The following is a 57,671-nucleotide window of genomic DNA, read 5'->3' on the forward strand; positions in this document are numbered from 1 at the left end:
TGTTGCCGACAAAACCGTCACACACCACCACATCCGCTTCGCCACGGTACAAACCGTCGCCCTCGATAAAGCCGATGTAATTGATACCACGGGCGCCTTGCAACAAAGTCGCTGCCAGCTTGACCTGTTGATTACCCTTGATGTCTTCGGTGCCGATGTTCAGCAACGCCACCCGCGGACGGATTATGCCCAGGGTCTCCGCTGCCACCGAGCCCATGACCGCAAACTGCAACAGATGCTCGGCACTGCAATCGACATTGGCGCCCAGGTCAAGCAACTGGCAGTAACCCTTTTGTGTCGGAATCGCCGCCACCATGGCCGGACGATCAATGCCCGGCAGGGTCTTGAGCACGAAACGCGACAACGCCATCAGCGCGCCGGTATTACCGGCACTGACACAGGCCTGGACCTTGCCGTCGCGCAACAACTCAAGCGCCACGCGCATCGACGAGTCGGGCTTGCCACGCAGGGCCTGGGCAGGTTTTTCGTCCATGGTGATGACTTCGGACGCCGGCGTAATCGACAGGCGCGCGCGATCCACAGCCGGATAGCCAGCGATCAGTTCTTCAAGAAGGGAGGGTTGACCGACGAGGGTCAGGTGCAGCGAGGGTGTAGCAGACAGGCAGGCAAGGCTGGCCTGGACAATGCTGCGGGGACCGAAGTCCCCGCCCATTGCGTCAATCGCGATGACTTGAGCGGACAAGTGATTACTCGTCAGCGCCCTTGTCGATCACTTTACGGCCACGGTATACGCCTTCTGGCGATACGTGGTGACGCAGGTGAACTTCACCGGTGGTTTTTTCTACAGACAGGGTGCTAGCCTCGAGAGCGTCGTGCGAACGGCGCATGTCACGGGCAGAGCGGGATTTTTTGTTCTGCTGAACAGCCATAATTGATTAACTCCTAAACGTTTGGGTCACGCTTTAACTGCGCCAATACACTGAACGGGTTGGACCGCGTTACCTCGTCCTCGCTCGGTTCGGGCTCATCTGCTCCCGCCGGCTGCTGGCATTCTTCCGGATGATGAGCAGGCACAATGGGCAAGGCGAGCAGAAGCTCCTCCTCGATCAGTGACTGCAGATCCAAAGGATCTTCGCCCAGTTCCAGCACGTCATAACCTTTCGGCAACGACTGGGTATTCGCACCCTCCTTCACCACAGCGTAACTGCATTCGCTATGGATCGGCAGGGTGACCAGCTCAAGACAACGCTGGCAAACCATTTTGACTTCAGTGTCGATAAAGCTGTGGATGACCACAGATTTACGTTCATCTCGTTCAAAAACGAATTTAGCCTGCACCGTACCGACATTGTCGGAAAGCGGGTCGCAGAGTCTCTCCAAATCGGCCAGCAGCATTTCACCTTGAAGGGTGGTGCCACGATCAGCCAATTTGCGCGGGTCAACGTGAGGTGGAATCGGGTCATTCAACATAGGCGCAGCATTATAGGGATGCACCCGCCCATGTCAAAGGAAATTCAGCCCTGTCCGTCACTTGGAAGCCTCGCTAGAATTCGCGCACGCCTTATGGAGTTGCGCATGCTGCCTTTATTACTCGCTTCCAGCTCGGCCTATCGCCGGGAATTACTGACCCGCCTGCAGCTGCCTTTCACTTGCAGCTCGCCGGATATCGACGAAAGCCAGCGCCCGGGCGAGTCCGCCATCGAGCTGGTCAAACGCCTCGCCGAAGAGAAAGCCCGTGCCCTGGCCGACCGCCATACCGCTCATCTGATAATCGGCTCCGACCAGGTCGCCGTGCTGGGAGAGCGGATTATCGGCAAGCCCCACACGTTCGAAAAAGCACGCGAACAACTGCTGGCCGCCAGCGGCGCCAGCGTGACGTTCCTGACCGGCCTGGCCCTGCTCAACAGCCAGACAGGGCACTGCCAGGTCGATTGCGTGCCGTTCACCGTAAACATGCGCACACTCGACGCACCGCGCATCGAACGCTACCTGCACGCCGAGCAACCCTACGACTGCGCAGGCAGCTTCAAGGCCGAAGGCCTGGGGGTCAGCCTGTTTCGCAGCACCGAGGGCCCCGACGCCACCAGCCTGATCGGTCTGCCGCTGATTCGCCTGATCGACATGTTGCTGACCGAAGGCGTACAGGTTCCTTGAATCCCGATACTAAAAAACCGGCCACGCAGGCCGGTTTTTCATGTCGTTTCAGAATCAGCGCAGCGACGGACCGCTAAACCCCATCCACATCGCCAAATGCTCAGCCACGCTGGCACCGAGCTTTTTCGAGAAGCGGTCGAATGGCGACTCCTGAACGGTGAAGTCCACCAGCTCTTTCTCGCCGATCACATCCCGCGCAACCGAACTGGCATTACCCAGCCCATCGATCAGCCCCAGCGGCAGCGCCTGCTCGCCGGACCAGACCAGGCCGGAGAACAGCTCCGGATGCTCCTTATCCTTCAGGCGATCGCCGCGCCCCTGCTTGACGCTATTGATGAACTGCTTGTGGGTCGTATCGAGTACGCCCTGCCAGAAGGCAGTTTCTTCCGGCTTCTGCGGCTGGAACGGATCAAGGAACGACTTGTGCTCGCCAGAAGTGTAGGTGCGACGCTCGACGCCCAGTTTCTCCATGGTACCGACAAAACCATAACCGGCCGCCGTCACACCAATGGAGCCGACCAGGCTCGCCTTGTCGGCGTAGATCTGATCTGCCGCGCTGGCAATGTAGTAAGCACCGGAAGCCCCCAAGTCGGAAATGACCGCATAGAGCTTGATGTCCGGATGCAGGCCGCGCAGGCGACGGATCTCGTCATAGACATAACCCGACTGCACCGGGCTGCCGCCCGGGCTGTTGATGCGCAGGACGACGCCCTTGACCTTCTTGTCCTCGAAAGCCGCGCGCAGACTGCCAACGATATTGTCCGCGCTGGCCGACTCCTTGTCGGCAATCACACCTGTCACGTCGATCAACGCCGTGTAATTGGCACTGAGGGTCGCAGCCTTTTCCATATCTATCAGCGGCGAAAACAGCGCAATTGCGCCGAACAGATACACAAAAATCAGAAATTTGAAGAATATCCCCCAGCGACGGGACCGACGCTGCTCCTGTATACCGGCCAGCAGCGTCTTTTCCAGCAGCTTCCAGCTTCTGTCGTCACCGCTCTCTGCGCTCGCCTTGGCGGGCGCCTTCCATTCGTCGGTCATGCCATCCACCCCACAAACAACCGGTTAAGCCTGCTGACTCAGCCAGGCATGCAATTCTGAAAAACGATCGATGGCCAGTCGCGGCTCATACAACTTCAACGCATCGATCGTTTGAGCGCCATAGCTGACGGCCACCGAGCCCATGCCGGCGTTGCGCGCCATCTGCAAATCAAAGGACGAATCGCCGACCATCAACGCCTGTTCCGGGCGAACCTCGCAATGGGCGAGAATTTGTTCGAGCATCAGCGGATGGGGCTTGCTGGCGGTCTCGTCGGCGGCACGAGTGATATCGAAGTAATTCTCCCAGCCATGGGACTTCAACACCCGATCCAGCCCGCGACGAGCCTTGCCGGTCGCCACAGCCAGATGATAGCCCTCGGCACGAAATGCCTCGAGCGATTCGACCACACCTTCGAACAGCGGCGAAGGCACAGCCTCCGACGCAATGTAATGCTCAGCATAGTGCTCGCGGAACGCGATCAGCTGGGCATCGCCGATTTCGGGGTACAGGGTGCGGATCGCTTCCGGCAAGCCCAGGCCGATGATGCCCTTGACAGCCAGGTCATCGCACAGCTCAAAGCCGGAACGCCGGGAGGCGACGTGCATCGCCTCGACAATCCGGCCAATGGAATCGGCCAGGGTGCCGTCCCAATCGAAGATCAGCAGCTTGTAATCAGATGGGCGCACTCAATCGCTCCACGGTTTTGGCCCACATCTCGTCGACCGGCGCTTGCAGCTTCAGTTCACCGCCATCGGGGAGTGGCACGGTCAGCATGTAGGCGTGCAGGAACAGGCGCTTGCCACCCAGATCGCGAATTTCCTTACTGAAATCGTCATCGCCGTACTTGGTGTCACCGGCAATGCAGTGACCGGCGTGCAAGGTGTGGACGCGAATCTGGTGGGTGCGACCGGTGATCGGCTTGGCTTCGATCAAGGTGGCAAAGTCGCCAAAACGCCGCAGGACCTTGAACACGGTCACAGACTCCTTGCCCTCCTCCTCGTCGACCTCGACCATACGCTCGCCGGAGCGCAGATTGCTCTTGCCGAGCGACGCCCGGACTTGCTTGATCGAGGACGCCCAGTTACCGCGAACCAGCGCCATATAACGCTTATCGACGCCATCGCCGCGCAAGGCCGTGTGCAAGTGACGCAGCATGCTGCGCTTCTTGGCGATCATCAACAGGCCGGACGTATCACGGTCAAGACGATGAACCAGTTCGAGCTCCTTGCAATCGGGGCGCAACTGACGAAAGGCTTCGATCACTCCGTAATTCAAGCCGCTGCCGCCGTGAACGGCGATGCCGCAAGGCTTGTTGATCACGATCAGCGCCTTGTCTTCGAAGACAATCGAGGCTTCGAGTCGCTGCAGCAGGCCTTGAGCCAGTGGTACCGGCTCGTCGCGCTCAGGCACACGAACCGGCGGTACGCGCACGATATCGCCCGCCTGCAGCTTGTACTCGGGCTTGATCCGACCTTTGTTCACGCGCACTTCGCCCTTGCGCAAAATGCGGTAAATCAAGGTCTTGGGCACGCCTTTGAGTCGGGCGAGAAGGAAATTATCAATGCGCTGGCCGGCATATTCCGGCGAGACCTCAAGCAGTTGTACGCTTGGAGTCGGGAGGGTAGTCGTCGTCATGGCGCGGATGATAACAATTTTTTATGGAATTGAAGCACTTAATCATTGCTGCTATAGTCGCGAACGTCGCCAAAAGCGGCCTGGACAGCGGACCAACGGTCAAAAACCGGCCCTGACCAACGCAATTCACCAGGACGCGAGGCCGTCCTACGGGGCTTTCGCTACGTAACGGTGGAGTTTGCAGGTGTAACGAGCGCAGGTGACATGAGGCCTGAATCACGCCACAAAACAGAGTTTTCCACTCGTTTTGCGCGCCATATTCACGGCCAGTTCACAAAGTGCAGTCAGCTGCGAATGACCCCGAGCGAAGGCATCGGAAACAACGCCTAAATTAGCCATGATGCGTGACCTCCCCTTTCGGAGCTCACGGTAAATGCCAACCCGCTGCGGATTCTGCGCGCGGCAGCACCCGAATTATCAGGGATACGTGTAGGGTGGAGATGCACAACCGCCGGACTGTGTAGCAACAGGCTTTCTCAAGACGCTTCATCTCGTCCACAGCCGCTGGTTGATTCCTCCTCCTGACTGAGTGCTTAAGTAGCCACAGCAAGCAGGACGCGTACGTCGCGATGAAGGCCCACATTGGCCGGACTTCGCTGGACACGGGAAATGGCCAACCACTCCCGACGCACCTGACACCGACCGTGAGAAGTCGTGTGTGCCGAACGCCGTTTCCGGCAGCCCGGAAACCGACGGTACTACATGAAAAGAATGCTGATTAACGCAACTCAACCCGAAGAGTTGCGTGTTGCACTGGTAGATGGCCAGCGCCTCTACGACCTGGACATCGAATCCGGTGCACGCGAGCAGAAGAAGGCCAACATCTATAAAGGCCGGATTACTCGCATCGAACCAAGCCTCGAGGCTGCCTTTGTCGATTTCGGCTCTGAGCGCCACGGCTTCCTGCCCCTCAAAGAAATCTCCCGCGAATACTTCAAGAAAGCCCCGGAAGGCCGCGTCAACATCAAGGACGTCCTGAGCGAAGGCCAGGAAGTCATCGTTCAGGTCGAAAAAGAAGAACGTGGCAACAAGGGCGCCGCCCTGACCACCTTCATCAGCCTGGCCGGTCGTTACCTGGTGCTGATGCCGAACAACCCGCGTGCCGGCGGTATTTCCCGTCGCATCGAAGGTGAAGAGCGCAACGAACTGCGTGAAGCCCTGAACGGCCTGGTTGCCCCGGCCGACATGGGTCTGATCGTGCGCACTGCCGGCCTTGGCCGCAGCAGCGAAGAAATGCAGTGGGACCTCGACTACCTGCTGCAACTGTGGACCGCCATCAAAGAAGCCTCGCTGGATCGTTCCGCACCGTTCCTGATCTACCAGGAAAGCAACGTGATCATCCGCGCGATCCGCGACTACCTGCGCCAGGACATCGGCGAAGTGCTGATCGACAGCGTTGAAGCCCAGGACGAAGCCCTGACCTTCATCCGCCAGGTGATGCCGCAGTACGCCAGCAAGATCAAGCTGTACGAAGACAGCGTTCCGCTGTTCAACCGCTTCCAGATCGAAAGCCAGATCGAAACCGCCTTCCAGCGCGTTGTCGAACTGCCTTCCGGCGGCTCCATCGTTATCGATCCGACCGAGGCCCTGGTGTCCATCGACATCAACTCGGCGCGCGCCACCAAAGGCAGCGACATCGAAGAAACCGCGCTGCAAACCAACCTTGAAGCGGCCGAGGAAATCGCCCGTCAGTTGCGCCTGCGCGACATCGGCGGTCTGATCGTCATCGACTTCATCGACATGACCCCTGCCAAGAACCAGCGCGCCGTGGAAGAGAAAGTCCGCGAATGCCTGGAAGCCGACCGCGCCCGCGTGCAAGTCGGTCGCATCTCGCGCTTCGGCCTGCTGGAAATGTCCCGTCAGCGCCTGCGTCCTTCCCTGGGCGAAAGCAGCGGCATCGTCTGCCCGCGTTGCAACGGCACCGGCATCATCCGTGACGTTGAATCGCTGTCCCTGGCGATCCTGCGCCTGATCGAAGAAGAAGCCCTGAAAGACCGTACCGCCGAAGTTCGTGCACAAGTGCCGATCCCGGTGGCCGCTTTCCTGCTCAACGAAAAGCGCAACTCGATCACCAAGATCGAACTGCGCACCCGCGCCCGCATCGTCATCCTGCCGAACGATCACCTCGAAACTCCGCACTTCGAAGTGCAGCGCCTGCGTGATGACAGCCCGGAAGCCGCGACCAATCAGTCCAGCTACGAAATCGCCGCTGCCGCTGCCGAAGTCGAGGAAGTCCAGCCAGCCGCCGCGACCCGCACCCTGGTTCGCCAGGAAGCCGCGGTCAAGACGGCCCCGGCCCGCGCCAACGCTCCGGTGCCGACCGAAGTGACCGCTCCGGCTCCTGCTCCGGTTGCAGTGCCTGAGCCAAGCCTGTTCAAAGGCCTGGTGAAGTCGCTGGTGAGCCTGTTCGCCACCAAGGAAGAGCCTGTAGCTCCGGTTTTGGTTGAAAAACCTGCGACCACCGAGCGTCCGGCCCGCAACGAAGAGCGTCGCAACGGTCGCCAGCAGAGCCGCAACCGTAACGGTCGCCGCGATGAAGAGCGCAAACCTCGCGAAGAGCGTGCACCGCGTGAAGAACGCGCACCACGCGAGCCGCGTGAAGAGCGTCAGCCACGTGAAGTGCGCGAGCCTCGCGAAACCCGCGAAGAAACGCCGGCAGTAGCCCGCGAAGAACGCGCACCACGCGCGCCTCGTGAAGAACGTGCACCGCGCGCTCCGCGTGAAGATCGCAAGCCACGTGGCGAGCGTGAAGAGCGCGTTCGTGAACTGCGCGAGCCACTGGATGCAGCTCCGACTGCTCCGGCTGCTCCGGCCGCCGCTGCCACCGCTGAAGAGCGTCCAGCTCGCCAGCCGCGTGAAGAACGCGCTCCACGCCCACCGCGTGAAGAACGTCAGCCACGTGCCGAACAAGCTGCCGCAGCCGCAACCGAAGAAGAACTGGTCACCAACGAAGAGCAACTGCAGGAAGACGGCCAGGAAGGCGCCGAAGGCGATCGTCCACGCCGCCGCTCCCGTGGTCAGCGTCGTCGCAGCAACCGTCGCGAGCGTCAGCGTGACGCCAACGGCAACGTGATCGAAGGTTCGGAAGAATCCGAGTCCGGCGAAAACGCTGAAGCGCCAAGCACTGCCGATCTGGCCGCCGGCCTGGCTGTCACCGCAGCCGTTGCCAGCAGCGTGATCAGCGCTCCAGCCGAAGCTGAGGCCAACGTGCAAGCCGAACGCGCCACTGCCGCGACCCTGGAACCGGCTCCGGTTGAAGCGCCAGTCGTTGAAGCGACCACACCGGTCGAAGTCACCGCCTCGCCGGAAATCGAAGTGGCGTCTGCGCCGGAAGCTCAGCCTGCTGTTGAAGCGGCTGCCGAGCCAGCGCCAGTGGTAGAAGCACCTGCTGAGGCTGCAGAAGCGGTTGTTGAGACCGTGACTGAAACCGTGCGTGAAGTTCGCGAAGAACAAACCGCATTCAACTGGGTTGCCGAGCCAGCCGTCGCTGAAGCCGCTGCACCTGCCGCTGAAGCCCAAGTGGCTGAAGCCATGGTTTCCGAGCCGGTGGTTACCGCCGCGGAACCGGCCCCAGCGCCAGTCGTTGAAGCTCCGGTCGTTGCCGAGGCACCAGCTCCGGTAGTCGAAACTCCTGCCAGCGCCCTGACGCCAAGTGGCCGTGCGCCTAACGACCCGCGTGAAGTGCGTCGTCGCAAGCGTGAAGCCGAGCGTCTGCAGAAGGAAGCTGAACTGGCTGCCGCTGCGGCTCCAGCTCAAGCGGTTGTCGCTGCCGAGCCTGCACCGGTTGCTGCTGAAGTGGTTGAGGCAGCTCCTGCCCCTGAGGCGGCTGCCGAGCCGGCTGAGTCGGTGATCCACGAAGCACCGCGCTCCGTTCAGGAAGCGGTAGAGCAAGCCGAGGAAAAAGAGCACGAGACTAAACCTCTCGTCTGATTCCATCGGCCACTAAAAAGCCCCGCCTGGTGATCCCAGGCGGGGCTTTTTTATATCCGGACTTCACAACAATCCATTGTAGGAGCGAGCCTGCTCGCGATGGCGGTGGATCAGATTGCATCTCTGTTGGATGCCAGATCGCTATCGCGAGCAGGCTCGCTCCTACGGGGATCCAGGTTGATCTGTGGATCTATGCGGGGCTAAAGATCAATGCCTGCGGCACATCCACATCCCACAACACACCGGGATCCGCTACTGCCACCTCAACCACCCGCCCTTGGGCAAACAGCGGTTTGGCACCGCGATCCCCCGACAATGCCGTCAACCCCGCCGCGAAGTCCCGTCCGAACCCGACCGGATGCCCATACTCACCGCCCTGCACGGGCACGCTGATACGGTCATCGCCAATACCCGCCGCCACTTGCTCGATACTGTATGGCAGGATGAACGGCATATCCCCCAGCACCATCAGCCAGCCATCAAGCTGCTTGCAGGCAGCGACTCCTGCGGCAATGCTGTCACCCATTCCCGTCGATTCGATCAGCACAATCTCGCAGCCATAGGCCTGAGCCATGCGAATCACCTGCGGGCGGTCAGCCGTGGTCACCAGTACGCGTTTGTCCAGCGCCGCCGGCAGGTTGACCAACGTGTGCTCGATGACGGACCGCACCACGCCGTCACGCCCGGTGCAATCGGCCACCAATTTATCCTTTTCGTCACCCGCCGCCTGACGAAAGCGGCTGCCCTGCCCCGCCGCCAACACGATGACGCCAATGGACTCGCTCATACGCTCTCCCGCACGGCTTTCTTCTGCTTCAGTTCGATGCCGTTTTTGACCGCCACGATTTCCGCCATGAGCGACAAGGCAATTTCCGCCGGATTATGACTGCCGATGTGCAAACCGATCGGACCATGCAAGCGGTCAATCGCCGCTTGCGACAAGCCCAGTTGAGCCAGGTTTTCCCGACGTTTCTGGCTGTTGACTCGCGATCCCAGCGCCCCGACGTAAAAAGCCCTGGAATCCAGGGCCGTGAGCAGCGCCATGTCGTCCAGACGTGGATCATGGGTCAAGGCCACGATCGCCGTGCGTTCATCGGTCTGAATGTTCAATACCGCCTCATCCGGCATGCCCGAAACGAACCGTCCGTGCTGCTCCTCCCAGCCGTAGACGAATTCGCTGCGCGGATCGCAAATCAGCACCTCGAAATCCAGCAGCCGGGCCATTTCCGCCACAAAGCGCGACAACTGCCCCGCGCCGATCAGCAGCAAGCGCCAGCGCGGGCCATAGATCGCCCGCAAGGTCTGTCCGTCGAACGTCAACACGTCAGCTTTACTGGCCGGCAGCAAAAGCACTTTGCCGGTGGTCAGGTTCAGTTCACGGGCAACGATTTCATGGGCCTCGCAACGGGCGAGCAAATGCTCGACCCAACCCCCATCGTCGATACGCTCCTCGGTCAAGCGCAAGGTGCCACCGCAGGGCAAGCCGAAACGTGCGGCCTCCTCGCGGGTCACGCCGTACGTGATCAGTTGCACCGGTGGGCCGTCAAGTGCGAGGCGCCCGTCGTGCAGCCGGGCGATCAAGTCATCTTCGACACACCCACCCGAGACCGAACCAATCACCATGCCGTCTTCACGCAGCGCCAGCATGGCGCCGGGTGCCCGGGGCGCGGTGCCCCAGGTTTCGACCACGCTGTACAACACCACCCGCTGACCGGCGCGATGCCATTGCAACACGCTGCGCAGGACGTTCAGATCAGCGCTGTCCATCAGGCGCCTGCCTTCTGCCAGCCCGACAGCTGATAACGAACCGGCAGATTGCGGATGCGTTTGCCGGTGGCAGCAAAGATCGCATTGCACAGTGCCGGCGCAATCGGTGGTACGCCCGGTTCACCCACACCGCCCAATGGTACGTTGCCCGGCGGCGTCACCAGATGCACCGCCACTTCTTTCGGCGCCAGGGACATGCGCGCCACTTCGTACATGTGGAAGTTATCCTGCTGGACCTTGCCGTCCTTGAAGCTGATTTCCCCCAGCACCGCATTACCCAGCCCCATGACGCAGGCGCCCTCGAACTGCGCGCGAATCCGCTCGGGGTTGATCTGCGGACCGCAATCGACAGCAATGTCGGCCTTGTGCACCACCAGCGTACCGTCGTCCTTGACCTCAACTTCGATCACCGCCGCCACATAGGTCACGAAGCTGTAATGCACCGCCAGGCCCAGGCCGCGCCCCTTGGGCAACTCACGCCCCCAACCGGCAGCTTTGGCGGCGGTCTCCAGTACCGTGCGCAGGCGCGCGGTATCGATCGGATAACGCTCGGGGGATTCGCCGTAGTTCCACTCTTCACTCAAGGTGCGCGGATCGATCTGACGGTCCGGGCCGAGCAATCTGATCTGGTACTTCAGCGGATCCTGCCCGGCCTTGTGCGCCAGTTCATCGATAAAGCTCTGGATCGCGAAGCCATGGGGAATGTTCGACACCGAGCGATACCAACCCACCCGGGTATGCACCGTTGCCTCGGGGTTTTCCAGGCGAATGTTGGGGATCGCATAGGCCATGTTGGTGAAGCCCATGCCCAGCTCGAACGCCGCCTCATGGTTCATGCCCGGCGCAAACAACGCGGTGATGCTCGGCGCCACCGTACGGTGCAACCAGCCGGACGGCAGGCCATCCTTGTTCAGGCTGGCCTTGAGGTATTCGGCCGACACGGTATGGAAGTAGGAACAGTGGATGTCGTCTTCACGGGTCCATTGCACCCGCACTGCTTTTCCGGGAAATTCCTTGGCGAGGACAGCGGCCTCGATGATGAAGTCCGGTTTGGACTTGCGCCCGAATCCGCCACCGAGCAGGGTCACGTTGAACGTGACCTTGTCGAACGGCAGGCCCAGACGCTCGCCGATTCGCTCCCGGCTGACCTGCGGCGCCTGGCTTGGCCCCCAGGCTTCACACGCACCGTCCTTGAATCGCGCAATGGCGACCATCGGCTCCATCGGTGACTGTGACAGATGCGGCAAGTAGTAGGAGGCTTCCAGGGTGCTATCGGCGCTGGCCAAGGCCTGATCGATGTTGCCGGTATTGCGCACCACTTTGCCGGGTTTGAGCGAGGCGGCTTCGAGTTCCTTGCGATAGGCAATCGAGTCGTAGCTGGCGTTGGGGCCGTCGTCCCATTCGATTTTCAGTGCCTCGCGGCCCTTGATCGCCGCCCAGGTATTGTTCGCCACCACGGCGATGCCGCCCAGGGGTTGGAACTCCGAAGGCAAAGGCCGGCTTTCGATCTGCAGCACCTTGACCACGCCGGGGACTTTCATCGCCGCGCTGCCATCGAAGCTTTTGACCTTGCCGCCATACACCGAGGGCCTTGCAATGGTCGCGTACAGCATGCCGTCGAAATGCACGTCGGCACCGTACACCGCACGACCGTTGACGATGTCTTCTCCGTCGATGGCCTTGGTGCCTTCCTTGCCGATGTAACGGAATTGCGCGGGTTCCTTGAGTTTCAGGCTGTCGCGGGCCGGAACCGGCAAGGCGCTTGCGGCGGAAGCCAGAGCGCCATATCCGAGCTCGCGGCCTGAAGGCTCATGGACGACTTTGTGCAGTTTCGCGTGACACTCACCGACCGGCACTTTCCATTGTGCGGCGGCGGCCTGTTCGAGCATGGTTCGCGCAGCGGCACCGCAACGGCGCATCGGCTCATACCAGTGACGCATGCTGCGCGAGCCGTCGGTGTCCTGATTGCCGAAGCGTACTTCATCGCCAGGGGCCTGCTGCACCTTGACCATCGCCCAGTCGGCTTCCAGTTCATCGGCCACCACCATGGTCAGGCTGGTGCGTACGCCCTGGCCCATTTCCGAACGGTTGCAGATCACGGTGACCGTGCCATCGGCGGCAATGCTCACATAGACTTTCGGATCGTCAACCCAGCCGTGAGGCATGCCGTCGGCGCCGAACTTCTTCTCTTTCTCTTCGGCAAACGCGTCCTGCCAGCCCCAACTCGCGGCGACCACCAGCGCACCGGTCGCCCCCACGCCCTTGAGAAAACCACGGCGACTGAGATTACTCAGGGCGAAATCATTCGGTAACCGGCTCATGCCTTAGCCTCCTTCAGGTGAGTGGAAGCCTGGCGGATCGCGGTCTTGATGCGGTTGTAGGTGCCGCAGCGGCAGATGTTGCCGACCATGGCCTCTTCTATCTGTTCGTCGCTCGGGTTCGGGTTGGTCTTGAGCAGCGCCGTCGCCGACATGATTTGCCCGCCCTGGCAGAAACCGCATTGGGCCACTGCCGTGTCGAGCCAGGCTTGCTGCACGACTTTGCCGATCGGGTCGGCATGCAGGTTGTCGATGGTGCTGACATTCTGCCCGACGACTGAACCGATGGGCGTGATGCAACTGCGTGCCGGGGCCCCTTCGATATGAATGGTGCAGGCGCCGCACAGGCCCATGCCGCAGCCGAATTTGGTGCCGTTGTAACCGGCCACGTCGCGGATCGCCCAGAGCAGCGGCATGTCCTCGGTGACGTCGAGTTGATGGTCTTGACCATTGAGTTTCAGGGTAATCATGGGCACGCCCGCATAGGTCTTGAGTTATGGGGTCGAGCAATCTGCCGCTGGATCTCAGGCTTTGCGACGTAGGGTCGCACGCAGATCGACTCAGGCTAATAGGCTCTCTTGTGCGGACGCAAACGGTCTGCACCGGGCCTTTGGTGGAGCAAGAGTGTGCATCGTTAGCTGACTAAGTTAACCGAGCATTAACAAAAAAGCCCTGCACAATAAACATTGTGCAGGGCTTGATCCGTCTCGAAAGCTTAGCTCAATAGCGGTTCGGCTCCATTTCCAGATCGACATGGAAACGCTCGAAAATGTCTTTCTGGATGCGTTGTGCCAGATTCAGCAATTGCAGGCCCGTCGCGCCGCCATAGTTGACCAGCACCAGCGCCTGCAATCTATGCACGCCAGCATCGGCCTCACGGAAACCTTTCCACCCTGCCCGCTCGATCAGCCAACCGGCGGCCAGTTTCATCTGCCCGTCGGGTTGCGCATAGGCCACCAGGTCGGGGTATTCGCCCTTGAGTCGTGCAGCCAGCACCGCCGACACCAAAGGGTTCTTGAAGAAGCTGCCGGCATTGCCGAGTACGGCCGGGTCCGGAAGTTTTTCGTTGCGGATGCTGCAAATGGCCTGGCTGACATCGCTGGCGGTCGGATGCTCGATGCCTTGTTCGTTCAGGCGCTGGCGCACCGGGCCGTACTCCAGATGCAGATGCGCGGCGCGGTCGAGGGCGAAACGCACACGCAGGATCAACCAACGCCCCGGCTCCTGCTTGAACAGGCTGTCGCGGTAGGCGAAGTTGCACTCTTGCAGTGTGAAGTCGCGCAGTTCGCCGGTCTGGCGATCAAGGGCGGTCAGGCCGGCGAATACGTCCTTGATCTCGACCCCATAAGCGCCGATGTTTTGCATTGGCGCTGCACCGACGGTGCCGGGAATCAGGCTGAGGTTTTCCAGACCGGAGAGCCCGAGGGACAGTGTGTGTTGTACAAATGGGTGCCACGGCTCACCCGCCTCGGCCTCGATCACCACGTTGCCACCCTCATCGCTCAGCACGCGAATCCCGCGCGTGGCCATGCGCAGCACCAATGAATCGATATCCGCCGTCAGTAGCAGGTTGCTGCCGCCGCCGATCACCAGCACCGGGACCTCGTGTTCCAGTCCATAGGCCAGGGCTTCGCGCACATCGGCGTCGCTATGGGCCTCGGCAAACAGCCGGGCCTGGACATCCACGCCAAAGCTGTTGAACGGCTTGAGCGAAACCTGCGATTGAACCTGCAAACTCATAACCGTCCCTTCAATTCGATCACCAGCAAATCACTGGCGTGTTCGATCAAATCCAACACCTGCTCGAAACCCTGATCGCCGTCGTAATACGGATCCGGGACCTCGTCGATTTCCGACTGATAACGACGCAGGAACAGGTCGAGTTCGGCCTTGCCCTTGGCTGGCTGCAAGGCCTTGAGGTTGCGCAGGTTGCCGTTGTCCATCGCCAGGATCAGGTCGTAGGTGGCGAAATCGGCACGGCTGACTTGCTGGGCGCGCTGGGCGGACAAGTCATAACCGCGCAGCTTTGCCGCGGCCTGACTGCGCTTGTCCGGCGCCTTGCCGACATGCCAGTCGCCGGTGCCGGCGGAAGCCACTTCAACCTGATCGGCCAGGCCAGCCTCGCGCAGCTTATGCCGCAGCACGCCTTCGGCCGTGGGTGAACGGCAGATGTTGCCCAGGCAGACAAACAGAACCCGCATCACGCCTCCAGCAGGCGACGAACGCGCTCAAGGTCTTCAACGGTATCGACGCCAGCGGGCGGCGCGATCAGTGCGTCGGCCACGTGGATCCGCACGCCATGCCACAGGGCACGCAGCTGTTCCAGGCACTCGGTGTTTTCCAGCCAGCATGGGCCCCAGCTGACGAAGTCCTGCAGGAAACCGGCGCGGTAGGCATAGATGCCGATATGGCGGCGGTACGGCACACCTTCGGGCAACTGCTCAGGGTTCACGGCGAAGGCATCCCGCGCCCAGGGCAAGGTGGAACGGCTGAACGTCAGCGCCAGGCCATTGAGGTCGCTGACGACCTTGACCACGTTGGGATTGAACAGGGTGGCCGCGTCTTCGATCGGCTCGGCCAGGGTGGCCATGCGCGCTTCGGCGTGGGCCGCCAGATTGGCGGCGACCTGATCGATGACGCTCGGCGGGATCAGCGGCTCGTCGCCCTGGACGTTGACCACGATGGCGTCGGGCGCCAGGCCCAGCTTCATCGCGACTTCGGCCAGGCGATCGGTACCGGAGTTGTGATCTTCACGGGTCAACACCACTTCGGCGCCAAAGCCTTTGCAGGCCTCGACGATGCGCGCGTCGTCGGTGGCCACCACTACCCGCTCGGCGCTGCTTTTGCTCGCCTGTTCCCAGACGTGCTGGATCATCGGCTTGCCGGCGATCAGCAGCATCGGCTTGCCCGGCAGGCGGGTGGAGGCGTAACGCGATGGAATGACGACGGTAAAGGCTGTGGTCATTTATCCAGGCGCTCGTCGGTGGTCAGGGTGCGCGCTTCGGATTCGAGCATCACCGGGATGCCGTCGCGAATCGGGTAGGCCAGGCCTGCACCCTTGCTGATCAGCTCGGTCTTGTCGGCGCTGAGCTTGAGCGGGCCTTTGCAGACCGGGCAAGCGAGGATATCGAGCAATTTGGTGTCCATGAGCATTCCCTGAAAAAACGGAGTTAAGGCAACAAACGAGCCGGCAGCAGGCGCATCAGCTGTGTGTCGAACCAGGCCACGAAGGCCGGCGACGGCACGGCATCGACCGCCAGGTACCACCAGTCGGCGGCGGCAAAGGCACGGCATTTCACCGCGTCCTTTTCCGTCATCACCAACGGCAATGACGGCGTGAAATTCAACGCCTGCACGCTGTATTCGGCGTGGTCGGCAAACGCATGTGGAACCGGCTGCCAGTGTAGCGTTTCGAGGGTCTTGAAGAAACGTTGCGGATTGCCGATGCCGGCCACCGCGTGCAGGGCCTGGCCGCTGGGGAAATGGTCGAGGGGACGCCGTTCGCCGTTGCGCAGGTTGACCAGCGCGGTGGGTTGCAACTGAAATGCAAATCCATTATCGCGGTCAGCGGTGGCACCGTTATAGAGCACCGCGTCGACGCTTTGCAGGCGCTCGACCGGTTCGCGCAATGGCCCGGCAGGCAGGCAACGGCGATTGCCCAGGCCGCGGGCGGCGTCGATCAGCACCAGTTCCAGGTCGCGGGCCAGGCGGTAGTGCTGCATGCCGTCGTCGGACAGGATCAGGTCCAGCGACTCTCTGGCCAGCAAGGCTTTGACGGCGTTGCTGCGATTGGGGTCGATCATCAGCGGCACGCCCGTGCGCTGGACGATCAGCAACGGCTCGTCACCGGCGATGTCGGCGCTCTGCCCGGCCTCGACCCGCCACGGCAACTGCGGCGGTTTGGCGCCGTAACCCCGGCTGACCACGCCGACCCGCAGGCCGCTGCGCTGGCAGTGCTCGATCATCCACAGAATCAGCGGTGTCTTGCCGGTACCACCCACAGTGATGTTGCCGACCACGATCAGCGGCACCGGCGGCTGATAGATCTCGCCCTCACCCGCAAGAAAGCGCTTGCGCTTGTTCATGACCACGCGCCGGTACAGCCATTCCAATGGCTGCAACAGCTTCAGGGCCGGATGACCTGCGTACCACGCGGCGAGCAATCGATCGGACATGGCCATCAGGGCGCCGGGGGCGCCGCCTCGATGGTGGTCATGCGCAAATGACTGAAGCCGAGTTTGCCGGCCGCATCCATGGCCGTCACCACGGACTGATGCGCAGTCTTGCCGTCAGCGCTGATGGACAGCGGTCGGCTGGTGTCGCCGTTGGCTGCTTTTTGCAGCGCGTCCATCAGCGAAGCCAGGTCGCTTTTCGGCAAAATCTGGTTGTTCACCGAGAACACGCCGTCGGCACTGATGGCGATGTCCAATGGCTTGCTCTGATCGTCGGCCGGTGCGCCACTGACCGCTTCCGGCAGATCGACGCGCAACTGGGTTTCACGGGTGAAGGTGGTGGTCACGACAAAAAACAGCAGCAGGATAAACACCACGTCGATCAGCGACGCGAGGTTGATGTCCACCGTTTCCCGTGGTTTGCGGCGGAATTTCACGCTTTGCCCTCGGCCAGGTCCACGTCGCGGTCGCCTTGCACTACCTCGACCAGTTTGATCGCTTCCTGCTCCATCCCTACCACCAGCTCATCGATCCGGCGTTGCAGGAATCGATGGAAGAATACCGCCGGGATACCGACCATCAAACCGGCAGCCGTGGTGATCAGGGCCTTGGAAATACCACCGGCCAGCACCGAAGCGTTGGTGGTCATGCCATTGCCGGTAAACGCGCTGAAAATATCGATCATGCCCAGCACGGTACCGAGCAAGCCCAGCAACGGGGCCATGGCAGCAATGGTGCCGAGGGCATTGATGTAACGTTCCAGATCGTGGATGACTCGCGCGGCCGCCTCTTCGATGCACTCTTTCATGATCTCGCGACCATGCTTGGAGTTGGCAAGGCCCGCGGCGAGGATTTCACCCAGCGGCGAGTTGGCGCGCAGTTCCTTGAGTCTGTCTTTGTTGAGTTTCTTGTCCTTGATCCAGACCCAGACCTGCCCGAGCAAATGCTCAGGGGTCACGCGGCTGGCCCGCAGGGTCCACAGACGTTCGGCAACGATCGCCATGGCCGCGATGGAACTCAAAATGATCGGCAACATCATCCAGCCGCCGGATTTGACCAATTCCCACACAGTGACAGCCCCCTCGAAAAAGTGCGCCACTCTAACATAGGGGGTTGAAGCACCGAAAACCGTGATGTCGCAACCGGTCGGGCCTTGATAAGGCTCGATTATGGGCTCGAAGGTGGCGGATCACGCCAGAAACGCCGTTCCTGGCGCATTGACCACGGCGGCTCGAAGCGTCCCAGTTGCAGACGAATGGCACCCTGTTCGACGCTGTCGTAGATCGCCATTCCACGTTTTTGATAACGCGCGATGACCATCGCATGCGGATGGCCAAACGAATTGCCCTGCCCGCGGGAAATCAGCGCACCTTTGGGTTGCAGAACATCCAATAGTGCATTGGACGACGAACTGCGACTGCCGTGGTGTGGCGCCTGCAGCCAATCGGTGGGCACGGCCAGCGGGCTGTCCAGCAGGGCTCTCTCGGCGGCGGCATCGATGTCGCCACTCAACAGCAACCGTTCGCCATTGGCCTCGATCAACAAGACACATGAATTCTGGTTGCTGTCGCCGGCCAACGGCCAGTGCCAGAGCTGAAAATCGACTTCATCCCAGGTCCATTGCCGACCGCTCTCACAGCTCCCGGCTTGCAATTGCGCTGGCAAGTCTGACGGTTCGCCACTGACCACCTGCTTCACCGGCAAGCCCCTGGCAACCGCCGGGGCACCGCCGGCATGATCGGCATGGGCGTGGCTGATCAGCATCATGTCGAGCCCCTTCACTCCCAGTTTGCGCAATGCCGGCAACACCACTCGTTCCCCTTGGTCGAGCTCACCGAAACGCGGTCCGGCGTCATACAGCAACGTGTGATGCCGAGTGCGCACCAGGATCGCCAGGCCCTGCCCCACGTCCAGTTGCCAGACTTCGGCCCTGCCCTCCTGCAACAACGGCCTGGGCGAAAAAACCAGCATCAACAGCATGGGCCAGCCTAACGGGCGCATCGGCAAGCCTCGCGGCAGCAATAGCAAAAAAGCACCAATGGCACCGATTATCCAGGCCCATAGCGGGACCGCCGCGGGCACCCACGCGGGAACCTGACCGGAGACGACCCCCAACGCCCTGAACCACCATTCGATCAGGCCGCCCGCCAGCCACAGCAATTTCTCACCCACGTATGGCACCGGCAACAACAGCGTCCCGAGCAATGCCGGTGGCAGGACCACCAGACTGATCCAGGGCACCGCGAACAAATTGGCCAGCGGCCCGCTGAGACTGATCGGCAACCCCAGTGTCAGTAACAACGGACACAATCCGATTGCAATCAGCCACTGGGCACGGGTCCAGGTCTGCCACCAACGCCACGGCCCCAAACGTCCGCCGAAGGTCAGTATCAAGACTGCGACGGCCGCGAAAGACAGCCAAAAACCAGGCTGGAGACTCGCCAGCGGCTCCAGCAGCAAAATGCCGTTGAGTGCCAACAACAGTGGCCACCATGCACCGAGATGACGGAACCGCAGACGCCACAACAACACCATTGCGATCATCAGGCAGGCCCGCCGCACCGGCACCTCGAAACCGGCCAGCATCCCGTAACCGAGCGCAGCGGCGAATGCCAGGCCACACGCCCAGGGCAACCATGGCAGACGGTTCGGCCATAACCCGAAGCGGGCCAGGCCGGCGATCAGCAGATACACGACGCCCGCCAGCAACCCGATGTGCTGCCCGGAAATCACCAACAGATGCACCGTGCCGGTGTCCTGCAATACCTGCCAGTCTTCGCGACTCAACCCGGCACCGTCCCCGAGCACCAATGCCGTCAGCGCACCGTTTCGCCCTTGGGCATCCACCGCCAGCAAACGCTGACGGATTGCATCGCGCCAGGCCCATCGCGCTGGCGCAAGGCGTTCGCCCTGCTTGATTGTCCCGGTGGCCCCGATGCGTTGCGCCAGCAACCAGGCCTGGTAGTCGAAGGCCTGCGGATTGAGGAGCCCGACCGGGCGCTTCAACTTGACTGCCAGACGCCAGCGCTCGCCGCTGTTCACCGGCGGCCCGCCATACCAGGCCAGACGCATTTGCCGCGGCAGCCGGGTACGTCGGGACTGGATATCGGTCAATTCGAATCGCACGACACCATCGTCATGCCGGGGCAAGCCCGTAACCCGCCCTTCGACCCAACGAGTTTCTCCGTCCAGCGCCGGCGGTAACCGATCATCGAGCGCCCACTGCGCATTCACGCAGGCCCAACTCAAGCCGAACAAGTAAAACGCCACCGGAAAAGTCCTGAACGGCAGCAACATCAAACCCGCCACCGGCATCGCCAACCACAACCAGACAGGCGGTAATGCCGGTAAAAAACGCAAGGTCAACAGACCCAACGCCAGCGCCATCATCCCTGTGCGCATAAGCCCGTCCTTGAAAGTCCCTTGCAAGGCTTAGCCCACCCGTCGCGTGGGCGTCGTTATCAATTGTCACAAAGTCTGAATGGGCAGTTCATGGAATCCAGACATACTTGTCGCCTTGACCGACCGAGAAGCCTTATGCCCCGGCGCTTATTCAAACGCTACATGCCAGACCCGATGAGCATCAGGGAACACAAATCCTTACGCTTTCTCGGCACGCTGCTGCATGACCCAAACCTGTGGCACCTCAACCGCCACTCCGTTGCCCGCGCCATGGCGGTGGGCCTGTTCGCTGCTTTCCTGCCGATCCCGCTGCAGATGCTGCTGGCGGCAATCCTCGCCATCATCGTGCGCGGCAACATGCCGATTGCCGTGAGCCTGGTCTGGCTGACCAACCCGATTACCATGCCGGCCGTGTTCTTTTGCACATACCAGACCGGCGCCTGGCTGATGGATGTCCCTGCCCGGACGTTGCCGGACTCGCTGACCTGGGAATGGATCAGGGGCGAAATCTCGACCTTGTGGCAACCATTTCTGCTGGGCTCGGTAGTGACGGGGCTGGCACTCGGTGCACTGGCCTACTTTCTGGTCATGATGTATTGGCGCTGGTGGGTGGCCAGGCAGTGGAAGCGGCGCAAGAAGAGCCGGATGTGAGCATGCAAAACGGCCTCCACTTGGGAGGCCGTTTTTTTGCGGTGTCTGAACTAAAGCTATCGCGAGCAGGCTCGCTCCTACAAGGGTTTGCTGCGGGTCAGGTACGCATCCCGCGGCCACTTACCAGCAACCGCGCACTACCGAGATACAGCACCACGGTCGCCACCAGCATGAAGGCGATGGCCACGCTGATGCGGATATCCGAAACGCCCAGGATGCCGTAGCGGAACGCGTTGACCATGTGCAACACCGGGTTGGCCAGGGACACGGTCTGCCAGAACGGCGGCAGCAAGGTGATCGAGTAGAAGACCCCGCCCAGGTAGGTCAGTGGCGTCAGCACGAAAGTCGGAATGATCGAAATGTCATCGAAGTTGCGGGCAAACACGGCGTTGATGAAGCCCAGCAGCGAGAAGATCGTCGCGGTCAGCACCACCACCAGAATGGTCACGCCCAGGTGATGCACCTGCAAGTGGGTGAAGAACAGCGACAGCAGGGTCACGATGATCCCCACCATCAACCCGCGCAGCACACCGCCCAGGGTGTAGCCGATCAGAATGGTGTGCGGCGACAGCGGCGAGACCATCAGTTCTTCAATGGACCGCTGGAACTTGCTGCCGAAGAAACTCGACACCACGTTGCCGTAGGAGTTGGTGATCACCGACATCATGATCAGCCCCGGCACGATGTACTCCATGTAAGTGAAGCCACCCATGTCGCCGATCTGCCGACCGATCAGATTACCGAAGATCACGAAGTACAAAACCATGGTGATCGCGGGTGGCAGCAGGGTCTGCGGCCAGATCCGGGTGAAACGCCGGACTTCACGGTAAACGATGGTGTTGAGGGCAACGAGGTTGGGGCGCAGCTCGGAACTCATACCGCCACCTTCGACAGATTTTTCTCCACCAGGGACACGAACAACTCCTCGAGGCGATTGGTTTTGTTACGCAGGCTCAGCACTTCGATGTTCTGCTGCGCCAACTGAGTGAACAGCGCGGTGATGCCCATGGACTTGTCCACCTGGACTTCCAGGGTGTGGCCGTCGATCAGCCGGGACGGGTAGCCGAGCAACTGAGGCGCCACTTGCAACGTGTTCTTCATATCCAGCAGGAACGTTTCCACATGCAATTGGCTGAGCAACTGCTTCATGCTGGTGTTCTCGACGATGATGCCGTGGTCGATGATGCCGATGTTGCGGCACAGCTGTTCAGCCTCTTCCAGGTAGTGGGTAGTGAGGATGATGGTGATGCCTTTCTGGTTCAGCTCGGTGAGGAAACTCCACATCGAGCGACGCAGTTCGATGTCCACCCCGGCGGTCGGTTCGTCGAGGATCAGCAGACGCGGTTCATGAACCAGCGCGCGGGCGATCATCAGGCGACGCTTCATGCCGCCGGACAATGAGCGCGACGGCACGTCCTTCTTGTCCCACAGGCCGAGCTGGGTCAGGTACTGCTCGGCGCGTTCCTTGGCGATTTTCGCCGGGATGCCGTAGTAGCCGGCCTGGGTCACAACGATGTCGAAGGTCTTTTCGAACTGGTTGAAGTTGAATTCCTGAGGCACCACGCCGATGGAGCGCTTGAGCTGCGCAGGATTCCTGTCCAGGTCGTGACCGAAGATATTCACCGTGCCGCTGGTCTTGTTCACCAGGGTCGAGAGGATGCCGATGGTCGTGGATTTGCCGGCGCCGTTGGGGCCGAGCAAAGCGAAAAAGTCACCTTCGGCGACATCCAGATCGATACCACTCAGGGCCTGGAAACCGTTGCCGTAGGTTTTGGTTAGCTGCCGGATGGACAGAGCGGAACTCATATCTGATTTACGCACCAAGAAGGGAAGAAAGGAGTAAGTATGGGCGGCGGCGAACAATACAACCGCAGCGACCTGGCACAATGGTGCTTGTCGCCGCCACACAAGTACAGTCAAGCGTGTCGATAGTGAGTATTAAGTCAACGCGGTCATGACCGCCTTTTGATACGCCGGACGCTGTTTCAACCGCGCGTACCAGGCTTCCAGATGCGGTTGCGGCGCACGTTCGATCGGCATCTCGAACCAGGCATAAATGAAACTGCCCAAGGGAACATCGCCCATGCCGATCTCGTCTCCGGACAGGTAGGGCTTGTTCGCCAACGCCTGATCGGCCATTGCCAGCAACGTCTCGCATTCCTTGATCGCCGCCTTGATGGCAGGCCAGTCCTGTTGGTCTGCCGGGGTACGCAGCACGCCCCAGAACACCGTACGGAACGGGCCGGCAAAGCTTGAGGTGGTCCAGTCCATCCACTTGTCGGCAGTAGCGCGAGCCTTGAGATTGTTCGGGTACCAGGCCGTGCCGTCGGCATGCAAGGCCATCAGGTAACGCACGATGGCGTTGGATTCCCACAACACAAAACCGTCGTCTTCAATGACAGGCACGCGACCATTGGGATTCATGGCGCGGTATTCGGGCGTATCGACAACACCAAAGGCGCCACCGGCATCGATCGCCTCGTAGGCCAGTCCAAGTTCTTCGGCGGCCCACAATGGCTTTCTGACATTCGACGAGTTTTTCCGACCCCAGATCTTCAGCATGACCGCCTCTTTTTCGGTAAGTGGGCAGGCAGCATACGCCGGATTAGCCGCGACTCAAATCGCTCTGCATGTCGCCCAGCAGCGGTTGCTGTTGCTCACCGAACAGGTGGGGATAGCATTTTTCCAGGTGTTCGAAAAAGAACGCTTCAGGTACGTCGGCGAACTGGCCGTGATCGACGAGATACTCCATCAGCTTCTCGCCATCGCGGTTGAAGGGATGAAAAACACTGTCGTTGATCCCGTCGAATTCCAGCGGCGCCACATTGAACAGATCGCAGAGTTTGCGGTTGAACGCTGGCGTCGCCTTGACCCAGCGATTCTGCAAATAGAACTCGGTGTAGCCGTGCATGGCGAACATGTCGCTCTTGAGCAATTCAAGCAGCCGTGGCGTCGACAGATGATTGCGCACATCCGCCAGGCCGATCCGCGCGGGAATCCCGCAATGCCGTGCCGCACCTGCCAGCAGCGTGGCCTTGGGCACGCAGTAACTCTCTCTGGCCGCCAGCGCATGACTGCCACGCAGGGTCTGCGGATCGCGACTGAATGTGTACGGGTTGTAGCGCACCGCTTCACGCACGGCGTAATAAAGACTGATCGCCTGCTCCAGCGGATCGCGACTGGCGCCACGGTGTTTTTCGGCGAACTCCACCACGGACGGATGGTCACTATCGATGAAGCGGCCGGGACTCAGATACTCGTGCATGAGAATAATCTCCTGGGGAAGCCCCGAGTCTAGCGAGCGCGTCAGCACAGAGATAACGACGTTTCGGCCAAACTTGGGCGCTTTGCCGCTCGCTCGATGAACGCTTTTCCCACGATTCCAATCACATCGTTACAACCAGCCTGATTCGCGGATGCCGTCTAAGCTCTGTGGGCTGGTTCGCCCTGGTTTCACGGAGGAATGAATATGCTGCTGTTGTGGATACTGGTTCTGCTGGTCGGAATTGCTTATTTGGCCCACCGCCGCATCGCCCCGCTGCCTGCCTTGGTCATCGTGGCCGTCTATGTCGTGGCAATGGGCGCTTTCAGCCGTGCGCCGGGCTGGTTGCTGCTGGCTTTCTGGATCTTGATTGCCGCCGTCGCCGCGCCTTTGCTGCTGCCCGATCTGCGCCGCAAATTGTTCAGCGCGCCGATGTTCAACTGGTTCCAGAAAACCCTGCCGCCGATGTCGCAAACCGAACGCGATGCCATCGACGCCGGCACGGTCTGGTGGGACGGCGAACTGTTCAGTGGCCGTCCGGACTGGAGCAAACTGCTGTCCTATCCCAAGGCGCAATTGAATGAAGAGGAACAGGCTTTCATCGACGGCCCCACCGAAACACTCTGCGCCATGGTCAGTGAATGGCAGCTCGGTCAAACCATGGACCTGCCGCCGCAAGCCTGGACCTTCATCAAGGACAACGGCTTTTTCGCCCTGATCATCCCCAAGGAGTTTGGCGGCAAGGGCTTCTCCGCCTACGCCCACTCGCAAGTGGCGATGAAACTGGCGAGCCATAGCGGCGACCTCGCCTCCACCGTGATGGTCCCCAACTCCCTCGGCCCGGCCGAACTGTTGCTGCACTACGGCACCGATGAACAACGCAATCACTACCTGCCACGCCTGGCACGCGGCGATGACATCCCGTGCTTTGCCCTGACCGGGCCTCTGGCCGGCTCCGACGCCGGCGGCATGCCGGACTCCGGGGTGATCTGCAAAGGTGAATGGGAGGGCCAGGAAGTCCTCGGCCTGCGCCTGAACTGGGAGAAGCGCTACATCACCCTCGGCCCGGTGGCCACCCTCCTCGGCCTGGCCTTCAAGGCCTACGATCCTGATCACCTGCTGGGCGACAACGAAGACCTGGGCATCAGCCTGGCGCTGATTCCGACTAACATCGCCGGCGTCGAGATCGGCCGCCGGCATCTGCCGTTGGGCGCCGCGTTCATGAACGGCCCGAACTCGGGCAAGGACGTGTTCGTTCCGCTGGACTTCCTCATCGGCGGTCAGGAGATGCTCGGCAAAGGCTGGATGATGCTGATGAATTGCCTGTCGGTCGGGCGTTCGATTTCCCTGCCGGCGGTGGGTACCGGCATGGCCAAGTTCACCAGCCTGGTCACGGGCCAATACGCTCAGGTTCGCGAGCAGTTCAATGTGCCGATTGCCGCGTTCGAAGGCATCCAGGAAGCCATGGCCCGCATTGGCGGCAACGCCTGGATGATGGACGCCGCCCGCATGCTGACCGCCAACGCGGTCGATCTGGGCGAGAAACCGTCGGTGCTGTCGGCAATTCTCAAGTACCACCTGACCGAGCGCGCCCGCGACTGCATCAGCGATGCCATGGATGTGCATGGCGGCAAGGCGATCATCATGGGGCCGAACAATTACCTCGGCCGCAAATGGAACTGCGCGCCGATTTTCATCACCGTCGAAGGTGCGAACATTCTCTCGCGCAACCTGATGATCTTCGGCCAGGGCGCAATTCGCTGCCATCCCTTCGTGCTCAAGGAAATGGCCCTCGTCGGCCGTGAAGACAAGGACCAGGCGCTCAGAGAGTTCGATGGCCTGCTGCTCAAGCACATCGGTTTTGCCGTGGGCAACGCCGCCAGTACGCTGGTGCTCAATCTCGGTTTCGGGCACCTGGAGCACACCCCGGGCGACAAACTCAGCCAGGGTTACTTCCGCGCCCTCAACCGTCAGGCCGCCGCATTCGCCCTGCTCGCCGACCTCAGCATGATGTTGCTGGGCGGTGCACTGAAACGCCGCGAACGCCTGTCCGCACGGCTGGGCGACGTACTGAGCAACCTTTACCTGGCGTCTGCCGCGCTCAAGCGCTACAACGACCTCGATTCACCGCAGTACATGGAACCTCTGCTGACCTGGGCCATGGAAGAAAGCCTGGGCCAGGCGGAACGGGCCATGGATGAGTTGTTGAATAATTTCCCGAACAAAATCGTCGGCTGTCTGTTGCGAGTGATCGTGTTCCCGTTCGGTCGCCGGCACAAAGGGCCATCGGACAAACTCGGTGCCGAAGTCGCCGGGGTGATTGGCCGCGCCAAGGGCGACCCGGCACTGGAGGAAGTGCTCCTGGGTTGCTACCGCCCGCAAGCGAGCGACGATCCGGTCGGCGCATTGCAACACGCCTGCAATCTGTTGAGCGCTGCACAGCCGCTGCAGAAAAAACTGCATGTGGCGCTCAAGAGTGGCCAGGTCAAACCGGTGGCCGGTGAGTCGGTGATCGATGCCGCCCTCGAGGCGGGTGTATTGCAGCCAGTGGAAGCCCAAACCCTGCGTGAAGCCGAGGCGGCCCGGCGCAAGGTGATCGATGTCGATGACTTTGACCAAAAGGCTTTGGCACTGGCCAAGGGAAAAGTCCGCTGATCCCTTCAAGCATGTAAAAACGGGCGCGGGCGCTTTATACTCCCGCGCCCGTTTTGCTCTTGAGGACTTATCTCGTGTCCAACATCGTTGCCGATCATCTCGTTTTACTCGACCACCTGCGCAGCATCCTGGTCGCCGTAGGTGAGGCCGAGCAGGTTCCCGAAGAAAGCCATGCCTTGTTCCTCGAGCGCTTCGACGAATTGCTGGCGTCACTGCCGATCGAGCCGATCGAAAGCCAATACCTGGGCCAGGACATCCTGACTCAAGTCATTTCCCGTTATCCGCAAATCGCCCACCTGATTCCACGGGATCTGCTGTGGTATTTCGCCGGTGACTGCCTGCACTACTTGTCCGATGAAGAAATCGACCTGTATCAGGCACTGGAAGAGCGTCGCTTCGAAGCCGAACAGAACGACGAACCTTTCGACTGGAACCAGGAAAAGCAGCTGCTGGCGCTGTCGAACCAGGACAGCAAGCACTGATCTTCGATCAGTGATGCCAAAGGCCCGCATGCTTGAGCATGCGGGCCTTTTTTGTTTATGGCCTTCAGCGCAACCCGCCGGTTTCAGGCAACCGCACTGTACTGCGACCTTGCCCGCCCGCCTGATTCGAGCCTTTGCACCAATAGTTTTCTCTCTAACTCATGGCACTTTGGTTTGATTGAACTACCTTCAAACTACAAGAAGTCATAACGGCTCGAGTTTCCACGTTAGCTTCAGTGATCAGATAGCGGACTGGCAAAAGGAGTTACCTCACCATGATCCTGGCAGGCGTTTTCCGGCTCTGTACCTGCATTGCCGATGACTTTCAGGGGAAATCAGGACAGCGGACAGTGCCGTCCATGGCCGCGAATATCGCTCTTGCCGGCAGTCCAGGTCACCGGGTCACTGAAAACCGTTTCAGCAAAGGTCGCTCGCTGTTCCGCCAGATCAGCGAATTGAGCCCGCGCGCACGTAGCACGCAAGGAATAACGCCAAGGCCATGGATGAGTGGTTTGGCGCATTGGGGGGGATAGCCCGATCCCCGTGAAGTGATCCGAGACAACTCAGTCCGCCCAAAGACGGTCTATCCAGTGAGGATGTACTTAATGAGCCTTCGTACCGTGCCCGCTTTCAAGCGAATTTTCCATGGCCTGTTCTGGATCGGCCTCAGCGTGGAAGCGGCTCAGGCCGCGCCGGCCAATTGCCCGCAACTGGACAATTGGCCGACAACGTACGAGGTCGGTCAGGGACTGCAGAATGAACTGCGCAGCCCCGTTCCGGTAACGCAACTGGCGGTGGGCGACCCGAAAATTGCCGACGTGCAACCCAGCGGCAGCAACGCCTTCATACTCACGGGTATTGCGCCGGGGACCACCAGCCTGATGGTCTGGACCGCCTGTTCGAAAACGCCGCGCCAAAGCATGGTGTTCGTCAAGGGCAAGGCCACGTCGGCGCTGACCAGCGCGCCGTCGGTGCCTTCCGACGACCCGCTGCTGCCGAGCCAGGTGCAGACCGATATCCGCTTCGTTGAAGTCAGCCGAACCAAGCTCAAGGAAGCCTCCGCCTCGATTTTCGGCGTACGGGGCAACTGGCTGTTCGGCTCGCCGAGAACCTTGCCCACCATCGGCGGCATTGTCACGCCGTCGATACCGGTGAGAAACGACAACTTCAACCTCACGTTTGCTACCGGCAATACCCTGGTGGCGCTCAACGCGCTGGAAGGTAGCGGATTCGCCTACACCCTGGCGCGGCCAAGCCTGGTAGCGCTCAGCGGGCAGAGTGCTAGCTTCCTGGCCGGCGGTGAAATACCGATTCCGGTGCCCAGTTCAGGCAGCGATAACGTGTCCATCGAGTACAAGGAATTCGGTATCCGCCTGACCCTGACGCCGACCATCGTCGGGAAAAACCGTATCGCGCTGAAGGTCGCGCCGGAAGTCAGTGAACTGGACTTCACCAACGCAGTGAGCATTGCCGGCACGGTCGTCCCCGCCCTGACCGTGCGCCGTACCGATACCAGCATCTCCCTGGCCGACGGCGAAAGCTTCGTCATCAGCGGCCTGATCAGCTCCCGCAACAACTCCCAGGTGAACAAGTTTCCGGGGCTGGGCGATATCCCGGTTCTGGGGGCGTTTTTCCGCGACAACACCATCAACCGTGAAGAGCGCGAACTGCTGATGATCGTCACCCCGCATCTGGTCCAGCCACTGGCTGCCAATGCGAAACTACCGTCATTGCCTGGCGAACAGCTGCGCAATTACGACCCGAACTTCTACCGCATGTTTTTCCTGGAGAATGGAGACTTCGACAGTCGCAGCGGGCTCTCGCAATGAACCGGAACCGGAGCCTGCACCAAACTTACCTCGCCCTCACCCGTAACGGTGACTTTGAACGCTTGCCGGACCAGCTGTATTGCCATTGGCCTGGTGTTCAACGTGCTGTCGCCAGAGGACATTCAATGAAAGCATTCATTGCAATAGCGGCGACATTAATGCTCGCAGGTTGTGCCAGCAATGGCCTGTCTTCACGACCGGCCAGTTGTGCCAAGCCCGGTTCGGAGCAAGAACTGGCCCTGAACCTGGCCGACAACATGGCCGACGAAGGCCGTTTGTATGCCAGCCTGGCGAATCTGGAAGGTTTGCCCGATAGCGTGGTCCAGGTTCGTTTGCGCAAGGCCCGGGTGCTGCGCTTGATGGGGCGTAGCGGCGACGCGCAGCCGTTGTACGAAAGCTTGCTCGGCACCTGTCTGGCGGCTGAAGGGGAACACGGCCTTGGTCAGTTGGCCGCTGCCAGAAATGATAACGCCAGCGCGGCCACTCACCTTGAGCGTGCGGTGAAAATGGCCCCCACCGACGACAGGATGCGCAATGACCTGGGGGTCGTCTACCTCAATCAGCGACGGATCCCTGAAGCACGCTTTGAGTTCATGACCGCCATGGAGCTCAAGCAGGCAAACACACTGGCGGCACTTAATATGGTGACGTTGCTGATCTATCAGGATAACTGGAAGGCGGCCGCCGAACTGGTGACTCGCGCCGACTTGAGCCCCAAGCAAGTCGTAGAGGCTCAAAACCGCGCGGAAAAACTCAAGGCCTCCGCCAAAAAAGTGGTGGCTTCCGAGGGGAATCGCAAAACTGAGGTAGCCGATGCCTCTACCAGTGCGAACAAGTAGAACGTACGAGGAATCGAGATGAATACCAAACGGCTGTTGATCGTGTGCACGGCTTGCCTGTCCACCACTGCCTGGGCCATTGAGCCGGGCCCCTCTTCGCCGTACCAACAAGGTACCGAACAGTGGCTGCAACTGCAGATTCGCGGTGTGGTTGCCTCTCCTCACCTGCAAACCGCTTCGGCCACCGAGCGTGATCTGGCCATGCAACGCTGGCTCAATAGCTTCAACTTCCCGATTCCGGAATTTTATGACCAGGATGCAGCGGGACAAATGACCATCGGCAACTGAGGCCTGTCGATGGGTGATCAACCTCTGGCGTTGTCCAGAGTGGCCTGGCTGAAAAGCCGGGCTTGATGTCGTGTGCAGGAAAGCAGTGGTATCTATACAGTATCCAATCCTGACCGGATTACCCCAGCGCAGATGTGTAGATCCTTGGCAGGAAAGTGCAGGTCAGACTCGAGTGGCAAGGCTGTCGCACTCGACAGCCTCAAGCCGTTTGAGCTCACCTGAATGCTCTCAACACCCCGATCAGGGCTGGGCCGATGGCTACCAGAAAAAAGCTCGGCCACAGGCAGAAAATTAGCGGAAATATCAGTTTGGTACCGATTTTCGCCCCTGCCTCTTCGGCGGCCTGGGTGCGCCGGTCACGGAATTCATCGGCATAGATACGCAGGGTGTCGGCCACGCTGGTACCAAAGCGAATACTCTGCGCCAACAGGCTGACCAACCCTTGTACGTCATCCAGACCGGTGCGTTTAGCCAATTGCTTGAGGGCCTCGGTACTGCTAATACCCGCGCGGATTTGCGCATTGACCAAGGCCAGTTCTTCGGCCAGTTCGACCTGACTGACCGACATTTCCTCAGCCACCCGTTCGATGGTCGTGGGCAAGGCCAGGCCCGACTCCACGCACACCACCATCAGATCCAGCGCATCCGGAAACGCGGCACGCAGCCGGCCTTGTCGCAATTCTTTGCGTTTGGCGACATACAATGCTGGCACCAACCATCCGATAGCGGCCACCATGGCCACCAACAGCAACCCCATGTTCAGGGACACCTTGGGAATCATCGGCAACAGCAGCAACGCAATACCAATCAATAACAGCGGCAACATCAAGCGTACCGCCCAGTACATCTGCACCGCCGACGAGGAGCGGTATCCTGCATGCGTCAACAGGATCTGGGTGACGGAGGTCTGAGCCGACTCAGCCGAGGCAAAACGCTGGCCGACCCGCTCCAGCAACAGTTGCAGGTTACCCGGAACTTCCTGTCCGGTCGTGTTGCCTAAATGACCACGCTTGATCAGCGCCAGACGACGCTGCACCGGGTCCTGAAGCCCCTGCATCAGCAAGATCACGGCGACAACCGCAAGCACCGTACTCAAACCGATCGCGCCAAGGAACAACAGGCGCGCCATCTCCTCGTTCCCCGTGACCCGACTGAACAACCCGAGCAAAAAGTCCATGACCTGTACCTCCCGGTAGCGAACACCGCTTAAACCTGAATCCGGATGATTTTGTGTATCCAGAAAATCCCGATCAACATGGCGCAGAACGCCCCGATGATCAGCTTGTGACCCGTCGGATCATTGATCAGCACAGGCAAGTAACTGGGAGTGGTGAGTATGATCGCGATCGCCAACACGAAGGGAATAGCCACCAGTATCCAGGCCGACATCCTCCCTTCGGCCGACAGGGTTTTGACCTTGCGCTGGAAGCGAAAACGCCCACGGATCAGGCGACTCAAACGCTCCAGCACCTCGGTCAGATTGCCGCCGGTCTCGCGATGGATGAGGATCGAAGTCACTAGCATCATCACCGTCATACTCGGCATCCTCTCCAGAAGGCCGAGCATCGCCCGACGCACATCGTTGCCATAGTTGATATCGGAGAAGGTCAGGCCGAACTCATGAGCCACCGGCCCCTTGTGCTCCTCGGCCACCAGGCGCAGAGTTTCGTTGAATGGATGCCCGGCGCGCAGAGCGCGGCACATGGCATCCAGCGCATCCGGCAAGCCTTCCTCAAACTCAGCGAAACGCTTGCCACGGTCGCGAGAGATTTTCAACAGCGGTAACCAGAAGACCGCGAAGCCCACTATCAGCGCCATCCACCAGACTGACCAAACCATCCAGACCAAGATACCCGTCCAGACACCCAGCACCAGCCCAAGGAGCAATACCCGATAAGCCCGGTACTCGTGCCCGGACTGCTCAATCATCTGCGTCAATGTTTCCATGAAGGGCAGTTGCTCAAGACTGGCCTCCAGTGGCGACAGCCGCGTCAGGTATTTCTGTCGCAACACTGTCTGCATGTTGGGCTGATTATTGGCTTTCTCCAATACATGCAAGCGCCCACGGATGCGCTTGCGCATCTTGCCGGCCTCGCCGAATACCGGCACCGCCACGCCCTGGGACAAAAGGAAGACGGCGATAAACACCATGCCAAGGAACATCAGTATGAATTCACCGGGAACCTGGTTCATGATTGCCGTGCCTCCATCCACTCAGGCCTGAACATCGTCAGCGGCAACTCGATGCCACGCTTGGCAAGCACATCGCGGAAGGCGGGGATCATGCCGCTGGGTCGATAATCACCCAGCACTTCGCCGTTTTCGCCCATGCCATGGCGCGAAAAGGAGAAGATTTCAGTCATGGTAATAATCTCGCCTTCCATGCCGTTGATCTCCTGCACGCTGACCAGACGGCGCTTGCCGTCCTCCTGGCGTTCCAACTGGATCACCACATCGATGGCCGAAGCGATCTGCTGACGCATGGCCTTGATCGGGAAGGTTGCCCCCGTCATCGACACCATATTCTCGACCCGCCCCAACGCATCGCGCGCGGTGTTGGCGTGGATCGTGGTCAACGAGCCGTCGTGGCCAGTGTTCATCGCCGTCAGCATGTCCAGCGCCTCGACGCCGCGCACTTCACCGATCACGATGCGGTCCGGACGCATCCTCAGGCTGTTGCGCACCAACTCCCGCTGGCTCACCTCGCCACGCCCCTCGATATTCGAAGGCCGGGTTTCCAGGCGCACCACATGGGGCTGCTGCAGTTGCAGTTCGGCCGAGTCTTCGATGGTGACGATCCGCTCGTTGTGCGGAATGAAACTGGACAGGACATTGAGCATGGTGGTCTTGCCGCTGCCGGTACCGCCGGAAATCAGCACGTTCAAGCGCCCGCGGACAATTGCCTTGAGCAGCAGGGCAATGGCCGGGGTCAATGTCCCCACCTGAATCAGGCTGTCGGTATTGAGCAGGTCTACCGCAAAGCGCCGGATCGACATGCTCGGGCCGTCGATGGCCAGCGGCGGGATAATCGCGTTGACCCGCGAACCGTCCTTGAGCCGGGCGTCCACCAACGGCGAGGATTCGTCGATACGCCGACCCAGGCTGGAAACGATACGGTCGATGATGTTCAGCAAATGCTGATCATCGCGAAAACGCACATCGGTGCGTTGCAGTTTGCCGAAGCGCTCGACATAGACCGAGGCAAAGCCGTTTACCAGAATGTCGGACACGCTGTGATCGGCCAGCAACGGTTCCAGGGGTCCAAGGCCGAGTACTTCGTCAGTGATTTGTTTGATGATCAACTGACGACTGGACGTACTCACCGGCGCCGAATGCTCATCGAGCAGGCGCTGGCAAATATCGCGAATCTGCCGCGCGGCCTCAGCCTGTTCAAGGGAGTCCAGCAGGGACAGGTCCATGACCTTGAGCAACTGCTGGTAGATCTTTTCTCGCCACTCGGCTTCCACCGGGGTGACCTGACTTTTGGTTTCGTAAAGAACGTCTGGTATCGCACGTTCCCACGCCATTATTTCCTCGGCCGGATCCGGCAGGTCGTCACCCGGCTGGTTAGCCTGCGACGAGGCGGGTTTACCGGACTGTTTGCGCAAGCGATTACGAAAGTCGCTGATCATGGGTCACCCCCCGAAAAAACGGTTGAGGGCGCGTTTGAACACGCCTTTTTTTCCAGCCATCTGATTGCCAAGCAGGTCATCGGCCACGTCGCGCAGGGCAACGGTGATCGCCGCCTTCGGTGCATGCAGACCCAACGGCACACCAGTGTTCTGGCTCTGGCTGACCAGGTTGAAATCGTTGGGTAATTTCGCCAGGTTCGTGCAGCGCAGCGCCTCGCCGATATCCTTGAGGCTGACCGCTGCCGACTTGTCATAGCGGTTGACCACTATCTGCAATTGATCCCCACGCACGCCCAGATCTTCACGAAGAACCCGCACCAGGGAGCTGGCATCGCGCAGATGGCTGACGCTCTGCTGCACCACCACGTACACCCGATCCGCCTGCTCCAGCACGGAACCGGTGAGATGGTCGATTTGCCGAGGCAGGTCGATCACGACCCAGTCATAGCTGGCTCGGGCCAACTGCAACAAGGTGTCAAGTTGCTCGGATTGGGCATCCTGCGGCAGACACAGCTCACCGGCCCGGCCACCCAGCACATGCAAGGTCGGGCTGAAGTGGCTGCAAAAACCCCGTAGCGCGACGCTGTCCATGCCATCGATCTGATGCAACACCTCCAGGTGGCTGTGGGTTTGCGCTACATCCAGGTAATGCGTCACGCTGCCAAATTGCAGGTCCATATCCAGCAACAGGGCACTGCCACCCTTCATGCTGAGCTGCTGAGCCAGGTTGCAGGCCAGCATGGTGCCGCCGGATCCGCCCTTGGCGCTGATCACGGCGAGCAATTTACCTTCTGTCCCGCTGCCGTTCCGAACCTCCATGACCAGCCGATTCAAGGCGGCGACCAGTTCCGTCTCGGCGACGGGCTCCGGCAGCACGTCACGGGCGCCGGCCTGCATCGCCAGGCGCATGCTTTCCTGTTCGCTCAGCAGCCCGCATACCAGCATCGGCGGACGCTCATGGGCCGGGCGCTGCAACAGTGCCGCCAGCTCTTCACGCCACAGGTGGCTGACGCGCAACAGCAACAGATCGGGCATCCGGTCCAGGCCGTAGAGCGGGTCGACATGCCCATTGCTCACCAGGCGAGTGCTGACCTCCAGGCTGGGCATGCGTTGGCAGACGCTCTGCAGGTCGCGCAACGACGTGGCATCACGGCTACTGATCAGCAACCTGAGCCCGGCTTTGCCGGTCGAGGTAGTGTGTGGATTTTCCTTGGTATTCAGCATGGCGTGATCTCCCCGGAATCGGAATGACGCCCGAGGCTTTCACGTGGCAACGTTGCCCTGAATGTAGGCAGCGTAAAGGGCACACCGAACCCGGGAATAAACAGATTGAATACGAAGTTTTGCAAACTTAACCGGACATAGCGGATGGCACGGAAACCGTTCGCGCTGACAGTGTCAGCGGGATTGGCCACTAGAGCTCCATTTACATCCAGATAGGTCAACGTCAGGTGGGTGGTGGCCAGATCGCCGATCAGTTGGCTATTTCCTGCATCATCCGCCGCGTTGAAGATCGCCCGCCGCAACACCACCGGATCGCTGATATTGCACACCGCCGCCAGGCGCGTACCACGGCGCACGGCTTCATCCAGAGCATTGACCGTAAAGTACAGCCGGCCCATTTCCAACACGCCGAACAACAGTATGAACATCATTAGACCAACGATGGCGAACTCCACCGTATAGGTGCCGCGCATGTGTTTTCTGTTCATCACAGGGCCCTCATGACGGTAGTGGCAACCAACGGAATGCCCAGTGCAATCGAATTGCCAAAAAAACCGGGAAGCGATCCGGCGCAATTGCCAGCGCCAATCACCGGGCAGAACGTAAAAATGATGGTGACCCGCACATGGTCGGTGCCCACGGCGGCGACGACCACGTTGCCAGTCGTCAACCCTGAAATCACAGCGGTCCCGGTGTTGGCAGGCACGCCATAGACTGCAACGTTTTTCGTCTGGGTCTGCAGCGTATCGCTCAGAGCGACCTTGCCCAGCGTTGCGTTCCAGGCTTGACTGGCGACAAAACGGTCGGCATCGCGGCTGGCCTGCAGCAGCAGGTTGTACTGATAGAGCATGCGGCCGAACTCACCGAAGGCCAGCAACAGCAGGAGCAACACCGGCAGGACCAAGGTAAATTCCACGATGGCCAGACCTTGCTGGCGCTGCGGATGTTTAAATCCGTGAAGTCTCATGACGCCTCCTACGAGTCAGTGCTCGGAGTGGGAGTGCCGCTGTCGTTGCGATAGGTTTTGTAGAGCTGAATGATCTGCGGGCCGGCATCCGTTGACGGTGAGGGACCGGCCACGTTGTCGCCTTCGCACTTCTTCACAAACTGGCCGAAGATCGACGCATCTCCATTAGTGGCTGGTTGAATCACGAAAAAGCAGCCAAAACCAAGAACTGGAATCGAGCTGGCTCCATCAATTTTCCCGGTACAGTCGCCAATCACGACTTTCAGAACTCGCCGTTCGAACGCGCCATTGCGCTGACAGTCAGTACCAGTACCCGAGCTAGCAACACAGGCAGCAGAGCTGGCAAGCCAGTCGTTATAACCGAGCAACGGCTTGCCGCCAGCGTAGAGATTGCCGTCGCTCACGGTGACTGGCTGGCCACCTGACTCCACCTGCGGCGGGTCCTGACCATTCGCTTTGTTGGTGATCAACGGCGTGCTATAGCTAATCACCAGATCCGATGGATAGGTGCCGGCGCTCCCCCCGAGGGGACCGGAGTAATCGCCGAAGCGAGTGTTCAAGCCTTGAACAGCAGGGCCAGCCGTATTGCCAGGTTTGGTTATAACATTGTCCCCTACATTCCGGCATTTCGAGATTTCTCCGGCCAGGTCTTCCCTGACCGTACTGCCGCCCGAACCAAAATCGAGTAACTGAAAGTTTCCTGGTCCAATTGAGTCGTTTTTGTTTTGGGCGGTCTTCAATACCTGCAAATCACCGAAGTTGAAGCCGAACGGGCTGCTCTTGGTTGGGTCGCCACAGACCATCAAGGGGGTGAGATCACAGGGACTGGCGGGGCTGGGACCTGCAGTGGCGATCGCCGCCACCGCTTTGTTCCCCACACCACCAGAGCCGAATGCCTGGGCGAAGCTCCAGAAAAATCCTGTCAGGCTATAGTTCGCTACCGATACCCGAACGTATTTGGCATTCTCCGGCCCGGGAAAGGCGAACGGGCCATAGACGCTGCTTGCCAGTTCCACCACTGCAAATGCACCGGCGTTGCTGCCGACAGCCGTGGCCAATTCTTTGTTGCCTGTAGCAATGGCATTCTGTGTCAGCGTGTTGAGCGCGGCGGTACGCGTCGCGTCGGCCGCGCTGACACTGTTGATGCCACCCGTCACCTGACTCAGGGTTTTGGCGCCACTCAAGGCGGCGGCGTCCACCGCATTCTGCAAGCGGGTCTTGTTCAGCAACATGTGTCCGCCGTCCAAAGCCAATGCCGCCATCATGGCCATCGCCGCCAACGCGATCACCATCAATACACTCACCGATCCTTCCTGGCGCCTTGGCGTCGAAGTGAACGGCCGCTGAATACGAAGATTCATCATCAAGCCCTCGTTTGCCGATACTGATCCGGATCGGCTCCGCCAATACCTGGGTGCCCAGGCGCCCCTGCCGCCCTGTCAACGCATGTTCACTACACTGGCCTCGACTCCACGGATAATGGTGACGGATCTGCCACCCTCTCCATTGCCACGCGGCACCACGCGTTTTGGCTCTGTGGCGGTAGCCATCGCCATGACCGGTGCAGCAGGTGCGGCAGGTGCGGCAGGTGCAACGGTCTCGATTTTTCTTTCGGTGTTCAGCGGGTTGCGCAAGGTCAACTGCAATTTCCCTTCCGATTGCGCCGTGACCAAGGTTTCAGCCTCTGCGGTCGTCATCTCCAGCGTCACCGCACGCACCACCACCGGTTGGGTTTTGTCGGTACCGGCAGTCTGGTCCACCGCCAACACCCGCAAATTTTCGAGGATGGTCTTGGACACGGCGTTGTTGCCGGCACTTTCCGAGCGTTTGGTCGCCAATACGTCGACCCGATTACCCGGCAACAGGAATCCGCCCACGCCGACCACATCGTCCACCCGTACCGATATCGCGCGTTTGTCAGGCGCAATCAAAGAGGCCAGGGTGCTGCCACCCAGGTGCTCGCTCAGACGCGCACCCCGCACAATGTCGCCCCGCAGAATGTCGAACGTTGCAATCTTGCCCACGGCTTTTTCGCTGGCATCGAAGGCATCGTTCGGGATCGTATCCATGGGCATGCGTACGGTCGTCACCTGCTGGGGCTCGACCTTCTGCCCGAAAGGAATCTCCACCGTGGCGACCACCACGCTTCGAAGGTGGTCATCCGGGCTGGCATTGAGCCGCGCGCTCAGCCAGGAATCCGCCATCCATGCAGCCCCCAGGCCCATAGCCAGGGAAACGCCTATCAGGGTCAGCGTGCGAGAGCTCATGTCAGTATCTCCGGATCAAAGAAAGTCGAGCTGGACGAAGTAGTTGTGCCAGGCCCATTCCAACTCTTTCGGTGACAGTGGTCCGGAACCGCCCATATAACGCTGGCGATCGAGCGCCATGTTCAGGAGATCGCGGGGATGGCAAGGCACCAGGGGCATGCCTTCACTTGCATAAAGCCTTTGCAGTACATAACGCACCAGCAGCGGGTCATAGGAAATGCCCAGACGCTCGCTTTCCTGACGCCAGATCTTTTCGTACTCCTCGGGTTTCAGGTAACCGAATTGCAGCTTGTAGCCAATCCGACGAAGGAAGGCCTCATCGGCCAGCTCCAGAGGATTGAGATTGGTGGAAAACACCAGAATCAGATCGAACGGCAGCTCGCAATGCCGACCTCCGCCTAGGTTGAGAAAGTCGCGTTTCTCTTCCATCGGGACGATCCAGCGATTCAGCAGCTCGGCGGGGGCCATGCGCTGGCGCCCCATGTCGTCGATGATGAACAGGCCATTGCTGGCCTTGAGCTGCAAGGCGGCCTGGTATTGACGGGTGAAGGGGTCATAGCGAACGTCCAGTTGTTCCATGCTCAACTCGCCGCCAGTGATGACGATCGGACGTTTGCAGCACAGCAGTCGACGGTCGATCCCTTCGCTGAGCATCAGACTGTTCTGTTGAATGTTATCATCGAGCCGCTGATGCACTTGCGGGTCATAGATCTCGATCACCGACTCGTTGATGACGATGGCATGAGGGACCCAGATTGCTTCGGCGAACAGGCGGATCAGCCGGCTGCTAACATAAGTCTTGCCAGTACCCGCCGGGCCATAAATCATGATTGCGCGCCCGGAGTTCATCGCCACACCCAACTGATCGAGCATCCCCTCCGTGAGCACTACGCCAGCGAGGGCATTGCGCATATCGTTGGCGTTGATGCGACCATGGTGAATGGTCTGCAACTTGATCAGGGAGCGGTAGGTACTCACCGGGAAGGGTGCCGCACCGATATAGCCACTGCGCGACAGGGCATCGCGGGCGGCACTGCGACCACGTTCGGTCAGTCCATAACGCAGCATCTGCCCGCCGGTTTGACTCGCCTGGCCCAGCACTTCGACACGGCCATCCTTGCGCAAAAACGCCAGGACTTCTTCAAGTACCGCGCCGGTCAGCGCCAAACGCTCCACCAGCCGCGACATGTCCAGCACACCGGCATCAAACAAATGCTTGCACACCAACTCGCCGATAAAGCTGTCGGTCAGGCCAGTTTCGCGGACAGTGCAGGGCTGAGGAGCCAGCCGTTGCACAGCACCCCGATCGCTGGGGTAGGCATCACTATCGACGATGACGTGCATGTCTAACCTCCGAATCCACCGGCAGTGAGTTGCCAATAGATGGTGTTCAAAGTGCCGATCAATATTGCAATCGAATATGGGAAAGGCTTGCCGGCTACTTCATCTGAAGTTGGCGCCAGATAAGCCTGCGCCCTGAGAATCAGCCAATAGCGCCCCAGGGTCTGACGCAATTGACCACGAACCAGCACGATCAATAAACCGCATACACCACCGGCTATCAGGCTGAACATTGCAGCCCACAATGCGTAATGGAACGGTAGAAAACTGCCGACCATGGCCATCAACTTGACGTCACCGGCAGCCATGCCACCGAAGGCGTACATCGGCAGAAACAGCGCAAAACAGATCAGGATGCCCAGCAGGCTGTCACCCAATCCGCTGACACCACCTGAATACATTTGACCGATCAATCCCAAGGCAAGGCCCACGAGGACGAGCATGTTGGGAATACGGTGGTGAAGCAGATCGCTCACCACCGCCACGCCCAAAAGTCCTATCAGTAAAACCATCGATAGCATTTCCGTGGACATGGCATGTCTCCCTACGGGTATCAATCGTTAGCACGCAACATTGCTATTGCCAGCCTTGAACAGAGCAGTGATTTGCGCTCTCTACACAAAATTGACAGGGACAACGCGAAGTCCATCAAGAACATTGCCGGCGCCCTATCAGAAATAGCGGCAACCGGCTGTCCCATGGACATCGACGCGTCACGCAGCGGGTGCGGCGGGGGCAGAGCAAGCGGACCCCTTAATCGCATCGCACAGCGTCTGTATTTTGTCCTTAACCTCTGTTCCGAGGGCCGAGAACAGTCCGACGACAAGGGCCGTAACCAACCCGCCAGCTACCGCATATTCCACAACGGTAAGGCCATCTTCGTCGTTGATGAACTTCACTACCGAAGCCTTGATTGTTTGCATGATCATTTTGCCCACCTCACTCGAATGTTGTTTTTTCTGAGGCAGTACTTTCTGCGCTGCCTGATGCAACACTAGTCAGTGGCAAGGCATAGGCGTTAGGAGGATTTTGCACATCGCTAGGACTTTTTTGCGGGGCGGCCAAATACGGGGCATTGGCCTTTACAGCAGTAACGGGAGGGGTAAACAGGGCACTGAAACGCAAAGGCAATTGCCATTGATTCACAAGCGACAGGCGGCTCACCCCGATTTTTTCGAAGACGCCCGAGCAAACATTCGTCCGCAGCCGCCTTCCAGGCAACCCATAGAGCGAATAGATCTAAAAATCATCTTTCCTATCGGGATTAAATCTGCAAAGTGATAGCACATTGGCAATACTGGCGAAGAGAGTCACTAGAACCCCAGAGTAGAGACATGACGTCCAATTTGACCAGAAGGCCATCGCTCCTGTGGTTCGATCTGACTCATGATCGGTCCACGAAAGAACTCGTCACGCAGTTCGAGGACGCCTGCGACTGCAAACTGGTAAAAAGCTCCGTGTTGCCCATCAGGGAACAGGCAGACATGGTCTGCATTCATTTTGATCGCCCTGACACTTCAGGTTTGAAGCTGTTGCTGGAGATCAAGCGCACCACCCCCACCATCCCGATCTCCATGTTCACCGTGCAGCATTCCGAGGAACTGGCGGTTTGGGCCATGCGCTCCGCCGTTTGGGAATACATGGTGCTACCGCTCTCGACTGCCGAGAAGAAGCGCTACCTGACGGCGGTGGTTCAGCTCTGCGAGTTGCGCCGAAATGCTCACGGCCAGGGCAAGTCATCGCAGATCGATCACTCCCCGACTCTGCCGGACAGCATCCGGCTAACCTCGGGACACCAAAAACACCAAGCGCTGAACAGCATCATGCTGTACATCGAACAGCACTTTCGAGACAGTATCGATCAGAGGGACCTGGCGCAGCGCTGCGGCATGACAACATTTCGCTTCAGCCGCCTGTTCAAGGAAGCCAATGGGCTTGGCTTCACGGATTACATCCTGGACAAGCGCATGAACTTCGCCAAAGACCTGCTCGACAACAGCCAGATGCCGATTACCAGCATCGGCTATGAAGCCGGCTTCAAGGATCCTTCCTACTTCGCCCGTGCCTTCAAGCAGTTCGCCAACTGTACGCCCAGCGAATACCGCCTGGCACGCCAACTCAAAGCAGCTGCGGCTGCGCAACTGGTAGAGGATGAGAAAACCACTGAAGCGCTCGAAAGCCTGGTACAAAGCCTCAGCGGTTGATCCGGTTTTTCACGCGCAAACGATGGTGATTGATCCACGGGGGGTTGCCATTCGATAGGCGCAACGCTCTATGACCTGGGCGCAGCAGCGCACAACAGACTAAAAGACTGTCAGGTATCTGCGAGTACACCCTGCCTGAAGGACTCCTCACCGTTGCGTGACGCTGTCAGTGGCCATTTTCCTGCCGCGTTCTTCCAGCAACGTCCTCGGTAACGTAAACCCTTCAAAACTGCGCTGGGTAATCGGGTTGTTAGCCTTCTCTGCCCCAATCCGATAACGCATCAGCCCCTCGGCGACGGCAAAGGTCAGGTCCACGCTGGTGTCGGTTCTTCCATTGAGGTGCCCGCGGCTGAGCAGCCGGAACAACGACCACGGCCCGCGATAGCTCAGGCTGGCGGTGTTGCCAGTGCTATGTACCAGGGTTAGTTGGCTGCCGCTGGTATTGCCCAAGGTGTTCGGCCATACCAGCCCCGAGCGTTGTGGGGCACCATGCTGATAAGGGATCAACTGGCCATCGACGCTGAGCATGCTGCTCAGGCGAGTCGCGCTCAAAGCCAGCGGCTCGATGGTCAGTTGCACGGCCAATTGGCCGTCTGGACTGAAGAAGGTTTCGCGTATGCGCTCAGCCTTTTCAAGTTGCTCAAGCACTTCCTGGCGCACCCAGTGGCCGCCGTGGTCCCCGGTGGACAGGCTGTCCAGATTATCCTTGAGGAACACATTCAAGTATTGGTCCTGGAACTGTTGCAGGCGCCCTTTCGGGCCGAAGAAGGCGACGAAGTCTTCCAGCGAAGCATCCTCGCCCGGTTTGAACGGATAGCGACTGGCCAGGCGGTCGCGGTAGAAACTGTAAACTTCGCTGTCCCAACGTTTTTCCAGTTCGCGCAACGCGGTGATGACCAGCACTTGGGCACTCTGTGCGGCCAATTGGTTGACGTGCCGGTTCAAGGGCTCGGGCAGACCCGAAGCGATGCGTTGCAGGTTGCGGACAGGGTCTGGATTGGCCTGGGAAAATCGGGCAAGCACCACGCCCAATGCCGCTTTGCCAGGGCTCGGCTGATCCTGCACACCTTTGACATAGTCATAGACGGCATTGATCGCGCCCACGGTTTCTTCATAGTAGGACGGCTTGTCCTGCTGAGCATTGAGCAGCCCGGACAACCCCGCAAACGCCCGGTGAATGCCCAGCGCCTGATTGCGCCCCGCCTCGTCACCAACGGGCAGCTCCTCCTTGCCGGTGACCGGCGGGTAGATCAGGGTGTTGTCACGCACGGTTTCCAACAGGCGGCGCAGCGGCGCGGCCGGGCCTGTCACCTGCCCCAGTACTTCCAGGGTTTGGGCCAGATCGGTGAAGTCGGTGACGGTGAACTGGTTCAACGCGCGGCGCCAGCTGTCGACATAGTCGGCACTGTACAAGGCCCGCAGCCGTTCGGTCAGCACCCGACGGTCGGCCTCGGAATAGTCAAGGCTGCGACGCTCGCCCAATACCCATTGGTCGATCAGCGCCAGATCGGTGACGTTCTGGCTGTTGGGCTCAAAATAGTCGCGAAAGCCCCGCGCGGTCAGCAAGGGTGGCAGCGTCAGGTTTTCGTCCAGCGCCGCGCCACTGTCGCGCTCGCTCAAGGGGCGGTAGACCACGTCGAAGGCCGGGCCGATCTCGTTGCGCAGGTCCAGTTCGCCATGCAGGCGATCCTGCGCCTGTTGTCGCAGAGTCATGTACACCCGCTGCGCCATGGGCAGCTTGCGCAGTTGTTGTTGGGTTTGTGCGATCAGTGCGCGGTATTCGGGTAGCTCGACATCGGCGTAGGTCAGCGCGTAGGTCAGGTGGCGCATCAAGGCCGCCTGGCGCTGGCCCTGCCCCGGATAGGCCTGCTGCCATTGCTGGACCATCCATTGCGCGACGATGTCCGGACGGCGGTTGTTGCGATCCTCGATCATGCGGTAAACGCGCAAGGCGGCGAGCTGTTCGTCGCTGCCCGGTTCGGCACGGCGAATGACCTCCACTGCGCCCTCGGCAATGGCTGGCAGAAAGCGCCGGGACAACAGACTGAGGTAGGCCTGATCGACCATCGGCCCGATCGCCTGACCTTGGTACAAGCCCATATCGGCCAATTGCGGCCAGGTGGCGCGGTAGTCGCCATACACCGTGACGGCGGCACGGATTTCGTCCAGCGGCACCAGCAGATTCAGCCCAGTGGGATCGGCCTGCAGATCGCTGGCCTTGGTGCTGAAGGCCTGACTTTGGCTCAACACCTGATCGGCCTTGTCGCGGTTGATGCCGTAGTAGTACCACCAGCCACCGACCAGCAACGCACTGCCCAGCCCGGCCAACAGCGAACCGCTGAGCAGCACGCGACGTTTGTGCCGCGCCACCTTGAAGTTGTCCCCGGCCAACCCCGCCTCCGGGTAAACCACCCGCCGCAACAGATGCTGTGCGAAGTACACCACCGAATGCCCTTGGGGCTTGGCCGAGCTGACCGGCGCGGGAAACCCATAGGCCCGCGCCGAGGCCTCGACAAACAGGTTGGACACAACACCACGCTGGTAAACCGACGACAGGTAAACACCCCGTACCAGGGCTGGTGTGGTGTAGCGGTCACTGCCCAGTACATCGCCGAGAAAACGCAGCAGAATCTCCCGTGAGCCGCTGAGCTGACGCATCAGGCAGAACAGCGGCTCACGCACCTCGGCGGGCTCGGGATCCCCCATGGCCCGCATGACCCGCCTGTTCAACGCAGCGACGAAGCGGTCATACGCAACCGCCAATTCGCCCAGCCATGCATCGAAATCCTCGACGGCATCCAGGCTGAAGGTGAAGCCCTGCACCTCTTCCCGTGCCGATGCAGGGAGCTTGGCGAACAGCTCTTCAAAGCCGTCGAGCAAGTCGAATTTGCTCAGCACCACGTACAACGGCAGGCGCGTGCCCAACTCATGACCCAGTTCGTTCAGGCGAGCACGCAGCAAATAGGCCAGGTTGCGACGCTCATTGGGTGGGCGCTCGAACAGGCTGACCATGTCCACCATCAGCACCACGCCGTTGAGCGGACGCCGGCTGCGACTGCGTGCCAGCCAGTCGATCAGGTGATGCCACAGGCGCTTTTCGGCGCCAGCCGGCAGCCCGCCCGGTTGTTCGACCGGGGCGACCACGGGTTCGGCGATGGTTTCAGTGTCCGTCGCGGCAGTTTCGATGGGCACGGCGGGAGCCTGCGTGGGTGGCGGCTGCCGTTCGGGCTGGCTGATGAACTCACCGGGCGGGTCGATCAGCACCGCCTCATCGCCGATCCACCAATCGATGTCGAACGCCAGATCAGGGTCTGCGGCCACTTGCGCCGCGCCACTGCGCGCGGTGCGAGTCAGGGCGAAACTCTGGCTGGAGCGACTGATAAAACTGGACTTGCCGGCGTTCTCTTCTCCCAGCACCAGATACCACGGAATCTGATGCAGGCTGCGGCCCTGATGGTTGTCCCGTACCCGCGCCAGGCTGTTTTGCAGTGATCGCTCCTGGGCTTGCAGGTGCGCCAGGCAAGGGTCTTGCACCCGTTGTGCCCGCTGCTCACGCTCGTGCTGCAACTGGCGCTGGCGACGGTGCACAACCCAGGTCCATGCCACCAGCGGCACCACCACCAGTACCATGCTGATTGCCAGGCGTAACGGCCAGGGCGCCAGCGGTTGCCCGTCGCGCCACATCCAGCTCGGCCCCAGCCACCAGAGCCAGCCCAACACCACGGCAATGACCAGCACCCCGGCGGCAATAGCGATGAGTGCCCCATGGCGCTGAAAGACGGAAAACCCACGCGCCAACGTGCCCAGCCTCTTGTTCATTACTGTTCGCCCCTGAACTTTTCCCAAGATGAAAACCGTCCTCGCTCAATGTGCGAAAACAATATGTGCCTTGATATTTGCCTTGATGGATTTTCGTTCACACTTTCGGGCAAACAGTAGCAGTGCAAACAATCAATTTTCAATGCGCAACACGAAAGAAACAAAAACTCACACCTGATCTTTTTAATTATCTTGACGAAGCACCCTCACCAACGGAAACATCTGCAACTATTTTCTAGTCACACTCAAAACAATAACACCCAACTTCCTACAGAACCTTCTTACAACCAACCCCAAAAACTTAAATCAACTAAACAGGCTTGAGTCATGTCACTAAAAGATCGTTTTTCAGAAGAACTCCGCTACCTGCGAGCGTTAGGGCGTGAGTTCGCTGAAGACGATCCGCGCCTGGCGCCGTTCCTGGGCGATCAGGCGTCCGATCCAGGCGCCGCGCATCTGCTTGAGGGCTTCGCCTTTCTGACCGCCAAGCTGGCTCTGAAGATTGATGACGACCTGCCACAACTCACCCACCCGCTGCTGCAACAGGTCTACCCCAACTACTTGCGTCCGTTACCCAGCCTGACCCAGGTGCGCTTTGACCCGGTGCTGCACGCCCTCAGCGGCCCACAGGTGATTGCCAAAGGCACGCCGTTGTTTTCGCAGCCGGTGGACGGCGTCAGCTGCACCTTTCGCACCTGTACCGATGTAACCCTTTATCCCTTGCAGATCAGCGACGCCAGCGTCTCCCACAGCGTGCAAAAGTCGATACTGAGCATCGAGCTGCAGGCCCTGTCGGACCAGCCGTTGAGCGAGATCACCAGCGACCGCCTGGACTTCCACCTCGGTGGCGGCGACCTCAACGCGCTGACGCTCTACCAATGGCTGGCCCAGCACCTGTACAAGATGGTGCTGTGCCTTGACGACAAACGCTTGGCCCTGCCCCCCGATGCGTTGGGCTTTCCCGGCTTTGAACCCCGCGACGCACTGCTCCCCGGCCTGGAGCAGCAACTGGAGGGCTATCGTCTGCTCCAGGAGTACTTCTACCTCCCCCAGCGTTTTCACGGGTTCAGTGTCAGTGGCTTACGCCGCCTCTGGCCCCAGGCTACGGTAGGGAAAATTCGCCTGGAACTGCACTTTTCCACCCCACTGCCGGCCTCCGTCCAGGTCAACCCCGACACGCTCTGCCTGTACTGCACCCCCGCCATCAACCTGTTCGACTACCCGGCCGAACCGATCCAGCTGGATGGCGAAGCACTGCACACGCTCGTGCAACCACGCGGCCCACACACCCACGCCTATGAAATCTTCAGCATCGACCAGGTCAGCGCCCGGCGGCGCAAACCGCAAACCCCGGCAGACAACTACCGGGTCGACTTCGCCCCGTATGAGTCATTGCAGCATCAGGTGGAACCGGCCGGCGAGCGCACGGCCCGCTATTACAGCCACATCATTGAACCGGAGCTGCTCAAGAACGGCGCCAAACACAGCCTGCGCCTGATCCATGCCGACCAGCGCCCGTACCTGGGCGAGCGTGAAGTGCTCAATATCCAACTGACCTGCAGCAATGGCGACCTGCCTCGTCAGTTGCAAGTGGGCGAACTCAACCGCACCACCCAGACCACGCCCTCGTTCGCCACCTACCGCAACCTCACTCGCCCGACCCGCGCCTACCCGCCCATGCTCGACGGCCAGGTGCTGTGGGCGCTGATCTCCAACCTGGCCTTGAACAACCTGTCGCTGTCGTCGCCGTCGGCGCTCAAGGCCGTGTTGCAGGTGTATGACTTCATCGCCCCCCATGACCTGCCGCACCACCGTGCCACCCAGCGCCGCCTGGAAGGCATTCGCCAAGTCCGCACCGCGCCGGTCGACTGGTGGATCAAGGGCGTGCCGGTGCGCGGCAGTTGCACCACCCTGACCATCGACCCGGCGGCCTTCAGCAACGCCGGCGACCTGCACCTGTTTGGCAGCGTGCTCTCGCATTTCATGGCGTTGTACGCGAGCACCAACGCGTTCCAGCAGTTGGAAGTCATCAACGCCGCCGACCACACCGCCTTCACCTGGCCGATGCGCACCGGCCAGCAACCCATCATTTAATCCGCAGAGACCGGCATGCCGACCCTACCCCCTACCACAACCTTCTCCGGCACCCATGGTGACGCCCACGGCGGTCGCCCCGAAGGCGAGCTGTTCTGCCATCACGATCCGCTGGAATTCCAGTTGCGCGGGCATAGCCTCAACCCGCTGGTGGATGTCGCCATGCCGCTGTTCGGGCTGGTGATGCGCCTACGCAGGACCGAGGTCTACCAGCCGGTGGAACAGCTACAGGGACACCTCACCAACCAGATCAAGGTGATGCTGGAAGAACTGCGCCAGCAGGGCTACAGCGAAGCCGAGTTACGGGTTTTTTCCTACACACTGTGCGTGTTTGTCGATGAGGCGGTGCTGGCCACGCCTTGGGGCACTGGATCGGTGTGGCAGGCCAAGTCGTTGCTGAGCGCTTTTCACCAGGAAACCTGGGGCGGCGAGACCTTCTTCACCCTGCTGACCCGCCTGCAGGAAACTCCGGAGCAATACCGCGACGTGTTGCTGTTCATGTACCTATGCCTATGCCTGGGTTTCAAGGGCCAGTACAGCGTGCAAACCCAGGGCGACCAAACCTTGCAGCAACTGATCAGCCAGTTACAGGGCGTGATCGGCGCCCTGCACGATCCGGTACCTGCGCACCTGACCCGGCCGCTGGACAACGTTGCGCCGCGCCACTACCAGATGAACCGACAATGGCCGTGGTGGAGTCCTTGGGCGGCCGCCGGGGCGATTTGCCTGGGCGCGTATACGTTTTTTGCCATCCGGCTGAACAGCATGACTCAACAAGTCATGCAATCACTGGAGGCCATCTTATTGCGTTGACTTTCGTACGCCACTTCGCTGTTTGCAGTAGTCCCCGAGGCATTAGTAATCAGGTAGGAACTCACCCGAGAAACAATAAAACGAAACTTCCCACAACAAATACGGAAAGCATGAAGGCGACAGCCAGATAACGCCTCTTTAAAGTTCAAGGCCTCTGAAAACCTGCCCCAGGAATTGCCCGCAGGAGTTGCGATGCCTAACTTGCGCGACGTGCGCTTTACCTTCAGTTCGACTGCCGACATCAACTTCGATGTGGTCTCGTTTGAACTCACCGAAGGCCTTTGCGAACTGTATTGCCTGACCGTGGACCTGGTCAGCCCTTCGGCCACCGCCGACTTCGCGCAACTGCTCGATCAACCCGCCACCCTCACCATCTGGCAAGGCGAGCAACCGGCGCGCCACGTGCACGGCCTGATCAGTCGTTTCGAGCAGGGCAAGACCGGTTTTCGCCGCACCGCCTACCGCGCCGTGATCGAACCGCAACTGGCCCGCGCCACCCTGCAATCGGACTGGCGCATCTTCCAGCAACGCAGCGTGCCGCAGATCCTCGAACAGCTGGCCACCGAACGCCGCTGGGGCGCCTGCACCCAACGCCTGACCGAAGCCCACCTGCCCCGTGAATACTGCGTACAGGCCGGTGACCTCGACTGGGACTTCTACCAGCGCCTGGCCGCCGAAGAAGGCCTGCTGTCGATCTTCCAACACAGCGAGGGCGGACATCAGCTGATCCAGGCCGACCATATCGCCAGTTTTGGCGTGATCGAGGGCGAACCGCTGGTGTACGAGGCCAACCCCGGTGGCGATCAGGCGCAACCGGCGCTGCACAGCTTCACCTACCGCGAGCAGGTGCGCAGTGCCCAACAGACCCAGCGCGATTACACCTTCACCCACCCACGCTACAACCTGGAGCAGCACGAACAGGCGCGCCAGCTGGAGCACCAAAGCCCCGACTACGAACGCTACGACTACCCAGGCCGCTACAAACACGACGCCGCCGGCAAGCCGTTCACCCAGACCCGCCTGCAAGGCCTGCGCGGCGATGCGCGCACCGCCGAAGTCAGCGGCGACGATGCACGCCTGGTGCCGGGGCTGGCGTTTGACCTGACCGGGCACCCACGTGAAGACCTCAACATTGGCTGGCGCGCCGTGTGCGTCAAACACACCGGCCGCCAGCACACCGCGATGGAAGAAGAAGCGTCCGGCAGTGAAGTGGGCACCCGCTACAGCTTCACCGCCACACTGATTCCCGACAACGTCGAATGGCAAGCGCCACCACGCCCCAAACCCTGCATCGAAGGCCCGCAGATCGCCACCGTGGTCGGCCCGCCCGGCGAAGAAATCTACTGCGACGAACACGGTCGCGTGCGCCTGCAATTCCCCTGGGATCGCCAAGGCCAGGATGACGACCGCAGCGCCTGCTGGGTGCGCGTCACCCACAACTGGGCCGGTGCCGGCTGGGGCCACGTCGCCCTGCCCCGCGTCGGTCAGGAAGTGCTGGTCGGTTTTCTCCACGGCGATCCCGACCAACCCATGGTCATTGGCCGCAGCTACCACGCCATCAACCGCTCGCCGTACAAACTGCCGGAGTTCAAGGCCCTCAGCCCGATCCGCAGCAAGGAACTGCACGGCGAACGCCACAACGAACTGCGCCTGGACGACACCACCGGGCAAATCAGCGCCAGCCTGATGAGCGACCACGCCGCCAGCGCGCTGACCCTCGGCTACCTCACCCACCCACGCCCCGGTGGCGGCGTGCCACGCGGCCAAGGCTTTGAACTGCGCACCGACGCCCACGGCGTGCTGCGCGCCGGCGGCGGTTTACTACTCACCACCCAACTGCGCCCCCGCGCCGCCAAGCACCACACCGACCTGCCGGAAACCGCCGAACACCTCGACACCGCCCGCCAACATCACGCCACCTTCGCCAGCGAAGCCCGCGACCACCTGGCCCAGGAAAGCGGCGACCAGGACGAAGTCGCCGACGCCCTCAAGGCCCAGCACAGCGCCATCCGTGGCACCGGCGGCAACCCTAACGCCAACCACTACCCGGAACTCGCCGAACCGCACCTGGTACTGCACAGCCCCGCCGGCATCGCCAGCAGCACCCCGCACTCCACCCATATCGCCAGCGGCGAACACCTGGCCCTGAGCAGCGGCGGCCACACCAGCCTGGCCATCGGCAAACGCCTGCTGATCAGCGCCAGCCGTGGTATGCGCACCTTTGTGCAGAGCCTGGGCTGGCGGTTGGTGGCCGCCTCCGGGGATATCGATATACGGGCGCTGAAAGACAACATCCACCTGCTGGCCAAGCTCAAGGTCACTGTCACCGCCGAACGCATCACGCTGAGTGCCAAGGAAGAAATCGTGATTCAGGCGGCGGGGAGCAGCACCACCTATAACGCGGGGGGGATTACCCATGCCACCAGCGGGGGGTACACCGTGCATGCCGTGGACTTTATCCACGACGCTCCAAAGAGTAAGGCGGCGGCGTTTCCAGAGGAGCCCAAGGCGGGGAAAGGGAATTTGGAGTTGTTTCAGCAGTATGCCAACGGAGTCGCCTTCAAGGGGGGCGAGTATCAAGTTGAGGATGCACTGGGCAAGATCATCAAAGGGTCGCTGGATGGCAATGGTTTTGCGGCAGTGACTGGTGTTGCGCCAGGCCCGGCCAAAGTTCTTTTCAACAAAGACCCGGTCGATGTCTGGACTGATCCTGGCTTTCCCGGTCCCCATGAGCAGATAAAAGCGGAGGCCGCTGATACCTCCAACGAACCACTGCCTGCACAAGCGCAAGCCCTGCTGGACAAGGTGCTCAGCGCCACCAAACAAGCGCCAGCGAGCCTTGCCACCGACCTGCTGAAAAAGACCGTGCCAATGCCAGACGCTGCGACCGCGCTTGCCTCCCAGCTACCTCAGTCACTCGTGAAAAACGCCGAGACGCTCGGATTGCCACGCAAGCTCTCGGAGAAAACACAGTGACCGCAGCCACTGCGCGCCCGCCCCAATCAGCCACCGCACCGCTCAATACCACATCAAAAAATGACATTGATGCGGGCAAGGAAAAGCTCGACAAGTGGCTGCGCAAACTGACCAACGATGCCATTGGCTGGAATGCGGTACAGACCGCCGGCGCGGTGATTCCCGGTGTCGGCACCGTCTTTGCCGCCATTGATGCCATCGGTGACCTGCTCACCCTGATTGACGGTGATCAAAACGACTTCCTGACCTGGGTCAGCTTTGGCGTCAACGTCGTCGGCCTGATCTCCTTTCCCGGTGTCGGGCCGGCACGGCTGGCGGTGCGCACCACGCTTTCAGCGGTCAGGCGCAACGGCCTGCCCGCCATTTCGACGGCCATGCTCAGTGCGTTGGAGGAAAACCTTAACGACAAAACCCGCGGCGCCCTGGAAGACTTTGCCAACGCCATCCAAGCGCGTCTCAGCGAACTGCTCACCAAAATCGCCGCAGAAATCAGAAAAGCCTGCGCCGCCTTCGCCCGTATGCTCAGAAGCATTGCCAGTGAGCAAGGGCAGCAGGCGCTGGCCAAGCAAGCCAAGGTCGGCTCTTTCTTCTTCGGCCCAGTGGTCGGCATTGCCGCCCAGTTCATGATTGACGACAGGCTGCTGTCAAAGGCCGTTTGCCAGAAACTGCTCACCGTCGCCAGTGCCGCCGACAGCATCGGCCTGGCCGTGGCGCAGAAAGTTCAGGGGCTAGGGGACCCGAAAAAAATTGGCAGTATCGGCAACCTGATCATGGCATTGGTCAGCTCATTGGCCGCCCGTAAGAGGCGCGGCGCCCAAACGGCCAATGCGTCCAGCCGCCAGAACAATCAAGCTCAAGCGATTCAAGGCCAAGGCCCACTGGTCACCCAGTCAACTCAGCGAAAAGGTACCCATGATCCCAATGCTTGTAAGAACTGTAGCCTTGGCGTCCCTTCAGGCACTGGCCGCAGCATCAGCTTCGCCACCGGCAGTGAAACGCTGGAACACACCGATTTCTCGCTGCCTGGCCCCTTCCCGATCGAGTGGACACGAACCTACCGCTCCAGCCTTGCGGCATTCGATCAGGGAAGCCTTGGCGCACGCTGGATCACGCCGTTCTCGATTCGCATTGACCAACATGAAGATGGCCTGAGATACCACGGTTACGACGGACGCAGCCAGCGTTACCCTGACCCCGAGATCAGCAAGCATCACTACGACCCGATCGAGGAAGTGCTGCTGATTCGCACCACGGCCAACACGTTGGTGGTCGTACGCGGCCACGACAGCCAGGAGACGTTTCAAAAGCAAGGCGATCGTTACCTGCTCAGCGGTATTACCTTGCGCAGCGGCGCTCGCATCGCTCTGCATTACGAACACCAGCACGCCGGCCAGGTCGTACTTTCAGACCTGCTGACCTATCAGGATGACACTCAGCACCAGCACATTCAGACCCAACTCGACGAACACGGTCGCATCACCGCCCTGTGGTTAATGCAGGAAGGCCAGCCCCAGCGCGAACTGGCCGGCTACGACTACGACGAGCACGGCGACCTGATCGCTGCACGCGACGAACACGCCGCGCAGTGGAACTACGAATATAAGCACCACCTGATCACCCGCTACACCGACCGCACCGGGCGCGGTATCAACCTGCAATGGCAAGGCGAAGGCGTCGACGCCAAGGCTGTACGCGAGTGGGCCGACGAGGGCACCTACGACACCCGCCTGGAGTGGGACGAGAACATCCGCCTGACCTACGTGACCAACGCGTTGGGCCAGGAAACCTGGTACTACTACGACATCCTCGGCTACACCTACCGTGTCATCTACCCGGACGGCAATGAAGAGTGGTTCTACCGGGACGATGCCAAGAATGTTGTCCGCCATATCCACACCGACGGCAGTATCGACAGCTATGCCTACGATGACCGGGGCAACCTGCTCCAACACACCCGCCCAGACGGCAGCAGTGTTCATCACGCCTACGATGATCAGGACCAACGTTTCAAAACCCGCGACGCCGAAGGCGGCCTGTGGCGGTACGACTACGATCAGCGCGGCAACATCATCGAGACCATCGACCCGCTGGAGAACAAAACCCAATACGCCTACAACAGCGATAACCTGCCCATCCTCATCACCGATGCCAACGGTGGCAGCAAACAACTGGACTACAACGCCGACGGCCAACTGATCCGCTACACCGACTGCTCGGGCAAGATCAGCCAATGGGAATACGATGCGCTGGGCCAGCTCAGCCGTTTCACCGACGCCGAAGGTCACGTCACCACCTACGAATACCGCGCCGGGCAATTGGTACGACTGATCCACCCCGACAAGACCGAAGAAGTCTTCGAGCGCGACGCCGAAGGCCGTCTGCTCACGCACACCGACGCCCTGCGCCAACGCACCACCTGGCACTACAACGAAGCCGGACTGATCCAGCAGCGCCAGGACGCCAACGGCACCACCCTCGATTACCGCTGGGACCGCCTCGGTCAACTGATCGAGTTGCGCAACGAAAACAACAGCACCGCCAGCTTCAAGTATGACCCGGCTGGTCGCCTGATCAAGGAAACCGGCTTCGACCAGCAAACCACCCACTACCTCTACGACCAAGGCAGCGACCAGCCCACCCGCCGCCTCGACGGCGATCGGGTCAACGAATTCGAGTATGACCCACTCGGGCGGCTGATTGCCCGCCATGCCGGGCACAAGGAAGGCCTGGAATGGCAGACCGAAACCTTCGCCTATGACGGCAATGGCAACCTGCTGCTCGCCGAAAACGCCGCCTGCAAATTGCAATGGTTCTACGACGGTGCGGGCAACAACACCCGTGAGCATCAATACCTGCGCTACCTGCAGGAACCGCATATAGCGGTGTGGAAACATGAATACGATGCCCTCAACCAGCGTTTCGCCACCACCCGCCCGGACGGGCATCGGGTCAGCTGGCTGACCTATGGCAGCGGCCATCTGCTGGCCTTGAAGGTCGACGATCAGGAGCTGCTCAGCTACCAGCGCGACAACCTGCACCGCGAGATCGCCCGCGATCAGGGCAACGGCCTGCAACAGCGCCAAGCCTGGACGCCCAATGGCCAGTTGCGAGAACAAGCCATCGGCACACGCGGCGATGCCCAGCGCCTGGTGGTGCGCAACTACCGACATGATGCCGCCGGCCAACTGACCCGCATCGACGACACCCGGCGCGGCGCGCTCAGCTACCGCTATGATCCGTTGGGTCGACTGCTCGCCGCTCAGACCATCAGCGGCGAAGAGACCTTTGCTTTTGACCCGGCCAGTAACCTGCTGGATCCGCAGGCACCGCGTCGTCCCAATCAATATGCCTCGCCCAAGCTGCTGGACAACCTGCTGCGCGATTACGTCGGCACCCACTACAGCTACGACGAACGCGGCAACCTCAAGGAGCGTCTGCACAACGGCAAAAAATCTCAGTTCACCTGGGACTTGTACGACCGCCTGATCAGTTATGAAGACGACCGACTGACCGTCAGCTTCGCCTACGACGCACTGGGCCGACGCCTGTTCAAACTGTCCAAAGCCAAGTACCACGACCGCCGCGAAGCCGGACCGATGTGGAACAAGCTGGAGCGTGCCAAGCTCGATGAACAATACGGCTGCGGCTACACCCTCTACGGCTGGGACGGGGATGTGCTGGCCTTCGAAAGCCGCAACAACGACAAGCGCGAACGCCTGACCCACTACTTTTTCGAACCGGGCAGTTTTGTGCCGGTGGCGCAGGCAGTGGAGCAACGCAGCATCCAATTGCTGCCCGAGCCCGTCTATGAGGGCGCTTACGACATCGACCTTGACCCGGTGTGGCAGCACAAATCTAAGCCTGTGAGCTTCAGCGCCGTAGCGTGGTACCAATGCGACCACCTCGGCACGCCGATGGAGCTGACCGATGAACACGGCGACATCGCCTGGGCCGGCGTCTACAAAGCTTGGGGTTTAGCCAAGGAACAGCGCAGCGAGACCGCCAAACGGGCGGATGTGCGCAATCCACTGCGCTTTCAAGGCCAGTACTTCGATGTGGAAACCGGGCTGCACTACAACCGCTATCGGTACTATGATCCGCAGGTCGGGCGGTTTATTGGCAAGGATCCGATTGGGTTTGCGGGTGGGCTGAATGTCTATGCATATGCACCAAACCCGGTGACTTGGATTGATCCGATAGGGCTAGCCAAATTAACACATGCACCGGACTTTGACACCGCAAAAACACAGGCATTCAAGAACGCAGGAATTACAAATCCTGATAATGTTACTTTCTCTAAATATGACCCAGTAACTGGCACTGTCGTCGAGTTCAAAGGAGAAGGGGGAGCCAAAGTGGCATATGATGCTCCTCATGCCGATATGGATCCTGCAAGCGGACACGATAAACCGCACGTAGGTTGGCAAACTGCAGGAAAGCGCGGAAGGTGCGGCTGCGCTGAGCGAGGCAATATTACCTATAGCGGCCCACAACATCCACATCGCCCTGACAAGAAGTAGGCAGATACGTTATGAACCAAACAAACAGCTCCTCTCTTAAGATGGAAATAGAAGAAGCTTTAATATTAAATGGACTGGCCGCTCACGAGATAGAGAATAAAGATGAAGTGCTATCAGCAATAGAATCCATCTTTGTCAAAGAGAGACCTAGAGCGTGGTGGTCATCCTTGACGGCAAAACCAAAAATATACACATACACTGATAACTCAGCATACTTACATATAGCAGAAGTGGCGCCACCTACTACTGACGATGTATGGCTAATAGCGGACGAGGACAACGAAGAAAAATTATTATTCAGTCTCCCACTATCAAAAATCAAAAACATTCTGGAGGAATGCCGATACTTCGAGTATTACATCGTGGACAAAAATTTCACCTGGCTGCTCGCAGAGAATGACCACGGCGACATTCTTGTTTCCAATAACAATTGATCGAACCCTGCCCACTATAAGAGCAGGAAGGAAAAATCATTGAAGTGTATAGTTCGCCTCGGCGACACCACCGACCACGGCGGCATTGTCACCGAATCCATTCCCCACACGAACCTCAACGGCAAGCCCATGGCCGGCAAGGGCCACATGGTGATGTGCCCCTTATGCAAAGGCCCCTTCCCGATCGCCGAAGGCAGCAGAACCTATTCCGTCAACGGCATTCCCGTAGCCTTGGATGGCATGAAGACTACCTGTGGTGCCACCCTGATCGCCAGCGGCTCGCGCGGTGCCGTGCATCGCTGACCGGCGCCCCGCTCTTTAACAACTGGACGACCCCGGCATTAGCTTGATCGCGCTAAGGCCTTTGCCTGCGAAGAGTGGCAGTCCGAATCCTTCGCCTATGACGGCAACGGGAATTTGCTGCTGGCCGAGAACGCCGCCTGCAAACTGCAATGGTTCTACGACCACGCGGGCAATACCACCCGCGAGCACCAATACCTGCGCTATCTGCAGGAACCGCACGTAGCCATCTGGAAGCATGAATACGATGCCCTCAACCAGCGCATCGCCACCACCCGCCCGGACGGGCATCGGGTCAGTTGGCTGACCTATGGCAGCGGCCATCTGCTGGCCTTGAAGGTCGACGACACCGAAAGCGGAAGTGCCATTGCCTGGCACCCTTGGGGCTGACGAACAACGCAAGCCCACCCGCGTCTTTGAGGGCGTAGTGCTTAACGGTAGGTTTCGCCTGGCGTACGGCGGTATCGGTCAAGGCCATGAATACATCTCCCGTCTCGTAGGTCGAGGAGATGTATATCGATGTCGGACCGGGGCGTTCCACTCAAAAACCGCCGTGCCCGCCACCCGAATTCACTGTACTTAAAGCTGTACTTGAAATTTGGCGCTGGAGATGGCTTTCGGCAAATCGAACTGGAACGAAAAAAGACGCCGAAGCGTCTATTTTCAATGATCTACAGACTTCCATGGAAC

Annotated in this window: 49 protein-coding genes and 2 pseudogenes; 16 read left to right on the plus strand and 35 right to left on the minus strand. The window is 60.2% G+C overall.

Annotated elements, in window-relative coordinates; translation table 11 throughout:
* The 3 genes from plsX to BSF44_RS05335 form a co-directional block, all read right to left on the minus strand.
* A partial coding sequence (gene plsX, locus BSF44_RS05325) for a phosphate acyltransferase PlsX (protein ID WP_371918221.1) occupies positions 1 to 703 on the minus strand: 703 nt, incomplete at its 3' end.
* 4 nt (positions 704 to 707) lie between these two features.
* Entirely contained in the window at positions 708 to 890 is a 183-nt protein-coding gene (gene rpmF, locus BSF44_RS05330; protein ID WP_003179396.1) for a 50S ribosomal protein L32, read from the minus strand.
* A 13-nt stretch (positions 891 to 903) separates the two neighbouring features.
* Complete coding sequence (locus tag BSF44_RS05335) at positions 904 to 1,431, minus strand: YceD family protein (RefSeq protein WP_007942001.1); 528 nt, start codon at positions 1,429 to 1,431, stop codon at positions 904 to 906.
* Positions 1,432 to 1,536: 105 nt separating this feature from the next.
* Between BSF44_RS05335 and BSF44_RS05340 the strand changes: the two genes are divergently transcribed.
* Positions 1,537 to 2,115 (plus strand): nucleoside triphosphate pyrophosphatase, encoded by a 579-nt coding sequence (locus tag BSF44_RS05340; protein ID WP_095942599.1) that lies wholly within the window; start codon positions 1,537 to 1,539, stop codon positions 2,113 to 2,115.
* A 54-nt stretch (positions 2,116 to 2,169) separates the two neighbouring features.
* On the opposite strand, the gene BSF44_RS05345 is transcribed toward BSF44_RS05340, so the two are convergent.
* The 3 genes from BSF44_RS05345 to rluC are packed head-to-tail and all read right to left on the minus strand — an operon-like array spanning position 2,170 to position 4,795.
* Positions 2,170 to 3,159: a S49 family peptidase gene (locus BSF44_RS05345; RefSeq protein ID WP_095942600.1), complete on the minus strand. Its 990-nt coding sequence runs from the start codon at positions 3,157 to 3,159 to the stop codon at positions 2,170 to 2,172.
* Positions 3,160 to 3,183: 24 nt separating this feature from the next.
* On the minus strand, positions 3,184 to 3,846 hold the full coding sequence (locus BSF44_RS05350; protein ID WP_095942601.1) for an HAD-IA family hydrolase: 663 nt from the start codon (positions 3,844 to 3,846) through the stop codon (positions 3,184 to 3,186).
* Positions 3,833 to 4,795, minus strand: a complete 963-nt coding sequence (rluC, locus tag BSF44_RS05355) for a 23S rRNA pseudouridine(955/2504/2580) synthase RluC (RefSeq protein WP_095942602.1) — start codon at positions 4,793 to 4,795, stop codon at positions 3,833 to 3,835. Before rluC ends, BSF44_RS05350 begins: the two co-directional genes overlap by 14 nt.
* Before the next feature lie 702 nt (positions 4,796 to 5,497).
* On the opposite strand from rluC, the gene rne reads away from it, so the two are divergent.
* Positions 5,498 to 8,725 (plus strand): ribonuclease E, encoded by a 3,228-nt coding sequence (gene rne / locus BSF44_RS05360; protein ID WP_095942603.1) that lies wholly within the window; start codon positions 5,498 to 5,500, stop codon positions 8,723 to 8,725.
* A 190-nt stretch (positions 8,726 to 8,915) separates the two neighbouring features.
* Here rne and BSF44_RS05365 read toward each other — a convergent pair whose 3' ends face one another.
* The 12 genes from BSF44_RS05365 to BSF44_RS05420 all read right to left on the minus strand — a co-directional run bounded on the left by BSF44_RS05365 (position 8,916) and on the right by BSF44_RS05420 (position 20,384).
* On the minus strand, positions 8,916 to 9,512 hold the full coding sequence (locus BSF44_RS05365; protein WP_095942604.1) for an NTP transferase domain-containing protein: 597 nt from the start codon (positions 9,510 to 9,512) through the stop codon (positions 8,916 to 8,918).
* Positions 9,509 to 10,492 (minus strand): XdhC family protein, encoded by a 984-nt coding sequence (locus BSF44_RS05370; RefSeq protein ID WP_095942605.1) that lies wholly within the window; start codon positions 10,490 to 10,492, stop codon positions 9,509 to 9,511. The genes BSF44_RS05365 and BSF44_RS05370 overlap by 4 nt, the downstream gene beginning before the upstream one ends.
* Positions 10,492 to 12,813 (minus strand): xanthine dehydrogenase family protein molybdopterin-binding subunit, encoded by a 2,322-nt coding sequence (locus BSF44_RS05375; protein ID WP_095942606.1) that lies wholly within the window; start codon positions 12,811 to 12,813, stop codon positions 10,492 to 10,494. The genes BSF44_RS05370 and BSF44_RS05375 overlap by 1 nt, the downstream gene beginning before the upstream one ends.
* Positions 12,810 to 13,280, minus strand: coding sequence for a (2Fe-2S)-binding protein (locus BSF44_RS05380; RefSeq protein WP_008046998.1), 471 nt, complete (start codon positions 13,278 to 13,280; stop codon positions 12,810 to 12,812). Before BSF44_RS05380 ends, BSF44_RS05375 begins: the two co-directional genes overlap by 4 nt.
* Positions 13,281 to 13,530: 250 nt before the next feature.
* The gene (gene murB / locus BSF44_RS05385; protein WP_095942607.1) at positions 13,531 to 14,550 is read right to left on the minus strand and encodes a UDP-N-acetylmuramate dehydrogenase; all 1,020 of its coding nucleotides are present in this window, start codon (positions 14,548 to 14,550) and stop codon (positions 13,531 to 13,533) included.
* Positions 14,547 to 15,011, minus strand: coding sequence for a low molecular weight protein-tyrosine-phosphatase (locus BSF44_RS05390; RefSeq protein WP_095942608.1), 465 nt, complete (start codon positions 15,009 to 15,011; stop codon positions 14,547 to 14,549). Before BSF44_RS05390 ends, murB begins: the two co-directional genes overlap by 4 nt.
* Positions 15,011 to 15,775 (minus strand): 3-deoxy-manno-octulosonate cytidylyltransferase, encoded by a 765-nt coding sequence (gene kdsB, locus BSF44_RS05395; RefSeq protein ID WP_095942609.1) that lies wholly within the window; start codon positions 15,773 to 15,775, stop codon positions 15,011 to 15,013. Before kdsB ends, BSF44_RS05390 begins: the two co-directional genes overlap by 1 nt.
* Positions 15,772 to 15,957: a Trm112 family protein gene (locus tag BSF44_RS05400; RefSeq protein ID WP_003179363.1), complete on the minus strand. Its 186-nt coding sequence runs from the start codon at positions 15,955 to 15,957 to the stop codon at positions 15,772 to 15,774. Before BSF44_RS05400 ends, kdsB begins: the two co-directional genes overlap by 4 nt.
* A gap of 23 nt (positions 15,958 to 15,980) precedes the next feature.
* Entirely contained in the window at positions 15,981 to 16,991 is a 1,011-nt protein-coding gene (gene lpxK, locus BSF44_RS05405) for a tetraacyldisaccharide 4'-kinase (protein ID WP_095942610.1), read from the minus strand.
* Entirely contained in the window at positions 16,991 to 17,419 is a 429-nt protein-coding gene (locus BSF44_RS05410) for a biopolymer transporter ExbD (protein WP_095942611.1), read from the minus strand. The genes lpxK and BSF44_RS05410 overlap by 1 nt, the downstream gene beginning before the upstream one ends.
* Positions 17,416 to 18,051, minus strand: coding sequence for a MotA/TolQ/ExbB proton channel family protein (locus tag BSF44_RS05415; RefSeq protein ID WP_056855950.1), 636 nt, complete (start codon positions 18,049 to 18,051; stop codon positions 17,416 to 17,418). Before BSF44_RS05415 ends, BSF44_RS05410 begins: the two co-directional genes overlap by 4 nt.
* A 98-nt stretch (positions 18,052 to 18,149) precedes the next feature.
* Positions 18,150 to 20,384 carry a DNA internalization-related competence protein ComEC/Rec2 gene (locus BSF44_RS05420; RefSeq protein WP_095942613.1) on the minus strand — a complete coding sequence of 745 codons (2,235 nt, stop codon included), beginning with the start codon at positions 20,382 to 20,384 and terminating at the stop codon, positions 18,150 to 18,152.
* 135 nt (positions 20,385 to 20,519) lie between these two features.
* Here BSF44_RS05420 and BSF44_RS05425 point away from each other — a divergent pair, with 135 nt between their 5' ends.
* The gene (locus tag BSF44_RS05425; RefSeq protein WP_095942614.1) at positions 20,520 to 21,035 is read left to right on the plus strand and encodes a DUF2062 domain-containing protein; all 516 of its coding nucleotides are present in this window, start codon (positions 20,520 to 20,522) and stop codon (positions 21,033 to 21,035) included.
* A 97-nt stretch (positions 21,036 to 21,132) separates the two neighbouring features.
* On the opposite strand, the gene BSF44_RS05430 is transcribed toward BSF44_RS05425, so the two are convergent.
* The 4 genes from BSF44_RS05430 to BSF44_RS05445 all read right to left on the minus strand — a co-directional run bounded on the left by BSF44_RS05430 (position 21,133) and on the right by BSF44_RS05445 (position 24,300).
* Positions 21,133 to 21,912 carry an ABC transporter permease gene (locus tag BSF44_RS05430; protein ID WP_008054107.1) on the minus strand — a complete coding sequence of 260 codons (780 nt, stop codon included), beginning with the start codon at positions 21,910 to 21,912 and terminating at the stop codon, positions 21,133 to 21,135.
* The gene (locus tag BSF44_RS05435) at positions 21,909 to 22,841 is read right to left on the minus strand and encodes an ABC transporter ATP-binding protein (protein ID WP_095942615.1); all 933 of its coding nucleotides are present in this window, start codon (positions 22,839 to 22,841) and stop codon (positions 21,909 to 21,911) included. The genes BSF44_RS05430 and BSF44_RS05435 overlap by 4 nt, the downstream gene beginning before the upstream one ends.
* A 132-nt stretch (positions 22,842 to 22,973) precedes the next feature.
* A complete protein-coding gene (locus tag BSF44_RS05440) occupies positions 22,974 to 23,597 on the minus strand; it encodes a glutathione S-transferase family protein (protein WP_095942616.1) in 624 nt (207 codons plus the stop codon).
* 43 nt (positions 23,598 to 23,640) lie between these two features.
* Positions 23,641 to 24,300, minus strand: a complete 660-nt coding sequence (locus BSF44_RS05445; protein ID WP_095942617.1) for a transglutaminase family protein — start codon at positions 24,298 to 24,300, stop codon at positions 23,641 to 23,643.
* Between the two features lie 204 nt (positions 24,301 to 24,504).
* On the opposite strand from BSF44_RS05445, the gene BSF44_RS05450 reads away from it, so the two are divergent.
* The 5 genes from BSF44_RS05450 to BSF44_RS05475 all read left to right on the plus strand — a co-directional run bounded on the left by BSF44_RS05450 (position 24,505) and on the right by BSF44_RS05475 (position 30,390).
* Positions 24,505 to 26,952 (plus strand): acyl-CoA dehydrogenase, encoded by a 2,448-nt coding sequence (locus BSF44_RS05450; RefSeq protein ID WP_095942618.1) that lies wholly within the window; start codon positions 24,505 to 24,507, stop codon positions 26,950 to 26,952.
* Positions 26,953 to 27,026: 74 nt separating this feature from the next.
* The gene (locus tag BSF44_RS05455) at positions 27,027 to 27,434 is read left to right on the plus strand and encodes a PA2817 family protein (RefSeq protein WP_056727242.1); all 408 of its coding nucleotides are present in this window, start codon (positions 27,027 to 27,029) and stop codon (positions 27,432 to 27,434) included.
* Positions 27,435 to 28,039: 605 nt separating this feature from the next.
* On the plus strand, positions 28,040 to 29,263 hold the full coding sequence (locus BSF44_RS05465) for a type II and III secretion system protein family protein (protein ID WP_095942620.1): 1,224 nt from the start codon (positions 28,040 to 28,042) through the stop codon (positions 29,261 to 29,263).
* 125 nt (positions 29,264 to 29,388) lie between these two features.
* On the plus strand, positions 29,389 to 30,102 hold the full coding sequence (locus BSF44_RS05470) for a tetratricopeptide repeat protein (protein ID WP_095942621.1): 714 nt from the start codon (positions 29,389 to 29,391) through the stop codon (positions 30,100 to 30,102).
* Between the two features lie 18 nt (positions 30,103 to 30,120).
* Positions 30,121 to 30,390, plus strand: coding sequence for a DUF3613 domain-containing protein (locus tag BSF44_RS05475; RefSeq protein WP_095942622.1), 270 nt, complete (start codon positions 30,121 to 30,123; stop codon positions 30,388 to 30,390).
* A gap of 214 nt (positions 30,391 to 30,604) precedes the next feature.
* On the opposite strand, the gene BSF44_RS05480 is transcribed toward BSF44_RS05475, so the two are convergent.
* The 11 genes from BSF44_RS05480 to BSF44_RS05530 form a co-directional block, all read right to left on the minus strand.
* On the minus strand, positions 30,605 to 31,567 hold the full coding sequence (locus tag BSF44_RS05480) for a type II secretion system F family protein (protein WP_095942623.1): 963 nt from the start codon (positions 31,565 to 31,567) through the stop codon (positions 30,605 to 30,607).
* Between the two features lie 29 nt (positions 31,568 to 31,596).
* The gene (locus tag BSF44_RS05485; protein WP_095942624.1) at positions 31,597 to 32,583 is read right to left on the minus strand and encodes a type II secretion system F family protein; all 987 of its coding nucleotides are present in this window, start codon (positions 32,581 to 32,583) and stop codon (positions 31,597 to 31,599) included.
* On the minus strand, positions 32,580 to 34,022 hold the full coding sequence (locus BSF44_RS05490) for a CpaF family protein (RefSeq protein WP_095942625.1): 1,443 nt from the start codon (positions 34,020 to 34,022) through the stop codon (positions 32,580 to 32,582). Before BSF44_RS05490 ends, BSF44_RS05485 begins: the two co-directional genes overlap by 4 nt.
* Before the next feature lie 3 nt (positions 34,023 to 34,025).
* Complete coding sequence (locus BSF44_RS05495; RefSeq protein ID WP_095942626.1) at positions 34,026 to 35,246, minus strand: AAA family ATPase; 1,221 nt, start codon at positions 35,244 to 35,246, stop codon at positions 34,026 to 34,028.
* A complete protein-coding gene (locus tag BSF44_RS05500) occupies positions 35,240 to 35,734 on the minus strand; it encodes a TadE/TadG family type IV pilus assembly protein (protein ID WP_095942627.1) in 495 nt (164 codons plus the stop codon). The genes BSF44_RS05495 and BSF44_RS05500 overlap by 7 nt, the downstream gene beginning before the upstream one ends.
* Positions 35,734 to 36,213 carry a TadE/TadG family type IV pilus assembly protein gene (locus BSF44_RS05505; protein WP_095942628.1) on the minus strand — a complete coding sequence of 160 codons (480 nt, stop codon included), beginning with the start codon at positions 36,211 to 36,213 and terminating at the stop codon, positions 35,734 to 35,736. Before BSF44_RS05505 ends, BSF44_RS05500 begins: the two co-directional genes overlap by 1 nt.
* Positions 36,214 to 36,221: 8 nt before the next feature.
* Positions 36,222 to 37,577 (minus strand): TadE/TadG family type IV pilus assembly protein, encoded by a 1,356-nt coding sequence (locus BSF44_RS05510; RefSeq protein ID WP_095942629.1) that lies wholly within the window; start codon positions 37,575 to 37,577, stop codon positions 36,222 to 36,224.
* A gap of 75 nt (positions 37,578 to 37,652) precedes the next feature.
* Positions 37,653 to 38,480 carry a Flp pilus assembly protein CpaB gene (gene cpaB / locus BSF44_RS05515; RefSeq protein WP_095942630.1) on the minus strand — a complete coding sequence of 276 codons (828 nt, stop codon included), beginning with the start codon at positions 38,478 to 38,480 and terminating at the stop codon, positions 37,653 to 37,655.
* Between the two features lie 15 nt (positions 38,481 to 38,495).
* Positions 38,496 to 39,824 carry an AAA family ATPase gene (locus BSF44_RS05520; protein ID WP_095942631.1) on the minus strand — a complete coding sequence of 443 codons (1,329 nt, stop codon included), beginning with the start codon at positions 39,822 to 39,824 and terminating at the stop codon, positions 38,496 to 38,498.
* A gap of 2 nt (positions 39,825 to 39,826) precedes the next feature.
* Positions 39,827 to 40,354, minus strand: coding sequence for a prepilin peptidase (locus BSF44_RS05525; protein ID WP_095942632.1), 528 nt, complete (start codon positions 40,352 to 40,354; stop codon positions 39,827 to 39,829).
* 180 nt (positions 40,355 to 40,534) lie between these two features.
* A complete protein-coding gene (locus BSF44_RS05530) occupies positions 40,535 to 40,750 on the minus strand; it encodes a Flp family type IVb pilin (RefSeq protein WP_095942633.1) in 216 nt (71 codons plus the stop codon).
* Positions 40,751 to 41,155: 405 nt separating this feature from the next.
* Here BSF44_RS05530 and BSF44_RS05535 point away from each other — a divergent pair, with 405 nt between their 5' ends.
* Positions 41,156 to 42,025 (plus strand): DNA-binding response regulator, encoded by an 870-nt coding sequence (locus tag BSF44_RS05535; protein WP_095942634.1) that lies wholly within the window; start codon positions 41,156 to 41,158, stop codon positions 42,023 to 42,025.
* 147 nt (positions 42,026 to 42,172) lie between these two features.
* Here BSF44_RS05535 and tssM read toward each other — a convergent pair whose 3' ends face one another.
* Entirely contained in the window at positions 42,173 to 45,844 is a 3,672-nt protein-coding gene (tssM, locus tag BSF44_RS05540; protein WP_095942635.1) for a type VI secretion system membrane subunit TssM, read from the minus strand.
* Between the two features lie 327 nt (positions 45,845 to 46,171).
* On the opposite strand from tssM, the gene tssF reads away from it, so the two are divergent.
* The 7 genes and pseudogenes from tssF to BSF44_RS31025 all read left to right on the plus strand — a co-directional run.
* Complete coding sequence (gene tssF, locus BSF44_RS05545; protein WP_095942636.1) at positions 46,172 to 47,938, plus strand: type VI secretion system baseplate subunit TssF; 1,767 nt, start codon at positions 46,172 to 46,174, stop codon at positions 47,936 to 47,938.
* A gap of 15 nt (positions 47,939 to 47,953) precedes the next feature.
* Positions 47,954 to 48,751, plus strand: coding sequence for a type IVB secretion system protein IcmH/DotU (gene icmH, locus BSF44_RS05550; protein WP_095942637.1), 798 nt, complete (start codon positions 47,954 to 47,956; stop codon positions 48,749 to 48,751).
* 192 nt (positions 48,752 to 48,943) lie between these two features.
* Entirely contained in the window at positions 48,944 to 51,727 is a 2,784-nt protein-coding gene (locus tag BSF44_RS05555) for a type VI secretion system Vgr family protein (RefSeq protein WP_095942638.1), read from the plus strand.
* Complete coding sequence (locus BSF44_RS05560; protein WP_141249995.1) at positions 51,724 to 56,247, plus strand: polymorphic toxin type 47 domain-containing protein; 4,524 nt, start codon at positions 51,724 to 51,726, stop codon at positions 56,245 to 56,247. Before BSF44_RS05555 ends, BSF44_RS05560 begins: the two co-directional genes overlap by 4 nt.
* Before the next feature lie 11 nt (positions 56,248 to 56,258).
* Positions 56,259 to 56,681: a DUF6756 family protein gene (locus BSF44_RS05565; RefSeq protein ID WP_095942639.1), complete on the plus strand. Its 423-nt coding sequence runs from the start codon at positions 56,259 to 56,261 to the stop codon at positions 56,679 to 56,681.
* A gap of 39 nt (positions 56,682 to 56,720) precedes the next feature.
* Positions 56,721 to 56,984: a PAAR domain-containing protein gene (locus tag BSF44_RS05570; RefSeq protein ID WP_095942640.1), complete on the plus strand. Its 264-nt coding sequence runs from the start codon at positions 56,721 to 56,723 to the stop codon at positions 56,982 to 56,984.
* 69 nt (positions 56,985 to 57,053) lie between these two features.
* Positions 57,054 to 57,335: pseudogene (locus BSF44_RS31025) on the plus strand (hypothetical protein); the annotation flags it as partial.
* Here BSF44_RS31025 and BSF44_RS30620 read toward each other — a convergent pair.
* Positions 57,334 to 57,459: pseudogene (locus BSF44_RS30620) on the minus strand (Arm DNA-binding domain-containing protein); the annotation flags it as partial. The pseudogenes BSF44_RS31025 and BSF44_RS30620 sit on opposite strands and share 2 nt — an antisense overlap.
* Positions 57,460 to 57,671 lie beyond the last annotated feature (212 nt).

This window comes from Pseudomonas sp. ACN8, from assembly GCF_002303925.1.
Lineage (GTDB): Bacteria > Pseudomonadota > Gammaproteobacteria > Pseudomonadales > Pseudomonadaceae > Aquipseudomonas.

Bases quoted from the DNA above. Each gene is read 5' to 3' on its own strand.
- BSF44_RS05565 (WP_095942639.1), top strand. From the start codon at position 56,259: ATGAACCAAACAAACAGCTCCTCTCTTAAGATGGAAATAGAAGAAGCT.
- BSF44_RS05490 (WP_095942625.1), bottom strand. From the start codon at position 34,022: ATGATCAGCGACTTTCGTAATCGCTTGCGCAAACAGTCCGGTAAACCC.
- rpmF (WP_003179396.1), bottom strand. From the start codon at position 890: ATGGCTGTTCAGCAGAACAAAAAATCCCGCTCTGCCCGTGACATGCGC.
- BSF44_RS05535 (WP_095942634.1), top strand. From the start codon at position 41,156: ATGACGTCCAATTTGACCAGAAGGCCATCGCTCCTGTGGTTCGATCTG.
- BSF44_RS05390 (WP_095942608.1), bottom strand. From the start codon at position 15,011: ATGCGGGTTCTGTTTGTCTGCCTGGGCAACATCTGCCGTTCACCCACG.
- icmH (WP_095942637.1), top strand. From the start codon at position 47,954: ATGCCGACCCTACCCCCTACCACAACCTTCTCCGGCACCCATGGTGAC.
- BSF44_RS05525 (WP_095942632.1), bottom strand. From the start codon at position 40,354: ATGTCCACGGAAATGCTATCGATGGTTTTACTGATAGGACTTTTGGGC.
- BSF44_RS05370 (WP_095942605.1), bottom strand. From the start codon at position 10,492: ATGGACAGCGCTGATCTGAACGTCCTGCGCAGCGTGTTGCAATGGCAT.
- BSF44_RS05495 (WP_095942626.1), bottom strand. From the start codon at position 35,246: ATGCTGAATACCAAGGAAAATCCACACACTACCTCGACCGGCAAAGCC.
- BSF44_RS05500 (WP_095942627.1), bottom strand. From the start codon at position 35,734: ATGAACAGAAAACACATGCGCGGCACCTATACGGTGGAGTTCGCCATC.
- kdsB (WP_095942609.1), bottom strand. From the start codon at position 15,775: ATGACCACAGCCTTTACCGTCGTCATTCCATCGCGTTACGCCTCCACC.
- BSF44_RS05520 (WP_095942631.1), bottom strand. From the start codon at position 39,824: ATGCACGTCATCGTCGATAGTGATGCCTACCCCAGCGATCGGGGTGCT.
- BSF44_RS05445 (WP_095942617.1), bottom strand. From the start codon at position 24,300: ATGCACGAGTATCTGAGTCCCGGCCGCTTCATCGATAGTGACCATCCG.
- rne (WP_095942603.1), top strand. From the start codon at position 5,498: ATGAAAAGAATGCTGATTAACGCAACTCAACCCGAAGAGTTGCGTGTT.
- BSF44_RS05505 (WP_095942628.1), bottom strand. From the start codon at position 36,213: ATGAGACTTCACGGATTTAAACATCCGCAGCGCCAGCAAGGTCTGGCC.
- BSF44_RS05425 (WP_095942614.1), top strand. From the start codon at position 20,520: ATGCCCCGGCGCTTATTCAAACGCTACATGCCAGACCCGATGAGCATC.
- BSF44_RS05485 (WP_095942624.1), bottom strand. From the start codon at position 32,583: ATGAACCAGGTTCCCGGTGAATTCATACTGATGTTCCTTGGCATGGTG.
- BSF44_RS05530 (WP_095942633.1), bottom strand. From the start codon at position 40,750: ATGATCATGCAAACAATCAAGGCTTCGGTAGTGAAGTTCATCAACGAC.
- rluC (WP_095942602.1), bottom strand. From the start codon at position 4,795: ATGACGACGACTACCCTCCCGACTCCAAGCGTACAACTGCTTGAGGTC.
- BSF44_RS05345 (WP_095942600.1), bottom strand. From the start codon at position 3,159: ATGACCGACGAATGGAAGGCGCCCGCCAAGGCGAGCGCAGAGAGCGGT.
- tssF (WP_095942636.1), top strand. From the start codon at position 46,172: ATGTCACTAAAAGATCGTTTTTCAGAAGAACTCCGCTACCTGCGAGCG.
- BSF44_RS05470 (WP_095942621.1), top strand. From the start codon at position 29,389: ATGAAAGCATTCATTGCAATAGCGGCGACATTAATGCTCGCAGGTTGT.
- BSF44_RS05465 (WP_095942620.1), top strand. From the start codon at position 28,040: ATGAGCCTTCGTACCGTGCCCGCTTTCAAGCGAATTTTCCATGGCCTG.
- BSF44_RS05475 (WP_095942622.1), top strand. From the start codon at position 30,121: ATGAATACCAAACGGCTGTTGATCGTGTGCACGGCTTGCCTGTCCACC.
- BSF44_RS05440 (WP_095942616.1), bottom strand. From the start codon at position 23,597: ATGCTGAAGATCTGGGGTCGGAAAAACTCGTCGAATGTCAGAAAGCCA.
- BSF44_RS05380 (WP_008046998.1), bottom strand. From the start codon at position 13,280: ATGATTACCCTGAAACTCAATGGTCAAGACCATCAACTCGACGTCACC.
- BSF44_RS05450 (WP_095942618.1), top strand. From the start codon at position 24,505: ATGCTGCTGTTGTGGATACTGGTTCTGCTGGTCGGAATTGCTTATTTG.
- BSF44_RS05335 (WP_007942001.1), bottom strand. From the start codon at position 1,431: ATGTTGAATGACCCGATTCCACCTCACGTTGACCCGCGCAAATTGGCT.
- BSF44_RS05340 (WP_095942599.1), top strand. From the start codon at position 1,537: ATGCTGCCTTTATTACTCGCTTCCAGCTCGGCCTATCGCCGGGAATTA.
- tssM (WP_095942635.1), bottom strand. From the start codon at position 45,844: ATGAACAAGAGGCTGGGCACGTTGGCGCGTGGGTTTTCCGTCTTTCAG.
- BSF44_RS05555 (WP_095942638.1), top strand. From the start codon at position 48,944: ATGCCTAACTTGCGCGACGTGCGCTTTACCTTCAGTTCGACTGCCGAC.
- lpxK (WP_095942610.1), bottom strand. From the start codon at position 16,991: ATGGCCATGTCCGATCGATTGCTCGCCGCGTGGTACGCAGGTCATCCG.
- BSF44_RS05365 (WP_095942604.1), bottom strand. From the start codon at position 9,512: ATGAGCGAGTCCATTGGCGTCATCGTGTTGGCGGCGGGGCAGGGCAGC.
- BSF44_RS05480 (WP_095942623.1), bottom strand. From the start codon at position 31,567: ATGGACTTTTTGCTCGGGTTGTTCAGTCGGGTCACGGGGAACGAGGAG.
- BSF44_RS05420 (WP_095942613.1), bottom strand. From the start codon at position 20,384: ATGCGCACAGGGATGATGGCGCTGGCGTTGGGTCTGTTGACCTTGCGT.
- BSF44_RS05510 (WP_095942629.1), bottom strand. From the start codon at position 37,577: ATGATGAATCTTCGTATTCAGCGGCCGTTCACTTCGACGCCAAGGCGC.
- murB (WP_095942607.1), bottom strand. From the start codon at position 14,550: ATGAGTTTGCAGGTTCAATCGCAGGTTTCGCTCAAGCCGTTCAACAGC.
- BSF44_RS05375 (WP_095942606.1), bottom strand. From the start codon at position 12,813: ATGAGCCGGTTACCGAATGATTTCGCCCTGAGTAATCTCAGTCGCCGT.
- BSF44_RS05400 (WP_003179363.1), bottom strand. From the start codon at position 15,957: ATGGACACCAAATTGCTCGATATCCTCGCTTGCCCGGTCTGCAAAGGC.
- cpaB (WP_095942630.1), bottom strand. From the start codon at position 38,480: ATGAGCTCTCGCACGCTGACCCTGATAGGCGTTTCCCTGGCTATGGGC.
- BSF44_RS05430 (WP_008054107.1), bottom strand. From the start codon at position 21,912: ATGAGTTCCGAGCTGCGCCCCAACCTCGTTGCCCTCAACACCATCGTT.
- BSF44_RS05435 (WP_095942615.1), bottom strand. From the start codon at position 22,841: ATGAGTTCCGCTCTGTCCATCCGGCAGCTAACCAAAACCTACGGCAAC.